This is a genomic window from Clostridium sp. CTA-19, assembly GCF_054767855.1.
This window is the reverse complement of the sequence record NZ_BAAABH010000016.1, coordinates 115,343-164,250: the sequence shown is the minus strand read 5'-3', so window position 1 is coordinate 164,250 and position 48,908 is coordinate 115,343. Positions and strand designations below refer to the sequence as shown.

The 48,908-nt window shown below is 27.9% G+C and carries 39 protein-coding genes, 3 tRNA genes and 1 riboswitch (1 of these 43 cut by a window edge); of the genes, 2 read left to right on the top strand and 40 right to left on the bottom strand.

Translation table 11 applies throughout. From position 1 onward, the window contains the following. Positions 1-4: 4 nt before the first annotated feature. The 6 genes from ACYUE0_RS10705 to ACYUE0_RS10680 all read right to left on the bottom strand — a co-directional run bounded on the left by ACYUE0_RS10705 (position 5) and on the right by ACYUE0_RS10680 (position 2,864). Positions 5-81: transfer RNA gene (locus ACYUE0_RS10705), tRNA-Arg, on the bottom strand. Positions 82-86: 5 nt separating this feature from the next. Beyond that, positions 87-160 (bottom strand) — tRNA-Gly (locus tag ACYUE0_RS10700). A 13-nt stretch (positions 161-173) separates the two neighbouring features. After that, positions 174-249 (bottom strand) — tRNA-Pro (locus ACYUE0_RS10695). Between the two features lie 358 nt (positions 250-607). Continuing rightward, entirely contained in the window at positions 608-1,078 is a 471-nt protein-coding gene (locus tag ACYUE0_RS10690) for a metallophosphoesterase family protein (protein WP_061995897.1), read from the bottom strand. 129 nt (positions 1,079-1,207) lie between these two features. Continuing rightward, positions 1,208-1,807 carry an RdgB/HAM1 family non-canonical purine NTP pyrophosphatase gene (gene rdgB, locus ACYUE0_RS10685; RefSeq protein ID WP_460270506.1) on the bottom strand — a complete coding sequence of 200 codons (600 nt, stop codon included), beginning with the start codon at positions 1,805-1,807 and terminating at the stop codon, positions 1,208-1,210. A 79-nt stretch (positions 1,808-1,886) separates the two neighbouring features. Continuing rightward, positions 1,887-2,864 carry an AIR synthase family protein gene (locus tag ACYUE0_RS10680; RefSeq protein WP_460270505.1) on the bottom strand — a complete coding sequence of 326 codons (978 nt, stop codon included), beginning with the start codon at positions 2,862-2,864 and terminating at the stop codon, positions 1,887-1,889. A 383-nt stretch (positions 2,865-3,247) separates the two neighbouring features. Here ACYUE0_RS10680 and ACYUE0_RS10675 point away from each other — a divergent pair, with 383 nt between their 5' ends. Beyond that, the gene (locus tag ACYUE0_RS10675) at positions 3,248-4,645 is read left to right on the top strand and encodes a hypothetical protein (protein ID WP_061995900.1); all 1,398 of its coding nucleotides are present in this window, start codon (positions 3,248-3,250) and stop codon (positions 4,643-4,645) included. Between the two features lie 14 nt (positions 4,646-4,659). On the opposite strand, the gene ACYUE0_RS10670 is transcribed toward ACYUE0_RS10675, so the two are convergent. The 34 genes from ACYUE0_RS10670 to ACYUE0_RS10505 form a co-directional block, all read right to left on the bottom strand. Next, positions 4,660-6,213 (bottom strand): ABC transporter substrate-binding protein, encoded by a 1,554-nt coding sequence (locus ACYUE0_RS10670; RefSeq protein WP_460270504.1) that lies wholly within the window; start codon positions 6,211-6,213, stop codon positions 4,660-4,662. Between the two features lie 353 nt (positions 6,214-6,566). Further along, the gene (gene ligA / locus ACYUE0_RS10665; RefSeq protein ID WP_460270509.1) at positions 6,567-8,537 is read right to left on the bottom strand and encodes an NAD-dependent DNA ligase LigA; all 1,971 of its coding nucleotides are present in this window, start codon (positions 8,535-8,537) and stop codon (positions 6,567-6,569) included. A gap of 530 nt (positions 8,538-9,067) precedes the next feature. Further along, a complete protein-coding gene (gene pcrA, locus ACYUE0_RS10660) occupies positions 9,068-11,311 on the bottom strand; it encodes a DNA helicase PcrA (RefSeq protein ID WP_460270503.1) in 2,244 nt (747 codons plus the stop codon). 363 nt (positions 11,312-11,674) lie between these two features. Next, positions 11,675-11,980 (bottom strand): YerC/YecD family TrpR-related protein, encoded by a 306-nt coding sequence (locus ACYUE0_RS10655; RefSeq protein WP_010294242.1) that lies wholly within the window; start codon positions 11,978-11,980, stop codon positions 11,675-11,677. A gap of 504 nt (positions 11,981-12,484) precedes the next feature. Beyond that, the gene (secG, locus tag ACYUE0_RS10650) at positions 12,485-12,712 is read right to left on the bottom strand and encodes a preprotein translocase subunit SecG (RefSeq protein WP_010294243.1); all 228 of its coding nucleotides are present in this window, start codon (positions 12,710-12,712) and stop codon (positions 12,485-12,487) included. 208 nt (positions 12,713-12,920) lie between these two features. Continuing rightward, complete coding sequence (gene eno / locus ACYUE0_RS10645) at positions 12,921-14,216, bottom strand: phosphopyruvate hydratase (RefSeq protein WP_010294244.1); 1,296 nt, start codon at positions 14,214-14,216, stop codon at positions 12,921-12,923. A gap of 70 nt (positions 14,217-14,286) precedes the next feature. Next, the gene (gene gpmI / locus ACYUE0_RS10640) at positions 14,287-15,822 is read right to left on the bottom strand and encodes a 2,3-bisphosphoglycerate-independent phosphoglycerate mutase (protein ID WP_460270501.1); all 1,536 of its coding nucleotides are present in this window, start codon (positions 15,820-15,822) and stop codon (positions 14,287-14,289) included. A 21-nt stretch (positions 15,823-15,843) separates the two neighbouring features. Continuing rightward, the gene (gene tpiA / locus ACYUE0_RS10635; protein WP_061995905.1) at positions 15,844-16,590 is read right to left on the bottom strand and encodes a triose-phosphate isomerase; all 747 of its coding nucleotides are present in this window, start codon (positions 16,588-16,590) and stop codon (positions 15,844-15,846) included. A 60-nt stretch (positions 16,591-16,650) separates the two neighbouring features. Beyond that, entirely contained in the window at positions 16,651-17,850 is a 1,200-nt protein-coding gene (locus tag ACYUE0_RS10630; RefSeq protein ID WP_061995906.1) for a phosphoglycerate kinase, read from the bottom strand. A 340-nt stretch (positions 17,851-18,190) separates the two neighbouring features. Next, positions 18,191-19,198, bottom strand: a complete 1,008-nt coding sequence (gene gap, locus ACYUE0_RS10625; RefSeq protein WP_061995907.1) for a type I glyceraldehyde-3-phosphate dehydrogenase — start codon at positions 19,196-19,198, stop codon at positions 18,191-18,193. A gap of 44 nt (positions 19,199-19,242) precedes the next feature. Continuing rightward, entirely contained in the window at positions 19,243-20,274 is a 1,032-nt protein-coding gene (locus ACYUE0_RS10620) for a sugar-binding transcriptional regulator (protein WP_199869139.1), read from the bottom strand. A 126-nt stretch (positions 20,275-20,400) separates the two neighbouring features. After that, positions 20,401-21,756, bottom strand: coding sequence for an RNA polymerase factor sigma-54 (gene rpoN, locus ACYUE0_RS10615; RefSeq protein WP_061995909.1), 1,356 nt, complete (start codon positions 21,754-21,756; stop codon positions 20,401-20,403). A gap of 675 nt (positions 21,757-22,431) precedes the next feature. Then, on the bottom strand, positions 22,432-22,839 hold the full coding sequence (locus ACYUE0_RS10610) for a GNAT family N-acetyltransferase (RefSeq protein WP_199869137.1): 408 nt from the start codon (positions 22,837-22,839) through the stop codon (positions 22,432-22,434). 128 nt (positions 22,840-22,967) lie between these two features. Further along, positions 22,968-23,531, bottom strand: a complete 564-nt coding sequence (locus ACYUE0_RS10605) for a hypothetical protein (RefSeq protein ID WP_061995911.1) — start codon at positions 23,529-23,531, stop codon at positions 22,968-22,970. Between the two features lie 478 nt (positions 23,532-24,009). Next, positions 24,010-24,939, bottom strand: a complete 930-nt coding sequence (locus tag ACYUE0_RS10600) for an ABC transporter permease (protein WP_460270500.1) — start codon at positions 24,937-24,939, stop codon at positions 24,010-24,012. Beyond that, the gene (locus ACYUE0_RS10595; protein ID WP_061995913.1) at positions 24,932-26,008 is read right to left on the bottom strand and encodes an ABC transporter permease; all 1,077 of its coding nucleotides are present in this window, start codon (positions 26,006-26,008) and stop codon (positions 24,932-24,934) included. Before ACYUE0_RS10595 ends, ACYUE0_RS10600 begins: the two co-directional genes overlap by 8 nt. Then, positions 26,008-27,543 carry an ABC transporter ATP-binding protein gene (locus ACYUE0_RS10590; RefSeq protein WP_460270499.1) on the bottom strand — a complete coding sequence of 512 codons (1,536 nt, stop codon included), beginning with the start codon at positions 27,541-27,543 and terminating at the stop codon, positions 26,008-26,010. The genes ACYUE0_RS10595 and ACYUE0_RS10590 overlap by 1 nt, the downstream gene beginning before the upstream one ends. Positions 27,544-27,734: 191 nt before the next feature. Then, complete coding sequence (locus ACYUE0_RS10585) at positions 27,735-28,835, bottom strand: BMP family lipoprotein (protein ID WP_199869132.1); 1,101 nt, start codon at positions 28,833-28,835, stop codon at positions 27,735-27,737. 622 nt (positions 28,836-29,457) lie between these two features. Further along, positions 29,458-30,624 (bottom strand): glycine/sarcosine/betaine reductase complex component C subunit alpha, encoded by a 1,167-nt coding sequence (gene grdD / locus ACYUE0_RS10580; RefSeq protein ID WP_061995916.1) that lies wholly within the window; start codon positions 30,622-30,624, stop codon positions 29,458-29,460. Positions 30,625-30,683: 59 nt separating this feature from the next. Next, positions 30,684-32,222, bottom strand: a complete 1,539-nt coding sequence (gene grdC, locus ACYUE0_RS10575) for a glycine/sarcosine/betaine reductase complex component C subunit beta (RefSeq protein WP_199869131.1) — start codon at positions 32,220-32,222, stop codon at positions 30,684-30,686. 265 nt (positions 32,223-32,487) lie between these two features. Beyond that, positions 32,488-33,792, bottom strand: a complete 1,305-nt coding sequence (gene grdB, locus ACYUE0_RS10570) for a glycine reductase complex selenoprotein B (RefSeq protein WP_199869130.1) — start codon at positions 33,790-33,792, stop codon at positions 32,488-32,490. A gap of 132 nt (positions 33,793-33,924) precedes the next feature. Further along, positions 33,925-34,392 carry a glycine/sarcosine/betaine reductase complex selenoprotein A gene (gene grdA, locus ACYUE0_RS10565; protein ID WP_199869126.1) on the bottom strand — a complete coding sequence of 156 codons (468 nt, stop codon included), beginning with the start codon at positions 34,390-34,392 and terminating at the stop codon, positions 33,925-33,927. A gap of 69 nt (positions 34,393-34,461) precedes the next feature. Then, a complete protein-coding gene (locus ACYUE0_RS10560) occupies positions 34,462-35,748 on the bottom strand; it encodes a glycine/sarcosine/betaine reductase component B subunit (protein ID WP_460270497.1) in 1,287 nt (428 codons plus the stop codon). A gap of 107 nt (positions 35,749-35,855) precedes the next feature. Next, positions 35,856-36,197, bottom strand: a complete 342-nt coding sequence (locus ACYUE0_RS10555; protein ID WP_199869122.1) for a thioredoxin family protein — start codon at positions 36,195-36,197, stop codon at positions 35,856-35,858. Positions 36,198-36,278: 81 nt separating this feature from the next. Then, positions 36,279-37,205 carry a thioredoxin-disulfide reductase gene (gene trxB, locus ACYUE0_RS10550; protein WP_199869120.1) on the bottom strand — a complete coding sequence of 309 codons (927 nt, stop codon included), beginning with the start codon at positions 37,203-37,205 and terminating at the stop codon, positions 36,279-36,281. Positions 37,206-37,217: 12 nt separating this feature from the next. Then, positions 37,218-37,595 carry a GrdX family protein gene (locus tag ACYUE0_RS10545; protein WP_157450897.1) on the bottom strand — a complete coding sequence of 126 codons (378 nt, stop codon included), beginning with the start codon at positions 37,593-37,595 and terminating at the stop codon, positions 37,218-37,220. 115 nt (positions 37,596-37,710) lie between these two features. Beyond that, positions 37,711-37,835: riboswitch (glycine riboswitch) on the bottom strand. 602 nt (positions 37,836-38,437) lie between these two features. Continuing rightward, on the bottom strand, positions 38,438-39,289 hold the full coding sequence (locus tag ACYUE0_RS10540; RefSeq protein WP_460270508.1) for a DegV family protein: 852 nt from the start codon (positions 39,287-39,289) through the stop codon (positions 38,438-38,440). Between the two features lie 13 nt (positions 39,290-39,302). Continuing rightward, on the bottom strand, positions 39,303-39,770 hold the full coding sequence (locus ACYUE0_RS10535) for a tRNA (cytidine(34)-2'-O)-methyltransferase (RefSeq protein WP_061995924.1): 468 nt from the start codon (positions 39,768-39,770) through the stop codon (positions 39,303-39,305). A gap of 598 nt (positions 39,771-40,368) precedes the next feature. Beyond that, positions 40,369-41,196 carry a Cof-type HAD-IIB family hydrolase gene (locus ACYUE0_RS10530; protein WP_460270496.1) on the bottom strand — a complete coding sequence of 276 codons (828 nt, stop codon included), beginning with the start codon at positions 41,194-41,196 and terminating at the stop codon, positions 40,369-40,371. A 104-nt stretch (positions 41,197-41,300) separates the two neighbouring features. Next, positions 41,301-43,616, bottom strand: coding sequence for a transglutaminase-like domain-containing protein (locus ACYUE0_RS10525; RefSeq protein ID WP_460270495.1), 2,316 nt, complete (start codon positions 43,614-43,616; stop codon positions 41,301-41,303). A gap of 35 nt (positions 43,617-43,651) precedes the next feature. Further along, positions 43,652-44,836: a DUF58 domain-containing protein gene (locus ACYUE0_RS10520; RefSeq protein ID WP_460270494.1), complete on the bottom strand. Its 1,185-nt coding sequence runs from the start codon at positions 44,834-44,836 to the stop codon at positions 43,652-43,654. Further along, positions 44,829-45,776, bottom strand: a complete 948-nt coding sequence (locus ACYUE0_RS10515; RefSeq protein WP_460270492.1) for an AAA family ATPase — start codon at positions 45,774-45,776, stop codon at positions 44,829-44,831. The genes ACYUE0_RS10520 and ACYUE0_RS10515 overlap by 8 nt, the downstream gene beginning before the upstream one ends. A gap of 115 nt (positions 45,777-45,891) precedes the next feature. Continuing rightward, positions 45,892-46,398, bottom strand: coding sequence for a hypothetical protein (locus ACYUE0_RS10510; protein WP_460270491.1), 507 nt, complete (start codon positions 46,396-46,398; stop codon positions 45,892-45,894). Between the two features lie 135 nt (positions 46,399-46,533). Continuing rightward, positions 46,534-47,904, bottom strand: a complete 1,371-nt coding sequence (locus ACYUE0_RS10505; RefSeq protein WP_460270490.1) for a VanW family protein — start codon at positions 47,902-47,904, stop codon at positions 46,534-46,536. Between the two features lie 214 nt (positions 47,905-48,118). Here ACYUE0_RS10505 and ACYUE0_RS10500 point away from each other — a divergent pair, with 214 nt between their 5' ends. After that, positions 48,119-48,908, top strand: the 5' portion of a protein-coding gene (locus ACYUE0_RS10500) for a M42 family metallopeptidase (RefSeq protein ID WP_460270489.1). The gene runs 254 nt beyond the window's last position; the window shows 790 of its 1,044 coding nt (coding positions 1-790); it begins with the start codon at positions 48,119-48,121; its stop codon lies beyond the right edge, outside the window.

The window sequence follows — 48,908 nt, the reverse complement described above, 5'->3', positions numbered from 1 at the left end:
ATAATGGTGCGTTTTAAGGGATTCGAACCCCTGGCCCACGCCTTAGAAGGGCGTTGCTCTATCCAACTGAGCTAAAAACGCATACTTGGAGCGGGTGAAGGGAATCGAACCCTCGTAACTAGCTTGGAAGGCTAGCACTCTACCATTGAGTTACACCCGCAAGTTTTAAAAAGTGGTCGGGGTGACAGGGATTGAACCTGCGACCTCATGGTCCCAAACCACGCGCGCTCCCATCTGCGCCACACCCCGATATACTTACTTGCTCATCGTTAAGAACTTGTTTTATCTCCTAACGACAATAGTTATTCTACATTATCTTGCAAAATAAGTCAACACTTTTTGTTGAAAAAGTTTATTTTTTTTGCAGAAATATTACCAACTATTGAAAACACTACCTTACAATACTATAAAAAAATATGCATTTCATTATTTTTTTATAGTATTGTAATATATTTTTTTTACCTTTTATTAATATTAATATATTTTTATAAAAATAATCATTTTTATCCTATATTCATTATTTAGTTAATTTAAAGAATACTATAAATATTAGATTTAATATTTTTTTAAATATTAATATAATTCCCCTTTTATCATATGTTTATACTTAAATCCTTATAATTTTGCACTCTATATTATTCTCATTAATTTCCATTATAGCTATAGATGGATTTCTATCTATAGGTTCACCTACACTCCCTGGATTTATAAATAATATACCTCCATCTTTTTCTATAAATGACATGTGGCTATGTCCATATAAAACAATATTAGCACCGATCTCCATTGCCCTATATTTTAGATTAAAAGTATTTAATTTAACTCTATAACAATCACCATGAGTTAAAAATATTGTATGTCCTTTTAGTTTATATACAGCTTCTTTAGATAATTTTTTCGTTGTATCACAGTTACCACAAACCCCTATTATTTTCCCTTTATAAATTCTTTTTATATAATCAATATCCTCATAATTATCTCCTAAATGGAAAACAAGATCACACTTTTTAATTTTTTCTGTTGCTTTATCCATATTTGCTTTATTTCTATGAGTATCACTAAGAATCCCAACTAACATTTTCTATATTACCCTTTCTCTAATAAAAACTTACTTTAAAAATATATCTCACCAATAAAAATTTATTAGTGAGATATATTTATTTAAAGTACCAAATTTCAACTTATATTTCTTCAAAGCAATATTTTTTTATATTTTATTTAATTCTTTCTTTAATTGTTCTAATGCTCTTCCTCTATGACTCATTGCATTTTTAACCTCACTAGACACTTCGCCAAATGTTTTTTCTAATTCTTCAACATAAAACAATGGATCGTATCCAAATGCACCTTCTATTTCTCTATATTCTTCAGTTATCTTACCATTAACTTTACCTTCTACTTTTACTACAGTATTGTCATTAACGATTAATACCATAGCACAAAGAAATGCAGCATCCCTTTTTTTAAAAGGAACACCTTGTAATTCTCTTATAAGTTTTTTATTATTTTCTATACTATTCCCATGTTCTCCACTATATCTAGCTGAGTATATTCCTGGAGCACCCTTTAAAGCATCTACTGCTAATCCAGAATCATCTGCTAAAACCATATATTTTCCTTTGCATAAATCATATATAGCTTTAGCTTTTATGTATGAATTTTCTATAAAAGTTTTTCCATTCTCTTCAATGTCTATTTCTATTCCCGCTTCTTTTAGACCTAGTATTTCATACGAAAAATCTTTCAACATTTCCTTTATTTCTTCTATTTTATGATTATTATTGCTTGCCACTATTATCTTTTTCATGTCATTCTCCTTTTATATTGTTAACTTTTTATTTATATATTTATCATTAATATAAACTTTTATCTTTTTTAACTATATTTTAATTAATATTAAAAAGTTCATCTCTTTTTGGAGGTCTAACTTCTATCTTACAATTATTCTCTATTAGTACTCCTTTAGCCTCTGTTATTTTTCCTATTACTGCACCCTCTATATTTTCATCTTTTAGTTTTCTAACAAGTTCATCTCCGTTTTTTGTAATTATAACCATACTTCCAGAGGATATAAATCTTAAGGGATCTATTTTAAACTCATTACATAATTTCATTGTTATTTCACTTACAGGTATTTTTTCTTTATATATTTCGAACCCTAAATTGCTGCCTTCTGCCATTTCCCAAAGTGCACCTAATAGTCCACCTTCTGTAATGTCATGCATTGCATTAACTTTATAATTACCTGCTATTATTCCTTCTTTTACAACACTTATATCATTTACATACTCTCTTGCAAGCTTAATTTCTTCATCTGTAAGTACTTTTCTACAACGCTGTTCATAATCATTAACTAGTATACTAGTTCCCTCTATACACAATCTTTTTGTAACTACAATATCATTACCTGTTTTAGCACCCCTTGTTGATATGGCAGATAAAGCTTTTCCTTTTCCTAAAGCGGTGCAAGAAACCACTATTTTATTTACAGCTTCTGTTACTTCTGTATGCCCACCTAAAATTTCTACATTTAATTTCTTAGTCTCTTCATCTATTTCCATCATAATTTTTTTTATATCTTCTAATGTAGCCGTAGGTGGTACCAATATTGTTACAAGTATACCTACTGGTTCTACTCCACAAGATGCTATATCATTGCAATTTATATTAACTGCTATCCTACCTATATTTTCATCTGCACCTGTTACCGGATCTGTTGAAACCACACATTCATAATCACCATAATTTATAACGGCACAATCTTCTCCTATACCATTACTTATTCTAACGTCTTTTCTTTTAACACTTTTATTATTATCTATAATTTCTTTTAAATCATCCCAATTAAGCTTTCCAACCTTCATAAGTACATCTCCTTTTTTTCCACTAATCCCATTACACTTCTATAGGGTTCCAAGTTGACTTTTAAAATTATCCATTCCAAAACTTGGATACCTAAAATAGTGAGACATGCTCTGAATCACTTAAAATTCAACACTGTATCTCGTGTGAAAATATTTTAAAGTTATTGAATAAATTTAAATTGGAGCTTGTTTCCCTATAGTTATAATTGGTTCATAATCCTCTTTATAAAAACATATTATATATTAAAATAGATTTATTATTATGTATTAAAATTTAATTTCCAATAAAATTATTAATTAAATAACATTTATTTCAGATTTAAGCACATTTTCTAATTTACAATCATATTATTAAATATAATCAATATTATGGTGGTGTTACGTTGAGATATATAGGTCCTTTTCTAAGAATTAATATACTAGATAATGAAAACATAAAAAGTCAACTTTTTCATTTATCAAAACACTCTATTTTTAACATAGTATTTAGTTCAGGCTGTGGGGTTATTTCACCTAATTTAAGGTCTAAAAATAAAATCTTACCCACAACTGATGATATCATAAACGATGCAAATTCTCCACTACTTAGCCTTTATAGAAAGGCTAATGGAAAACTTTTAACTACAGATTCTCAGCTTAAATGGAATGAAAAAAAATTTAAAAAAGAGATAAATATTGCTGCTAATGCTCTTATGACTTTATCTATATTAGAACTTGCAGATTATTATAATGAATTTTTGGATATAGATGAAAATAAGTATGCTTTGAAAAATCAATATCTAGATTTAGCATCTGAACAATTAGAATTCTACGCTTTGTATTGCAGAAATAATGAAGGAGTTTTTGTAGATAAAGTTGATACAACTGAAGCTATTGCTGGGCAATATAATCTTTATGATAAAAATACTAAATTTAAATTTTCAACTCAAGCACTTTTTATGTCAGCATACTATAAATTTTCAACATATGATAAATTTAATTACAATAATCAATATAAAAATTTTTCTTTAGACATATTAAATATGTTTTTAGATTTTAAAGAAGAGGTATATAACATACCTCAAGATGAATTAATAAAAGTTTGTTTTGCTTTTATTACTTTTTATAAGTATTCACATATAGACGAAGCTAAATATTTACTTCTAGATTTTGCTGATTTGATGCTTGAAAATTTAAAATATATTCCACCAACTGCTTTAAAAGATAATTTAGATACAACTGCTCTTTTATATATAAATTGTATGTTTATTTATAAAGAAACTAAAATTAAAAAATTTAAACAAGCTAGTGAAAAAGCATACTCTGTCTTAGAAAGTCTATACGATTCTAATAAAGGCTTATTTCTAAAAGATATTGAAGAAAAGGAAAATAAAATTTATTGTGATGAAATTATTTTATATCTTTATGCAATGATGCTGCATAATGATATGAAAAAATCTGATGGAGAAGAAAGTGACAATTCTAAGGTAAATAATGTTTATAGAAACCAAGTTATTGGATGGGATTTAGTATTAAGTTGGCCTGATTGTCCTAGTTTAGATGATATTGAGAGATATAAAAATTTTTCTTCTAACTCCGAAGATTTATTACAGGAAGAGTATTTTAGAATGTCTTCACTCCAATCAGCTGAAACAAACGGTTTGGCACCAATTTTTTCGAAATATGTAACTTATAATACACGAAAAAATTCATTAAAACCTAATAAGTTAACTTTCGATGCCTATAAAAACATGTTGATTTTTTATGTTATATTATTTAGTAAAAGAGTAGAAAGATCCTGATGTTTAGGATCTTTCTACTCTTTTAAATTTAATTTTTTTAAATTACAAAGAACTATATTACCGTGTTTATTAATATAAATATTTTCTATATTGTTTTTTTTACATAACACAGTATTTAAATTGTATATTGGTATAATAGGTAATTCTTCTCTTAGAAGATCTTCACATTGCTCATATATTTCAATTTTATCTTTATTGTATTTTTCTCCTAATAATTGCTGTACCGATTTATCATATTTTTCATTTGCAAATCCATAAAACTCTTTATATTTTTCACTTGACAAATTCAAAAAATATTTATCTTTATCTCTGTTGTTATCTAGTTCTAATATCATATGAAACTTATTATTTTTGGTTAGTTCCTCATCATTATTATAAGCTTTTAATTTTATATCAATATCTAAATCATCTTTAATGTCTTTTGACAAATCTTCTGCTATTCTTTTTTCTATAGGATTATTCTTATATAAAAAAGTAATAACTTCATCCTTATATTTACTATTTTTTAAATATCTTAATGCAAGATTATTATTTCCATAAGAAGAAAACTTACCACATTGATCAGCTCCATAACAAGATGCAACATTTCCAAATTCCTTACATATTTGTTGGATAAAAAATTCTTTTGACATACTTTCATTTATTGCTCTTCTAAAATTTAAATCTGTAGTTATTAAATCCTTATTTAAATTAAAGTTTATATACATAGAAGAATCTCCATCAAATCCTTGTAAAAAGTTTTTTTCTTCAAGTCTTGATAATTCATTTATAGGTGGATCAATCATTATGTCTAATTTACTTTCCTTTTCCTCAAAATAAGCTAATGCTTTTTCTTTATCATTAATAAAAGAAATAATAATTTTCTCATTTGTAACTAAATTATTTTTATAATAATTTTCATTTTTTGATATTACAATTTCATTATCCTCTGCTATATCTTGTATTATAAATGGCCCTGTAAATAATGTGTCTTTTGTTATGGTATTTTCATTTTTTAATGCGGTATACTTTCTAAGAGACATCACCGGTTTTGATAACATATATATAAAATTTTCACAAGGATTATTCAATCTTATAGCTAGTGTTTTTTCATCTATTGCCTTTATAGCTACATTAGAGAAATCCTCTGTATCATTTATAAATTGTTTTACTCCAAATATACAATTTAAATCTTCTCTATATATATTTTTTTCATCACATAAGAATTCCTCAAAAAACTGAACAAAATCATTTGCAGTTATCTTTTCCCCATTACTATATCTTATGTTTTCTCTTAAATTAAAAGTATATTGTATTCCGTCCTCACTTACATTATATTCTTTACATAAAGCTGGTACTATTTCACCCTTATCATTTAAAGATACAAGTCCTTCAAATAAAGATACAATTAAATCTTTTTCTCGTACATTTTTATTATCAGTCATAATAAGATTTTTAGGTCTTTGTTCCATATTGTATATTACATATTTATTTTTTTGATTAGACTTACTATTTTCATCATTACCCTCTATTGAAAAAGAAAATAACAAAATTAATATTGTTAATGTTAATAAAATTATCTTTTTCACATTTTTTCCTCCCTTATTATAACTATGTATCTTTTTTAACAGTTCCATATTATCTATTGCTAACATTCATATTAATAACCCAAGTTTTAAATCGAATACATACAATAAATTCTTTCCATTTTTATAATTGTTTAAACAACATAATATCTTTGTTATAAAAATTTCAACTCATTTATTTAACATATTTTTTAATGACAACTATACTTTTAATTTGATTATCATTTCTAATTATTATAAACGCTGTAAATAATAATTCTTCGTCAAATACAATATCTATATAATAATTTACTAATTTAATATAAAAAATGATTTCTGCAAAATACAGAAATCATTTAAATAATTATTTTAATTCTTTATATCATTGATTTAAATTCTTCTTCACTTAAAATTTTTATCCCTAACTCTTGTGCTTTAGTAAATTTTGACCCTGGTTCTTTTCCTACTAAAACATAATCTGTTTTTTTGCTTACAGAACTAGAAACTTTCGCTCCTAAAGATTCTAATTTATCCTTTATTTCACTTCTAGAATAATATTCTAAAGATCCAGTTACTACTACAGTCTTTCCTTCAAAAACATTTTCAGTTATAGAAACTTCTTGATAATTAGGTTTTACTCCCAAATTTAATAATTCTTCTACATTCTTCTTTACTTCATTTGAATTAAAAAAGTCTATTATACTTTTTGCAACTATATCTCCTATCTCAGGTATAGCTACTAAAGATTCAAATGTTGCATTTACCAAATTATCTATATTTTTATATTCTTTTGCTAAATCTTTAGCGGTTTTCTTACCTACATTTGGAATACCAAGAGCATATATAAATGATGGCAAATCACAAACTTTGCTTTTTTCTATTGCATTTATAAGATTTTGAGATTTTTTTTCACCAAATTTTTCTAAAGTTAAAAGTTGTTCTTTTTCTATTTTATATAAGTATGGTATAGATTTTATATTTAACTTTTCAAAAAGAGCCTCTGCAGTTTTTTCACTAAACCCTTCAATATTCATAGCTTCTCTACTTGCATAATGAACTATGCTTTTAACCATTTGAGGTTTACATGAAAGAGTGTTATCACAAAAATAATGAACTCCATCCTGTACTAATTTGCTACCACAACTCGGACAAACAATTGGTACTTCTATAGGTCTTGAATTTTCTAAGGATTGTTCTACTACACCCATAATTTCTGGTATAACATCATTTGATCTACGAACAAAAACTTCACAACCAATTCTTACACTTTTTCTATTTATATCATCAATATTATTCAAAGTTGCTCTTTTCACAGTTACGCCACCAAGTTCTACTGGTTGTAAAATAGCAGTTGGTGTAACTCTTCCACTTCTACCAATATTCCACTCAACATCTAATAATACTGTTGATGTTTCCTCTGCTTCAAATTTATATGCAATAGCCCATTTAGGAAATTTAACTGTATACCCTAATAGCTCTCTTGTTTTCATATCATTTATAGCTATAACTGCACCATCTATATCATAATTTAGCTCACTTCTTATTTGTTCTACATACTTTATTTCATCTTCAATTTCTTCTATACTTTTACATACTTTAAAATATGCATCAACTGGAAAACCTTTTTTTATAAGAAATTGTAGCATTTCTATATATGTTTGAAAATTTTCACCTTCGTTATATCCTACATCATAAAAAAATGCTGATAAGTTTCTTCTAGCAGTTTCTTTTACATTTAAATTTCTTAATGCACCTGCCGCTCCATTTCTTAAATTTTTTAATGGTATTTCTGATGTAGCATTATATTTTTCAAATGCTTCCTTTGTCATTATAGCCTCTCCATGTACTTCCATAATTGAATTATCATCTATTTTTAATGGAACAGACTTTATAGTTTTAACCTGACTTGTTATATCCTCACCGATTTCACCGGTTCCTCTTGATGCTGCAACTTTTAAAATTCCATTCTCATCATATGTAAGATTTATTGAAAGACCATCAAATTTTTTTGTTACTACATAACTTAATTCTGGAAGTTTTTCATCATGATTTAAATTATATTCTTTAATAGACTTTAAATTTCTATTATGAAAATCTTTTATCTCTTGTATGGTTTGAGCTTTATCTAAGCTCCATAATCTGGCTTTATGAGTATATTTCTTAAATTCTGGAAGTATAATATCTCCAACTCTTTGAGTTGGTGAATAAGGAATTATATAACCTAATTCCTTTTCTAATTTGACTAACTCATCATATAATTTATCATATTCTTTATCAGATACAGACGGATTATCCAAAACATAATAGTTATAAGCGTATTTATTTAACAATTCAATAAGCTCTAACATTCTTTCTTTTTTCTCCAAGTTAACCGCTCCTTTAAGTACACATATTTTTAATTTTATATTTACCTATATAGGGATACAAGCTCTATATTTAACTTATATATCAAGACTCTAATTTCAAATGAAAGCATCAACAGTTTTAAAAAATTGACAGTTGACAATGAAATTTGAAACATCATCATGTTTTTTAAATTTGCTTTGCAACTTAAGTTCTATAATAAATAGCTTCAATTTTAGATTAAACATCTCCATAATTGTACATTTTTACTCTCAATTATAAATTGCTTCTAAGGTGATAGTGTAAAATTTGTGAAAATTTTTCACTTGATAAGGGTATAAGTTAAAAAATTATTTTAAAATCCTATATTTTTCAGCTAAAATTGCTCATCATTGCAATTAGGTGCATAAAACAATAAATCCCATCTATAATACATTAGGTATATTATGTAATTAAATATGTTTTATTTTAACCCTAAGTCAATGTGAGCAATTTTTAAAATCTATATAAAATACTTTTCACTAAATTACCTAATCTATAAAAGCTCTATTGGCGCTTTAGATATCATAAGTTTTTTAACACCTTGATTATCAAACGCTATTGTAGCTAATCTTTCTTCACCATTACCAGAAACCGCTATAACTGTACCTAGCCCAAAAACTTTATGTTTTATTTTTCTTCCTTGAGAAATCTCACCTATATTTGCAAAACTTTTTTCATTTTCTTTTGAAAAACTATCTGTTGATGAATTTTTAAACATAGAATTTTGATTATTTCTCAAAGAATGAGGATTGTTATACATTCCATTTCTTGCTTGACTCTTAAATGTATTAACTCCCCTTGCCTTCGCGCCTCCAACTATTTCCTTTAAATTTTGAGGAATTTCCGCTACAAAATCTGAAACTTCATAACTTACTGTTCTACCAAAAACCATACGACTTTCAGCTGAACTTACATAAAGTTTTTCTTTTGCACGAGTTATTGCTACATAGCATAATCTTCTAGACTCTTCCATCTCGTGGAAACTGTTTAATGATGACATTCCTGGGAATATCCCATTTTCCATACCAACTAAAAATACTACAGGAAATTCTAAACCCTTAGCACTGTGTACCGTCATCATAACAGTTGTTTCTTCTTTCTCCTCTAAATTATCTATATCAGATACAAGCGTTACTTTTTCTAAAAATGCAGATAATGATTTATCCTCATTAGTTTTTTCAAAATCAACAGCATCAGATACTAATTCCTTCAAGTTCTCAATTCTTGTTTCATCTTCTGGAGCTTTTGATTTCTTCAGCATATCCATATATCCTGTTTCTTCTATAACTGATAAAATTATCTTTGATATTGGCATATCATCTGTTCTTGTCATCAATGAATTTACGATACCTGTAAATCTATTTATAGAATTTATTGCTTTTGTTGTAAGTCCTGGTATCATCTCTACATCTAATAACGTATTATACAAACAATCTTCTGCCATATTTGCAACTTCTTGAACCTTTGCTACTGTAGCATCACCTATACTTCTTTTAGGTTCATTTATAATTCTTCTTAAGCTTACGTCATCTAATGGGTTGTTTATAAGCTTTAAATATGCCATTATATCTTTAATTTCTTTTCTATCATAGAATTTTAACCCACCAACAATTTTATATGGTATATCTTGCTTTCTAAAAGCTTCCTCCAAAATACGTGATTGAGAGTTCATTCTATATAAAACAGCAAAATCTTTATATGTTTTATTTTCCTCTCTCATTAATCTTTTTATTTCACTGGCTACGAAATTTCCTTCATCTATATCACTAAAAGCCCTATATAATTTTATTTTTTCCCCTGGCTCACTTTCAGTTCTTAGTACTTTATCTTTTCTCTGTGCATTATTTTTTATTACCATATTAGCAGCAGTTAATATATTTCCCTTTGAACGATAATTTTGTTCTAGTTTTACTATTTTAGTCTTAGGATAGTCTTTTTCAAAATCTAATATATTTCTAATATCTGCGCCTCTCCATTGATATATACATTGGTCATCATCACCAACCACACAAATATTCTCTTCTTCTCCAACTAATAATTTTACTAATTCATATTGAGCTCTATTTGTATCTTGATACTCATCTACCATTATGTATCTAAATTTTCTTTGGTAAAATTCTCTTACTTCTTGATTTTCTTTTAAAAGTTTTACAGTTATAAATATTAAATCATCAAAATCTAATGCATTGTTAGCTTTAAGTTTCTTTTGATATAAAAGATAGGCATCTGCTATCTTGTTTTTTCTAAAGTCGCTTTGATTTTCACTCTTAAATTTATCTGCAGTTATCAAATCATTCTTTGCATTAGATATTTTTCCTATTATTTCTCCATCAGTTATATCTTTATCATTTATGTTTAATTCCTTGATACATTGCTTAACTAATGTTTTAGAATCATAGCTATCATAAATAGTAAAATTTTTATTATATCCTAGTTTATCTATTTCTCTTCTTAAAATTCTTACGCAACTAGAGTGAAATGTTGATATCCACATTCTTTCAGCTACATCTCCAACTAGTCTAGCAATTCTTTCTTTCATTTCACCTGCAGCTTTATTTGTAAATGTTATAGCTAATATTTGTGAAGGATATATATTTAAATCTTCTATCATATGTGCAATTCTATAAGTTAAAACCCTTGTTTTTCCTGAACCAGCCCCTGCTAATATTAAAACTGGACCGTCAACAGTAGATGCTGCTTCATATTGTTCTTTATTAAGTAAACTTTTTAAATCCATTTTACCACTCCTAATCTAACGTTCTTCTAAGTTTATTAAACGTTTGTTAAATCATATATTATATTTTAAATAATTTGCTAATTTAACACTTTTTAAACAAATAAACTTAATTATATATTTTAAGCTTTAAACTATAATTTTTATTAATTAAAAATAAATAATAAATTAATTGTTATATTCAATCCTATAATTTCCATGTAATAATGTCCTACTATTATACCACAAATTAATAATATATAAGAAAATTTAATAATCCTATTGTTATTTTACCTTCAATTCACAATTATATTAAAAATAAAATACTTTATTTGAATTCAGCTATCTTTATTACCAAATTCAAATAAAGTATTTTCTATTTATATCTTATCTATTTTTCCAATTGACTCTATCAAATACAACTTTATAACCTTGATTGCCATAATTCAAAGATCTATTTACTCTACTTATCGTAGCAGTACTAGCCCCTGTTGTACTCGCTATATCTAAATATGTTCTTCGTTCCATTAACATCCTAGCAACTTGCAATCTTTGCTGTATTGCCTTTATTTCATAAACTGTACAAACGTCTTCAAAAAATCTATAATACTCTTCTTTCGTTTTTAAAGATTGTATGCATTCTATTAAAAAATCCATATCCTTATTTTCTAATCTTGATTTGTATTCCCCCATAAGTATCCCCCTTAGTTCATTAACGTCAGTATCTTAAATGAGTTTTTAAATGTTAAAAGCATAAATTAAAAATCTTAAAACTTTTCTCAAAATTTGCTCTATTTGAATAAATTATATCATATATTACATGCTCCCGTAAAGATAAGAACCTTTAAATATTTTATTGTTGTACAGTTTTAAAAGCTACTATCACAAATTACTATCTATATATAATTTGTGTAACATTTTTGAAATTAAACTTACACTATACTATAGGGTTCCAAGTTTACTTTTAAAATTATTCATTCCCAAACTTGGATACCCCAAATAGTGAGACATGCTCTGAATCACTTGCAACTCAACACTGAATCTTGTATAAAAATATTTTAAGGTTATTGAATAAATTAAAATTGGAGCTTGTTTCCCTATACTTCTAACTAAATTTATTATATATGTCTATTCATATTTAATTTGAACACATATTTCTATACAAAAAAAGATTAAAGTAGACTAGCCACTTTAATCTTACAAAGCATTTATTAATATTACCGAACCTACAAATACTATTGCAAAAAATACTGTAAGTTTTATTAAAAATGATTCTTTAGTTTTTGTTTTGTTTTTAGAATAGAATGTATCTGAACTACCAGTAACTAATCCTTGTAATCCGTTACCTTTACTTGGCTGTAATAATATAACTATCATTAGTAAAACAGCTGACAATATTTGTATTACAGTTAGTGCAGTTTTCATACACACACACCTCCCTATACCATAAAGCATTAATATATTAATATTAACATATTATTATTATAGTTACAATTACGATATTTATATAATATTTATTTTAAAACAACCTAATGTACTTAATTGTATAAACTTAAGTACATTAAAAGGATATCTCTCTATAAATTTTCAATTGAGATATCCTTTTTAAATTATTCTAATATAGATTTAATCACTATCTCTTTATGTTATAGAAAGAATTCATTCCTCTATATTCAGCCATATCTCCCAATTCTTCTTCAATTCTTAGCAATTGGTTATATTTTGCAACTCTTTCACTTCTTGCAGGCGCACCTGTTTTTATTTGTCCTGCATTCATTGCAACAACTAAATCAGCTATTGTTGTATCTTCAGTTTCTCCACTTCTATGAGATACTACTGCTGTGTATCCTTTTCTTGAAGCCATTTCTATAGCATTTATAGTTTCTGTTAATGTTCCTATTTGATTTAATTTTATAAGAATTGAGTTAGCTACTTCCTTTTCAAATCCCATAGCTAATCTTTCTGTATTTGTAACAAATAAATCGTCTCCAACTAATTGCACCTTATCGCCAATTTTATCTGTTAAGTGTTTCCATCCTTCCCAATCTTCTTCTGCCATACCATCTTCAATTGAGATTATTGGGTATTTATTTGCAAGCTCTACATAGTAATCAGCCATTTCTTCTGGAGTCAATATTCTACCTTCACCTGATAAATTATATTTTCCATCTTCAAAGAATTCAGATGATGCTGGGTCTAGCGCTAAGAAAATTTCTTCTCCTGCTTTATATCCTGCTTTTTCTATTGCTTCCATTATAACTTTTATAGCTTCTTCATTTGAAGCTAGGTTTGGTGCAAATCCACCTTCATCACCAACACCTGTTCCTAATCCTTTTTCTTTTAGTATTGATTTTAAAGTATGATATACTTCTGCACACATTCTTAATGCTTCGCTAAATGATTTTGCACCAACTGGCATTATCATAAACTCTTGTAAATCAACGTTATTATCTGCATGTTTTCCACCATTTAATATGTTCATCATTGGAACTGGTAAAACTTTAGCATTAACTCCACCTATATATTGATATAATCCAAGACCTAATGATTCTGCTGCTGCTTTAGCACAAGCAAGAGAAACTCCAAGCATTGCATTTGCACCTAGTTTTCCTTTATTTTTAGTTCCATCAAGTTCTATCATTAATTTATCAATAGCTACTTGATCAAATACATTCATTCCCACTAATTCTTCTGCTATAATTTCATTTACATTATCTACAGCTTTTAAAACACCTTTTCCATTATAAACAGCTTTATCCCCATCTCTTAATTCAACTGCCTCAAACATACCTGTTGATGCACCAGATGGAACTGCTGCTCTTCCTACTGTACCATCATCTAATGTTACTTCTACCTCTACTGTTGGAAATGCTCTTGAATCTAATATTTGTCTTGCATAAACATCAATAATTTCAACATATTGTTTCATAAATATAATCCTCCTAAAAATATCATAAAGTTAATTTTTTATTAATAAATTTTTATTTTTATATACTAAATTAATGTTCTATCAGGGAATTCCCTGTCATTTCTTTTGGTTTTTCAATTCCCATAGCATCTAGCATTGTTGGCGCAATATCTGCTAATATTCCACCATCTTTTAATTTTATTTTATTACCTGATACACATATAAATGGAACTTCATTTGTTGTATGAGACGTCATTGGCTTTCCAGTAGAAAAATCTATCATCTGCTCTGCATTTCCATGGTCTGCTGTTATAAATACAGTTCCATTTAGCTCTAAAACCTTATCAACAACTTTTTTAAGGCATTCATCTACAGTCTCTATTGCCTTAACTGCTGCATCCAATACACCAGTATGCCCTACCATATCTGGATTAGCATAATTTAATATTATAAGGTCATATTGTTTTGTATCTAATCTACTTAATACTTCATTTGTTACCTCTTTTGCACTCATTTCTGGTTTCAAATCATATGTTGCAACTTTAGGTGAAGGTATTAATGCCCTATCTTCATTATTGTTAGGCTGTTCTACTCCTCCATTAAAGAAAAAAGTAACATGTGCATATTTCTCTGTTTCTGCAATTCTAAGTTGTTTTAGTCCTTTAGATGCTACATATTCACCTAAAGTATTTTTATATTGTTGAGGTTTAAATGCTATGTTTACATTTTCTAAAGTATTATCATATTGAGTCATGGTAACAAAATTTAAACTCAAAGTTTCTCTATCAAATTTTTCAAAAACTTTATCATTTATTGCCCTTGTTATTTCTCTTGCTCTGTCTGGTCTAAAATTAAAGAATATTACTGAATCATTATTTTGTATTTTTCCAACAGCTTCATTTTCTCCATTTACTATAACTGTAGGAATTACAAATTCATCTGTTTTATTATCATGATAAGATTTTTCTACTGCTTCTACTGCACTATGTGATTTTTCACCTTCACCTTTAACTATAGCATTATAAGCAAGTTGAATACGTTCCCAACGATTATCTCTATCCATTGCATAGTATCTTCCACTTACCGTAGCAATCTTTCCAATATTCTCTTCTTTTAAGTATTCTTCTAATTCTTTAATATAATTACATGCTGAAGATGGAGGAACATCTCTTCCATCCAAAAAACAATGTATATAAACTTTTTCTAATTGATTTTTTTTACATAAACTTATTAGAGCCTTTAAATGATTTATATGTGAATGAACTCCACCGTCTGATAAAAGCCCCATAATATGCATTGATGAACTATTATCTTTTGCACTTTTTATACATTTTAAAAATTCATTATTTGTAAAAAACTCTCCATCGTCTATACTTTTATTTATCCTTGTTAGCTCTTGATATACAACTCTACCTGCACCTATATTTAAATGGCCAACTTCTGAATTTCCCATTTGTCCTTCCGGAAGCCCTACACTTAAACCTGAAGCTTTTACTTTTGTCATTGGATAATTGGCTTTTATATTTTCATAGTTTGGCTTTTTAGAAATTTTTACTGCATTGCCATCTAAATTATCACTTAAACCAAATCCATCTAATATCATGAGCATCATTGGTTTTTTAGACATTCTATCACCCTTTGCTAAAATTTAATAGTTTACAATATCACTAAAATCTTTTGCTTTTAAACTTGCTCCACCTATTAATCCGCCATCAATGTGTTCTTTTGACATTTGTTCTTTTATTGTTGAAGGTTTTACTGAACCACCATATTGTATTCTTATACTATTACTTATATTATTATCATAAAGTTTTTCAACTACACTTCTTATAAATCCGATTGTATCATTAGCCTCGTCAGCTGTAGCTGTTTTTCCTGTACCTATTGCCCATATTGGTTCATAAGCAATTATCATTTTTCCTACTTGCTCTTTTGATAATCCATCTAAAGCCTTAGTTACTTGATTTTCTAATATTTTTTCTGTTATGTTACCTTCTCTTTGTTCTAAACTTTCCCCTACACAAAGTATTGGTAATATGTTATGATTAAATGCAGCTTTTAGCTTTTTATTAACAGTCTCATCACTTTCATTAAAATACTGTCTTCTTTCACTATGCCCGATAATAACATATTCCACACCTAGCTCTTCAAGCATACCTGGAGATACCTCTCCTGTAAATGCTCCTTTTTCTTCAAAGTGCATATTTTGAGCCCCAACTTTTATATTAGTCCCTTTAACAGCCTCTACCACTGATGATAATGCTATAAAACTTGGACAAACCACTACATCACATTTTGCATCTTTAACTAAAGGTTTTAATCCATTTACTAACTCTAAAGCTTCTTTTATAGTATTATGCATTTTCCAGTTTCCTGCAATTATTGCTTTTCTCATAACTTTCCTCCATAAAATTAGTTATAAATTCTTTTAAATATACTATATCAAAATTATCAACTATTTGTCATTTAAAGCTACTATACCAGGAAGTGCTATTCCTTCTAAAAATTCTAAAGAAGCTCCACCTCCAGTAGATATATGTGTCATTTTCTCCCCTAACTGAAACATATTTACTGCTGCCGCACTATCTCCACCACCAATTATAGTAGTTGCTTCTTTATTTTCAGCTAAAGCCTTAGCTATAGTTTTAGTTCCATTTTCAAAATTTTTAAATTCAAAAACTCCCATTGGTCCATTCCACACTATAGTTTTAGACTCTAATATCGCCTTTTTATATAATTCCACAGTTTTAGGTCCTATATCAAGTCCCATATAACCTTTTTCTATATTTTTTTCCTCTGTTATTATTGCCTTTGCATCTTTAGAAAATTCATTAGCTATAACATGATCTACAGGAATCAAAAATTTAACATTTTTTTCTTCTGCTTTTTTCATCATATCTTTGGCATAATCTAATTTATCTTCTTCCACTAATGAATTTCCAACTTCATACCCATTAGCTTTTAAAAATGTGTATGCCATACCGCCACCAATGATTAAATTATCAACTTTTTCTAATAAATTATTTATTACATTTATCTTATCAGAAACTTTAGCTCCACCTAATATAGCTGTAAATGGTCTAACAGGCTGTTCAACTGCATCACCTAAGAATTTAAGTTCTTTTTGTATTAAATATCCACAAACAGAATCCTTAACAAAGTTAGTTACCCCTACAGTAGAACAATGCGCTCTATGAGCAGTTCCAAAAGCATCATTTACAAATATATCACAAACTGAAGCTAACTCTTTTGAGAAAATTTCATCATTTTTAGTTTCTTCTTTTCTGAATCTAGTATTCTCTAATAAGGCAATTTCACTATCTTTTAATTGTTCAATTTCCTTTTTAACACTTTCTGATATAACATTATCATCTTTTAAAAATTTTACATCCTTGTTTAAAAGTTCTGACAATCTATCTGCTACTGGCTTTAATGATAATTCCGGCTTTGCTTCGCCTTTTGGTTTTCCTAAATGAGAACAAAGGATAACTTTTCCACCTTTTTCTATTAAATAATTTATTGTTGGCAACGCACCTAATAATCTATTTTCATCTGTTATTTTTCCTTCTGATAAAGGTACATTAAAATCACATCTTACTAATATTTTTTTGCCCTTTATATTTATATCTTCTATAGTTTTCTTATTGAATATCACGTTAAAACCCCTTTCAATAAATATACTTTTCAGCACCTATCAAATACTGTTTAAATATTATATATAAATTAATTTTTTATTTTTATTAAATTACTGAAAAGACTTTTTTATATAATTTTGTCTTTTCATTAATAATTTTAACACTTTTTTCGTATTTGTGATACATTATTTTTAATTTTTAGCTAAATAATGTATACTTTTTACCTTTTTCTTCTTTATAAAATAATTTTAAATTAATTTTTTAACTTTTCTGATTTTAACTGATAAAAATAAAATCTAGTTCTATTTTGCTTAAGAACTAGATTTTTATTATAAAATATGGATAATATTATAGGTCTAATTATAGTCTTTCAGCAACATATTTTGTTAAATCTGCTAATCTATTTGAATATCCCCATTCATTATCATACCATGAAACAACCTTAACCATGTTGTCTGATATTAACATAGTAGATAATCCATCAACTATTGAAGATCTTTCATCCCCTCTATAGTCAATTGATACTAATGGTTCTTCACTATATCCAAGTATTCCTTTTAACTCTCCCTCAGCTGCCTTTCTAAATGCATCATTTATTTCTTCAACAGTGGCATTTTTTGATATTTCACACACTAAGTCTGTAATTGATACTGTTGGAGTAGGGACTCTTACAGCCATACCATTTAGTTTTCCTTTTAATTGAGGTAATACCAAAGATACTGCCTTTGCAGCTCCTGTTGTTGTTGGAATCATAGCTTCTGCTGCTGCTCTTGCTCTTCTTAAATCACTATGAGGAGCATCTAATATTTTTTGATCGTTTGTATATGAATGAATAGTAGTCATAAGACCTTTTACTATTCCAAACTCTCTATCTAAAATCTTAGCAAATGGTGCTAAACAGTTAGTTGTACAAGATGCATTTGAAATTATATTATGATTATTTGAATCATAATCACTTTCATTCACGCCTAATACTATTGTTATATCTTCATTTTTAGCTGGTGCTGAAATTAAAACTTTCTTTGCTCCTGCTTCAATATGTGCCTTTGCCTTATTTCCATCTGTAAATTTCCCACTTGCTTCTATTACAATATCTACACCTAATACTCCCCAAGGAATATTGTGTGGATCTCTCTCTGCAAATATTTTTATAGATTTACCATTAACAACAATTTCATTTTCAGTATTTTCTACTGTGCCTTCAAATTGTCCATATAGTGAATCATATTTCAATAAATGAGCTAATGTGTCTGCATCTGTTAAATCATTGATTGCTACAACTTCTAAATCATCATTATATTTGTTAATTAATGCCTTAAAAAAATTTCTTCCTATTCTTCCAAATCCATTTATACCAACTTTAATCATAATATCTTACCTCCTAAGATAATTTGTTATAATGAAATTCTAATTTACTCTTTAATTAATACATCGTAAATTTCTCTTGCTGTAGCTTCATCAGTAACTAGTACCTCATTTTCAGTACCCCTTGCTACTGCAATTATAGCTTTTGCTTTCGCTTTACCAGCTGCTACTGCAATCATATATTCTATTGATGGAACTTGATTTTTTTGTATTCCTATAGTTTCCATTGAATGAACTATTTTTCCTTCATAATCAAAATAATGTCCATAAGCCTCACCTACAGCATCTAAATGCTGTATTTTTTCCATTGCGGCTTTTTTCAATTCTCTTCTTTTAGACATTTCATTTGCATTACCTATACCATGAATAACTATATTAGATTTTGCAATATTATTAAAAATTTCTTTTATGCCCTCTTCATTTAAAAGAGCTTTATAAGTATTACTGCTTAAATTATCCGGTATATGAAGTATTTCATAATTACCGTTTAATTTTGATGCCAGTCTCCCTGCTAGTGTATTTGAGTGACATTCTATGTCTTTTCCTATACCACCTCTTGCTGGTAATACTAATATATTTTCGAAGCCTTGGACATTAGGGAAGTTATCCACTACTTCTTTAACAGTATTTCCACCTGTCAGGGAAATTATTATATTATCTTGTAGTATCTTTTTTATATAATTAACTGTAATCTTTCCTAATTCATTTAAAACTGAACTATCTTCATCTATATCTCCAGCAACAATAATAATATCTTTTAAATTTAATTTACTTTTTATACCTTCTTCTAAAGATTTAAATTCTTTCATTTCTCTTATAAAATTTTTTAATCCTTGAAGAATTTCTTCACCTTCACTTGTTATAGTCATTCCTGGATTACTTATTTCTATAAGTTTCTGATCTTTTAAAAAGTTTATTTCACTTCTTACAACTCTTTCGCTTAATTTGAGGTTAGTAGCTAAAAGTCTTCTTCCTATTGGCTGACTATAATATATGTTAGTTAAGATATTATATCTCATTTCCAGAACATCTAGAATTTCTGGCACTAATTTTACCTGTATTTTTAATAGTTCTTGCATAATTAGCACTCCTTTGGGACATTTTTTGTCCATAGGTGGTTTTTTGTCCCTCTTTATTCATTATTATATACTAAAAAGCTATTCTTGTGAATAGCTTTTTTTGTTAAGTTTATTTTAATTTTAAAATTATAACCTTTTTCGTCTTGATGAACTTAATATTCCTAATTCTTCTCTATATTTAGCTATAGTTCTTCTTGATATATTTATACCATCATCATTTAAGATTTCACATATCTTAGAATCGGAAAGAGGCTTCTTTTTATCTTCATTTTCTATTATCTCTTCAATTTTTTTCTTAATATTATAAGTTGATATATCTTCTCCATCTGTAGATATGCTATTTGTAAATAAATCTTTTATTCTTATAACTTTTCCAGTTGGCAATGCAATATACTTATCTTTTATAGCCCTGCTAACAGTTGATTCATGAAACTCTAAATTATCTGCTATAACTTTTATTGTCATAGGCTTTAAATGTGATGTTCCATATAAAAAATATTTCTTTTGAATATTTATTATATCTTCTATAACAAGTTGTAATGTATTTCTTCTACTTTCTATACTTTTCATTAAAAAAATTGCTTTATTCACTTTTTCTTTTACATAATCAACAGTTTCTTTCTCATCACAATTATTAAGCACTTCTTTATAGGTATTGTTAATATTTAATTTAGGCAACATAGAATCATTCATAATTACTATAAATTCATCATCTATTCTTTTTATAACTGCATCGGGGATTATATAATTGGTTTCATCTCCAGTAAAAAATCCCCTGGATGGTTTAGGTTCTAGAGTTCGTATTACATCAATATAATACTGAACTTTTTCACCGTCTATTTTCAACTCTTTAGCTATATTTAACAATTTTCCTTTAGATATGTCTTGTAGATGATTATCAATTATTATATATATGCATTCATCTTTAATCTTCTTTTTGTCTAGCTGAATTTTTAAACATTCCTTCAAATTTCTAGCTCCGATTCCTTCTGGTTCTAGGCTTTGTATTATACCTAACGCTTTATTCACGTCTTGTATTGAACATTTGTTTCTATTTGCTGTTTCTTCTATATCTTCTTCAAAATATCCTTTATGATTTAAGGATTCTATTATATATAAACAAACTTTAAACATTACCTTGTCCATTTTAAAATCTATAAGCTGCTTTTTTAAATAATCTTTTAAAGATTCCTTTTCCACAACAAAATTTAATGGAGATATTTCTTCGTCCTTTTCCTTATAGTAATCGTAATCCTTCCCTCTTTTATTATCATCTAAAAAATTTATTAATTTTTTCAAGTCTATTGCTTCTAATTTATTATCATCTTTAGATTCTAAAGCTATATTTTCTTCTAACTCTTTATTTATGTATGTCATTAAATCATAGGTGGACATTTGTAAAAGTTTTATAGAAAGTTGCATTTCCATAGTCATAACTAGCTTCTGTTCCATAGAAAGCTTCAAATCAAAACCTAAATTCATTTCATCACAATCCTTATCAAATAATTTTACTAAGTATTATAGAGATATAGGGAAACAAGCTCAAATTTAAATTTATTCAATAACTTTAAAATATTTTTATACAAAATATAGTGTTGAATTTTAAGTAATTCGGAGCATGTATCACTATTTTGGGTATCAAAGTTTTGAAATAAATAATTTTAAAAGTCAACTTGAAACCCTATATAAACTTTAAATTAAATTTTCTGAATGTTACGTTTGTTTTTATCATTTTGCTATTATATTGATCCAAAATTTACTTTAATAAATTAAATAAGATTAGCATCTTATTAGACTAACCTTAATTATATAATTTGAATAACTTCTTTATTAGCAACTCTTTGTGATTTATTAAAATTTAGTTATTCTTTATATTAAATTTTCCTATTTATAAAATTATTTTTAATTTCATTATATTTATATAACAATACTAATTCAATTATATCATATTTGTTTTAATATTTCATAAATTCTCTATTGTTTTAAACAATGTTGTATATTAAATAAAGCCGGTTTCAAAGTAGAATTCACTACATCTTAACCGACTTCATTATTATATTAAAACAGAGCACCTAGTCTCATATAAACTTTCTACTTGAACAAAATTTTAATTGGCTTTAAACTCTAAAATTAAAAAGCTGAACTAAATTTTAAATCCTATATATTCATTATCAATTTATTATCTTTATCCTTTGTAAAACCTAATTTAGTGTAAAAACCTTTTAGCTTTTCATCATCATCTACAATTATAGACTTTCCACAATTTTTCTTAACCACTTCTAATGCATATTTAACCATAGCACCTCCTAACCCTAAATTTCTTCTATCTTCTAATAAGTTAATTTTATTTATTTTATAAACTTTATCATCTACCTTTTTTAAAATCATAGTTCCTATTATCTCTTTACTATCCTCCAAATCATGTTCTTCAGTTGTAAATATAAAATCTTTATCTGATATTTTGCTATCTTCTTTATTCAACAATGATTTTTTTTCAACTTCATTTTTTATTTCTTCAATTCGCTCACTTGTATTATCAAATTCCTTAATAACTACTATTTTCATAATTTTCCTCCTACCATACTATTTATATAAATTTCAATTCAATTTTTACACATAAAAAAACGAAAAGAACATTATATTAATATTCTTTTCGTCTCCAATTTATTACTGTAATTTATTTTTATGATTGCTTATGCTAAATTGTCTAATGTTTTACAAACAGTATTATATAATTGTTTCAATTGCTCTCCATTTTTAATAATTCCTGAGGTTCTAAACACAATCTCATTAGAATAATTACCTAAGTTTTTTCCACAATCATCTAATTCCTTAATTTCTAGAACAAATTTATTATAACTTGATAATGTATCCATTATATATTTATTTTCTAATATAGGTTTAATACCTTGAACATTATTTGTCATTATTATAAATCGTTCTATTAAATCTTTATCTAATTCGGTAAATTTTTTCATATCTAAATCTTCACCGATAGTATTTAAACTATTTCTATTTGTAATTTTAAATTTGAAACCATCTATATTAGTAAAAGTAGCTCTGACTCTAGTGTAACTTATAGGTATGTTTCCTGCCATCATTGTATAGTATTCCATCACGATAGGCCATTTTTTATATTTAGCCTCTATCTTTCTACCTTTGTTTGCAGAAACAGTTATTTTTCCATTAATTTTGTCACTTACCCATTCCCAGACCTCCTCCTTATTTGGACCTGAAATACTTTTTATCCTATTCACAAAGCAACCCCCTAACATTTTATCCGTTCCACATTATTAATTGGCCATTTTGTAGCCTTTCATATTATATTATAAATCTGAAAAGCATCTTATTATTTGATTTTAATATTTTTCACTATGTTCCTAATCTTTCTATTTTATATAAATTTTCAAAGCATCCTATTAGATTAAAGAAAATTCATCATTGTAGCATTTTCTTATTCAAATTAAAATAAATAATTTGGTAATACTATATATTAATATACATATTACTTCATAGGAATATTCTAAATTTTTAAAATATTAGCACTATAATTATACTATACTTTTTTTATTTTGTAATATATTTTTAATACTTTATGACCTTTTTAACAATTTCTTTACTTAGTTTATACAAAAACAATGACTTTATAGGGGATTCTATATAAAATTCAAATTTTATTTTTTATATTTTTACAAAAAGAAAATGGCATTAGACTAAAGTCTAATACCATTTTATTTATCTTGATCCCTTTTCGTAAGGTTCTCCTGATGCTGCTGGTCCTTGAGTTTTACCAACAAATCCTGCTAACGCTAACATTGTTAGTATATATGGTATCGCAGAATAGAACTCTGTTGGTAATGACCATGAAAAACCTTGAGCTGTTATTTGGAATGCTTCTCCAAAACCAAATAATAAACATGCTCCTAAGATTCCAAATGGCTTCCAGTTACCAAATATCATAGCTGCAAGTGCTATAAATCCTCTTCCTGCAACCATGTTTTCTTTAAACATCGGTGTAATACCTAATGACAGTGCAGCTCCACCAAGTCCTGCTAGCATTCCTGATATTACAACACAAATATATCTTGTTTTATAAACATTTATTCCTAATGTATCTGCTGCCTTTGGATGTTCACCTACAGCTCTTACTCTTAACCCAAATGCTGTTTTATACATTACAAAGTATGATACAAACACTAAAATTATAGCTAATATAACAAACCAGTTAATCCCATTTAAAAGGGTTCCTATGATTGGCAAATTAGAAATTGCTTTTGGAACATGGAATGGCAGCCCTTTTACTAAGTCTGTTTGACCACCCTTTCCAAAAAGCTTCATAATTAAGAAACTAGAAAGTGCTGTTGCAAATAAGTTTATAGCCGTACCTGATATAACTTGATCTGCTCTTAAATTTATACTTAAAACCGCATGTATCAATGCAAGTAATCCACCTGCCAACACTCCACCAAAAATACCCATAATAGGACTTCCTGTTATATGTGTAACATATACAGCAAAGAATGCCCCCATAGTCATCATACCTTCAAGTCCTATGTTTACTACTCCAGCTCTTTCCGAAAACATTCCGCCAAGCGCTGCAAATATTAGAGGCGTTGCAATTCTTAAAGTAGATGTTATTAATGAAATTATATTAACATTATCCATTTATTATCGCCCCTTTCTTCTTTTTCTCTTCAAAGTATTTCATAATATAATCTGTTGCTACAAATATAATTATTATTGCTTGTATTAGGAATACAATTTCTTTTGGTATTCCATTTAATTGAAGTGCTCTTGCACTTGTATTAAGTGCTGCAAATAATACTGCTGATGCTATACATCCTATTGGATTATTTTTAGCTAAAAGTGCTACTGCTATTCCATCAAATCCATAGTTTGGAACTGCCATAAAATCTTGAACCATGTGGTTTACACCTGCTACGTGTAAAGCTCCACCAAGCCCTGCTATAGCACCTGATATAACCATTGCAAGTATTGCATTTTTAGCAACACTTATTCCACCATACTCTGCAGCATGTGGATTAATACCTACTGCTCTTATTTCATATCCAACAGTTGTTTTCCATAATAACCAAAATATAAATATAGCTACTGCAATTGCTATAAATATACTTATATTAGCTGGTGCACTTGGCATAAATCTTGTAAGCTGTGCACTTTTTTCTATTATTGGAGTTCTAGCTTTTCCTGGAACACCAAACCTAGTTTTAAGAATAATATAATTTGCAAAGAACATTGATATATAGTTAAGCATTATAGTATTTATAACTTCGCTAGTTCCAAATCTTGCTTTTAAGAATCCTGGAATTCCACCCCATATCGTTCCTGCTAAAATACCACCAAGACAAATTAATATAACATGAACTACTGGATTTAGTCCTGGAATTGTTCCTATTATTCCAGCTGAAATCATTCCCATTGCAAACTGTCCAGCTACCCCTATATTAAACAGTCCTGTTCTAAATGCTACTGCATTGGCAACCCCTGCAAATATAAGTGGGCTCATCTCTGCAATAGTGTTCATCATATTTCTCTTTGTACCAAAGCTACCTTTCCAAATTGTTCCCATTAAATCACTAACTGCTGTAAAATACTGTGTTATAGAATATCCCTTTGCCCACATAACAAAGAATACCGAAACAAATAAAGAAAGAAATATTGCTAAAAATGGGAATATTATAGGTTTTAAAACCTTTTTTAGTTTCTGTAACATTACTTTTCAGCTCCTTTCCTAATGCCATCTATTGTTCCTCCAGCCATCAATATACCTAGCTTTTGTTCATCGGCATCTTTTCTATCTAGCACAGCAACAACTTTTCCATCATACATAACTGCTATTCTATCTGATAGAGCTAAAATTTCGTCTAATTCTAAAGAAACTAATAAAACCGCTTTTCCTTTGTCTCTTTCTCCAACTAATCTTTTATGTATATACTCAATTGCCCCAACATCTATTCCTCTTGTAGGTTGAGCTGCTATTAGTAGCTCTGGATCTTTATATATTTCTCTTGCAGCTATTAGCTTTTGCTGATTTCCTCCTGATAATGAAGAAGCATTAACAGAATTATTAGGTGTTCTAACATCAAATTCTTCTATTAACTTATCACAGTGTTCTTTAATAGCCTTATAATTCATCACTATTCCATTAGAAAATGGTTTTTTCTTATGAATACCAAGAATTGAGTTTTCAAACAATGAGTATTTAAGGACTAATCCTCTTTTATGTCTGTCTTCTGGAATATGCGCAACCCCTGCTTCCTCAACGTCTCTTGGTGTTTTACCATATATATCTTTTCCTTTTACGGATATTTTTCCATCTTTAGGTTTTCTAAGTCCTGTTATTACTTCTAACAGTTCTGTTTGTCCATTACCATCAACACCTGCTATACCTAATATTTCCCCACCATAAACATCAAGATTTATATTTTTTATTACCTCAACGCCTCTTTGATCTATAGCAGATAGTTCTTCTATATTTAAAATTTTATCTTTTCTTTTACACTCATCTTTTTCTACAACTAAGTTAACTTTTCTTCCAACCATTAATTCTGCAAGTTGATCTATGTTTGTTTCCTTAGTTAAAACTGTTCCTGTTACTTTACCTCTTCTTATGATAGTAACCCTATCACTCATGCTCATAACTTCTTTTAACTTATGAGTGATTAATATTACTGATTTCCCCTCTTTTTTTAAGTTTTCTATAATATTACCTAACTCTTCAATTTCTTGTGGTGTTAATACCGCTGTAGGCTCATCTAATATTAATATTTCAGCACCTCTATAAAGTGCTTTTAAAATTTCAACCTTTTGTTGCTGACCAACAGAAATATCTTCTATCACTGCATTTGGATCTATGGCAAATCCATATTTATTTGATATTTCTTCAACACTTTTCACTGCAGAGTTCATATCTAACTTTATTCCCTTTTTAGGTTCTGTACCTAAAACTATATTTTCTGCCACTGTAAAATTTTCAACAAGCATAAAGTGTTGGTGAACCATTCCTACACCTAATTTTATAGCATCATTTGGACTGGTTATTTTTTGTAAACTTCCATTTACATATATCTCACCTTTTTCAGGTTGGTATAATCCATATAAGATATTCATAAGTGTAGTTTTACCTGCACCATTTTCTCCAAGTAAAACATGAGTTTCGCTTTTTAAAAGCTCAAAATCCACATTATCATTGGCAATAGTTCCAGGGAAAATTTTAGTTATACCTTTCATTTCTATTACCTTGTTCATTCTATTTCCTCCTTATACTAATAACTTCCCTCTTTATTAGTAAACCCAAACCTCTAACTTTATTATAATTTATCTAATATAACTTTATTTTTTAATATCATCCCACATAATATAATTTAACTATTTAAAAGGTATTTTACCAAGAAAAGCTAGATGTAACTAGACACCTAGCTTTCATTGTGTATTATAAGCTACTCAGCTTTAAATTCCTTAGCGCCTTTTCTGTCTGCTGGCACTACAACTTCACCCTTAGATATTTTTTCTTTATATTGTTGTGCTAATTCTACAACATCTTGTGGTGTATTTTTGCTTGTTGTTTCAGCAATATCTATTCCGCCTTCTTTAATTCCTAAAACTTTATGTCCACCTTCAAATTTTCCATCTTTAGCATCCTTACTAGCTTCATAAGTTGCTAATTCAACTTTTTTTATCATTGAAGATAGGATTACATCAGCATACTCTGGAAGAGTTATTGTTTGGTCCATATCAACACCTATACCCCAAACTTCTTTGCCTTTGTCTTTTAATTCTTTAGCTGCTTTAAACATGCCTGTTCCTGTTGCTCCTGAAGCATGGTATATAACATCACAGCCTGAATCATATAATGATTTTGCAAGCTCATATCCTTTATTTGTATCAGTAAATGAATCTGCATATTTTACGTTTGGTCCTGGGTTTTCTCCATCTGGACTTTCTAATCCTACAACAGCATTTGGATTAACAGCTTTAACACCAGCTACGAAACCACTTTCAAATTTATTTATTGTTGGGAAATCTTTTCCACCGATAAATCCAATTTTATTTGTTTTTGTCATTTTTCCTGCAATAACTCCCATTAAGAAAGAGCCCTCTTCCTCTTTGAATGTTATTGATTGTACGTTATCTACACCTTCAACATTCTCATCTATGATAGCAAAATGACTATCTGGATTTGCTTTTGCTATGTTTTCCATAGCTTTTGATAATTGGAAACCTACTGCGAAAGTTAAAGCACTTCCCTCATCTACTAATGCTTGTAGGTTTGGCTCATAATCTTCTTTCTTTGAAGATTCTATTGGTTTATAATCTAAACCAAATTCTTCTTGAGCTTTTTTTACCCCAGTATCAGCTGATTGGTTGAAAGACTTGTCATTTAAACCACCCTCGTCTGTAGCAAGTCCAATCATAATTTTTGATTCTGTTCCAGCATTATCTTTTTCCTCTCCGTTACCAGCAGATGATCCACATCCAACTAGAACTGAAGCTGTTAACATTGCTGACATTAGTATTGCTACCAATTTTTTTGCTTTCATAAAACTAACCTCCTAAGATTACACTTAATTATATAAAAAGTAAAAATTCTTTTAATTAACTTAATATTTTTACTATATATAATCTTCCCCTAATTATTATAATTAAAAACTATATATTTATTCAACTACTTTTTTAATTTTTTAAATTTACTCTACAAATATACACTATAAATGTATTTATAGCATATTTAACAGTATGTTTAATGTTTTCATTAGTCTTTTATAGTGCTTTTTATGTTTTTTTTATATATAGTATATACCCTAAATAGTATGTACTACACTGAAAGTACATATGTAATATACTATATTTTTTTCAATTATACAAGTTTTTTTTAAATTAGGTTAAAATTAATTTATTGTTCAAACTTTTTTTATACTTTTTTAATATACATTTAATTTTTCTGAATAATTTAAGTTTTTATTTAATTAAGCTTAATTTTAATACATATTTCTACAAGAATCTGTTCAAACAAATTTAATATTTTTTTCCATATAATTTCATATTTTCTAGTCTGGAATAAAATAAGCTATAAATTTCATTATTTATAGCTTATTAATATCATTTATCCATTTAATTACTGGTTTTTCATTGATATGATAACCTAATTATCTTCACAAAACATTATCCTAAATATTCGGATTTTCTTAAAATTTCCATAGCCTTTTCAGAATCTTCCTCAGCTACTAATACTATAGGACCTGTACATCCCATTCCACTTTCTGAATAAATATTTTCTTTCCATAAAGTTTTACATGCATTTTCTAACTCTAAAATATCTATTCCTGCAATTGAAAATGTAACAACCTTTTTAGGCGGCATTTTCACATTTTCTTCTGCACTTTCAGTTTTATTTGCCTTTTTAGCAGTCTTATCTATGAATTCTTGAAGTCCTGCTTCATTTGCACTTTTAAACTCGTCTCTAGCTATATCTAAAACTTTATTTTCTGCACAAGTTGCACAATATCTTAGAGCTTCTGCTATAAGTGGTGCACCTGAAGCTCTTGATACTATGTTCACAAGTTTATCATAATTTTCCCCTACACCAGGACCATAGCCAGCTCCAACAGTTTCATAATTACCACCTGTTGTAAATGAAGAGAAAACTTTAATTAATAGATTTCCTGTTAAAGAGTCACAAACCATAACATCTGGAGTTCCAGCCAATAAGTCATTTCCTCTCATTACCGCTCCACCATCAGCTCTTAATGACTTTGAAAACTCAAAGTCATATCCAGCTGTCTTAGTCTCATTTAATATTCTTTCTACTTGTCTAGCTCCATCTAAATTTAATATACCTACTTTAGGATTTTTAATTCCATTAGCTTTTGCAACTGCTATACCAGATATAGCATTTTTAACCATACCTTCAACCCTATTTGTGGAAGTAGTTCCTGTTGTAGTTGCTAATATCATTTCTTTTCCTAAGCCTGGAGTTTGAACTTTACCTATAGTAGAAACCCCTATTGGAAAATCAAAATGTTGTGTAACACAACCATCTAATTCTCCTTTTTCAAGCATTTCAGTCATTTTCTTATGACCTTCTTCTGGTGTTGCTACTTCAACCATCTCAAAGTCAGCATCAACTTTTGATCCTATTAAAACTATATCAAAATTACCATATTTAGCTTTACATAGCTCAGCTGCTCTAACCATTTCTTCAACGCCGTGCTCTGAGCCTAATATAGTTAAACCGATTCTTACTCTTTTTTTAAATTGTCCACTCTTGATTCCATTTGCTATATCATTAAATACTTCAGCTATCATTACTTTAGTTGAGTTTTGGCTCATATTTACACCCCTTTTCTAAGATGTAGTCCCTCAAATTGAGGAACTACATCTATATTTTATTATTCCATATCTTTTGCTAAAAATGCTGCAAAATCTTTCATTGCGTCTGCAACCATTGATTTAACTTCATCTTTGCTTATTCCTGAATTTTCTTCAACTATTCCAGTGTTTTTCTCTACTAATATAGAAACACCATCAAATAGGTTCGTCATTCTTCCTAAGAATAAGCTTCCTTTACCAATTATCATGAAATTATCTAAAATACCATTTTTAATATGATCTATTCCATGACCTACTATTGGTACCCCTGATGGAATATGTCCTTGAGTTGGTGCAAATCCTGGATATCCATGTTCCTTAACGAAATTTGGTAACTCTTTTCTCTCTAATTGTCCTTTTTTAACAGCTAATGCTCCTATCATTTTATAGTTTTGTGTTGGAACATCTCCAGCACCAGCTGGTTCTGTTATATCTGGAGTTTGCATTTCTGGCGCAAACTTATTAACTTCTGTTATTTTTATTCCATTTGATATTAATGGATCTAAAACTAAAGCTTCTAATACTGCTTGTGGTGAAGCTCCATGTCCTATTGTGTGTCTTCCTATTACATCAGTTCTTAAGATTGGGCTTACTCCATCATTTTGAGAAACTAAAACAGCAAATCCACCTAAGCAATCTTCAAGAACTGGCATATTTTTCTTAATATGGTCTCTACCATTCATTCCAAGTTTAGCTGTAGCTCCTCCAGCTATAACTAAAACATTTTTATATATTCCACTTTTAACAAGTGATGCTGCTGTAATTAATGAATGAGACGGTCCAGCACAGAAGCCTCTCATATCTGCTCCTGTTGCTCCTGTTAAACCAACAACTTCTCCTATTGATTTAGCAATATTTCCTCCACCTCTTTGGTTCATATCGCCAATAGCCTCTTCTGAACATTCTATAATATATTCTATTTCATTTATTGGTATATCTAAATTATTTACAAGATGCATTCCAGCTAAAACACCAGAAGCTTTAACTGCTAAATTTTCTAACATATAATGTGCTGATAAGTTTGGATCCATTTCATGTGCTCTTCTTACACATCCTACTAATTTACCTTTTTCATATAAACCCTCTGCACCTACATTGTTAACTAATCCTTCTATTTTCTCAATGCCTTCACCAACAACTTTTTCTGCTTTATCAGCTATTAATGGGTGTTTAGCTAATTTTTCTTTTACACTATTTGCAAAATTTTCTTCTAATATTACTAAGTCGAAAACATCGCATATTTTCATCAATCCACAGAATTCATCTTGTGGCATAATTTCCCCGAATTTACCGAATCTATCAGCATTTTCTACGTTTTTTCCAAACCAAGGTCTTGGCATTTCACTTAACTGTTCTGGAGTTAAATTTCCGATATAAGTTTGGTTTGGTGCATATGCAACAACCTCATCAAAAGGTCTTAAGTGATCTTTTAATACCTTTAAATATTCTGAGTTTGGATTTGTTTGTCTTTCTGATGTTTGTGTTGTTCCATTATGTATTACCATATCTGGAGCGTTCACTAAAATATATGATGCTTTTTTTAATACTGGAAAATTCATGATTCTAAAACCTCCCTTTATAAAGATGTGAATTAAATTCACAATAAATTTATCTAACTATTTAGTAAGACATATTTAATTAAATAACTTCTCAAACCTGTTTATTATTATTTTCTATCATATATGTCTAACTCAATTTTTATAAGATTACCTTTCTATAGATAATCCAAAATAAACAAGTAACGTTTCTTGTTTATTTTGCATTACCTATGATTGAATTTATAAGTAATTAGGGAACAATTGTCCCCTAATTGCTCTTTTTTAATTATTCAAATACTTTTTGACCATCTACTGGAGTTTGTAGTGCTATTAGAGCTTTTTCCACTAGATGTTTTCTTAAGTTATATTCATCCTCTTTACTTAATGCTGGGTTTCCAAGTGGATGAGGTATAGCTATTGTTGGAACAATTCTGTTCGCTCCAACTGTTACAGATACTGGGGTTATAGTACACATGTGCACTACTGGTAATCCAGCTCTTTCTATTTCTTTAACTAACGTTGCTCCGCAACGTGTACAAGTTCCTCATGTAGAAGTTAATATAACTGCATCTACACCATCAGCTATTAATTCTTTAGCTGTATATTCACCATATTTTTTAGTAGAAGCAACAGCTGTACCATTTCCCACTGTTGAATAATAATATCTGTGCAGTGAACCTATTTTTCCTTCTTTCTCCATCTCTCTTAATACATCAACTGGTATTACTCTATCTGGATCATCATTAGCATATACAGGATCATGTCCACCATGTGCTGTTTCATGAGTTTCACTTGTTAAGTCCATAATTCCTTCAATGTCATATTTACCTATTTTAGATGCACTTGAAGATTCTATATGGTCTGGGTTTCCTTTTGGAACTATACCACCAGAAGTAACTATAGCAATTTTAGCTTTAGTTATATCAACTATTGGAGGATTTGGCTCAACTCTATCAAAGTTTGGCATTGGGAATTCTGTTACAAATTCCTCCTCTTTTAATTTTTTAACCAACATCTCAACTGCTCTTTTAGAACCTCTTTCTGTTGCAAAGTAGTTCTTTCTAACGCCTCTTTCGATATATCCTTCTTCATCTGGTGATCCTATTTCTTCACCTTTAATTAATTTAAGTGCCAATTTAGCCATTTTAGGAAGTGCCGCTCTCATGCCTACAGCACTATTTCTAGTAGATACTATGTGTACATATTTTTTGTACATATCAGCACCAGGGTTTTCAACATACATTGCAGTTAAAACTGGTATGTTTAATTCTTCCTTAACTGCTGTTGACACGTCTCCACAAGCAACTCCATATCTACCTGCATTAAACGCTGGACCAGCTATAAACATATCTGGTTCATACTTTTTAACCATTTCTAATATTTCTTTTTTAGCTTCTTCTGTATTTTCTGCAAAATAAGAATCTCCGCATACTACAGTGGCAACTATTTCTGCGCCCTCTTTTTTTAATATGCCGTTAAGACCCATTCCTGGTCCAACAAATCCTTCACGAACTTCTGGTTTATAGTCAGCTTTATCTTCTCCACCTATTCCAGCGTAGAATTGATTTATATAATGAACTATTTTTATCATGGTTATCCCCCCTTCATTGGGAATCCCCCCAAGCACCGTACTCCTTGGGGTGATTATCAATTTCTATTTCTTTTATCTTCTTATTTATAAATTATCTATCTTCTTATTAATTAACTATCTATATTCTTATAATTAAAGAAATTTACTAAACTCTTCTCTTATTGATTTTACTTCTCCTATGATTTCATCTACTTCTAAAACCATTTCCATCATTCCGCATTGCTCATCGTATATGCCTGCATCACATTCTTCTTTAACTTCTGGTTCAACAATATGGAATACTGCTAATCCTAAGTCTATTCCTGCTAAAGGACCTGCATAAGTTGGGTCTCCAGCTGTAACTGTCTCTGCAGATAGTCCTGACGCTTCTGCTTCTGCTCCACCGATTATTATTACTACATTTTCTGCACCAAATTTTTCTGTCAAATCTTTAACTCTTTGTTGGATCTCCAGATCCATTGCACCTGCAGCTGTTCAGACAAAGCATTCTGTTGATGCAAAAACTACTTCTGCACCTGCTGATTTTACGCAAGCTTCTAGCGCTGGTCCTGGTATTCCGTCTCTATCTCCTATACATATAGCCTTTTTTCCTTTTAACATAATTTCATCTTCCTTTCGTAATTACTCTTAACTTGTTATAATCTCTCTCTTTAAACTCATATTTTAAAATTAGAATCCTTTAGCTGATAAATAGTTGAATCCTACTTCACTTGTTGCTCCAGTTATAACTTGGATTTCAGCTTCTATTGATCCATCTTCTCTTAAACTTCCAACGTGTCCTCCAGCAATTATATCTGCTGCTTCAACATGTCCTATAAGTCTTTTCATTGGTGGAAGTACTATTACTTCATTAGCATTTCCTCCAGTTACTACAGCATCGCCTTTTGGAGTTGAGTCAGCTAATGATTGAGAACAGCCGTCTTGTCCTGCATACTCATCAGTTAAAAGTACAGTTTTTACTCCTTTAGCTGATATTTTGTTACAGTTCATAACTAAGTCTGCATCTGGGTTACCAAATCCTTCTTCAGAAACTATAGCAGCATCCGCTCCTGCAAATTCTACTAACTTAGCAACCATATTTGAGGATCTTTCTTTGTCAGCAAGATACACATTTTCGTTAGTTATTATGCAACCAATAAAGTTAAAATCTTTTCCATGTCTTTCATATAAATCTTCTATTATTGGATGATTCATGTGTACATATGATGGATTTTTATCACAAGCAGATACACAGTTTCCACTAACTATCGCACCATCAAATACTTCTGTTGGATAAATAAATGTCGGTATTATTTTTTTAGCATCTACTCCATATACATAAGTATCATGTAGTAACCCTTGTGTTTGAAGCATATATACATAGACTACCTTTGGCAAATCTGGATATTGCTTAACTTGTTCTAATAATGGCAATGTTTCGAATGTTTTGACTTCATCTGGTTCAACATTCTTTCCAGCTTCTCCAAGGTACGTAGCTGTTTTGAATCCTATCATTCTTACAGCTTCCTCATGTTCATGTTGTTTTACTCCTGCTTTTGGTTCGCAAATAACAACCAAGTTATTAGTTTTAGAGAACGGTGTATATTTAGCTCCCTCTCCACACATATCTACGATACCTTCTTGGAATCCAACGATTTTACCAGTTGTAACAACTGCTGCACCTTTTAAAACATGTGTTTTTCCTGAACCAACTGTATCAACTTTATTGATGAATCCTGGGAATATTCCACCAGTTCCCTCAACTTTTACTCTTGGTTCAATTACGTCTTTTACAGGAATAATTCTAACCTCTTCACCTGGTCTTGCGATATCGAAGTCAATACTTTCTATTCTTTCATCTCCACCCACTTCTTTTAGCAGCTCTTCTTTATTAACATAAAGAGTTCCTTTTTCAACTTTTGTTTCTGGTCCAAATTGAAGATCTTTTATAATGATATTTCCAATCTCTAGACGCAAAACATTCACCTCCTAGAATATATAAAGTTAATATAACTTTTCATTTTTTATTTTATATTAAGGTAAGCAGCTAAGCTGCCTACCAAATATAACTAACTTTTTTCAGATTATAATGTTTCATAGTAAGCTTTTATGAAGCTATCTACATCTGCTATGTTAGATATTTTATCTGGAGTTATTGTTTCTACACATTCTCCAGTTTTGTATATTTTCATTGTTGGAAGTCCTAAAACTTTTTGTGCTATAGCAAGTCTTCTTGCTCCTGTTATATTTAAGCTGGTAAATTTAATTTTATCACCATACTTTTCTTCTAATTCATGAACTGATGGCATTAATTGTTTACATACTTCACATTTGTCACCCCAGAAGTCAACGAATACTGGTTTTTCACTTTCTCCTAAAACTTCTGTTTCAAATAATTCTTTGTTATCCTTATTGATTTCTAACATTTTTAGTTCCTCCTACTTTCAATTAAATTATTTAAATTTTTAAAATATATTTAATATTATATAAAAAATTTATTTTCTGAATTATTTATTTGCAATATAGTGTTCTGCTTGAGTTGCTGCTATAGCACCATCTGCTGCTGCTGTTATAACTTGTCTTAATGATTTTTTCCTAACATCTCCAGCTGCATAAACGCCTTCTATGTTAGTTTTCATATCTTCATCTGTTAAGATTTCGCCTCTATCACTTAACGCTAAATTGGTTCCTTCAAATACTTTTGTATTTGAATCATATCCTACAAATACAAAGCATCCTTGAACATTCAAATCACTTATATCATTTGTTTTAACGTTTCTAATTTTTAATCCACCAAGTATTCCATCATCATCTACTGCTTCTGCAACAACAGAATCCCAAAGAACTTCTATTTTATCATTTGCAAATACTCTTTGTTGAACTGACTTATTTCCTCTAAATTCATCTCTTCTATGAATTACTGTAACCTTTTCAGCAAATTTTGTTAAGTATATAGCTTCATCTAATGCTGAGTCTCCACCACCTACTACTGCAACATCTAATTCTTCAAAGAAATCAGCATCACATGTAGCACAATAGGAAACCCCTCTTCCCCTTAACTCCACTTCGTTTTTAAATCCTGCAAGTCTTGGATTAGCACCTGTAGCTATTATTATTGTTCTTGCTTCATATTCGCCTAATTTTCCTACTAATTTTTTAATTTCTCCGTCTAACTCTACCTTAACAATTTCATCTTTAACAATTTCTGTTCCAAAGTTTTCAGCTTGTTGTCTCATTCTTTCTATTTGCGGAGCTGTTTCATCTTTTATTGATCCTGGGTAGTTTTCTATTTCAGAAGTTGTAGCTGCTTGGCCACCAAATTTAGCTCTTTCTAAAAGCATAGCGCTCATCTTAGCTCTTCCTGCATATAATGATGCTGCTAATCCTGCTGGACCACCTCCGATAATAATCGTATCATAAATCTTTTTTTCCATGAATTACCCTCCTTATTCAATTGCGTGATGTATCAAATCGCAATCTATAACCTGAAAATCTTGTAATATTCTTTCACTCCAATCTGGAGTTTTGAAATCTCTTAAAAATTTTTCTGTTGTGTGTATTGCTCCTTCAATTATATCTAGTGATTGCATATCCAAACACCCTTTTTCTATTGACAAGCAAACAGTTCTATATGGAGTTTCATTAGGTTTTACACTACTCATCAACGGATGAGTTAAAAGCTCATGCCCTAGATGTATTTCATCCCTGACTTTTTTTAATACATCCATAGCCGCTTTTCTTTCTAAATATATTATTTTAAATTTACTTTCAAATTTTTCTTTAGATAATGGATTGTTTGTAACTATATATAATGGCTTTATCACCTAATTACCTCCTAACTATAAAAGGACATATGCAAAATTAAATATAATCTTGCCTATGCCCTGTCCTTTTAACCTGAGAGTTTTACTCCTTCGGTGCCCATGCTTTCCAGAGTTATGTCCATTTTCGATCCCTTTGCCTGAAAGTTTCGAATTAAATTTGGCTAAAATTTATTCTTTCTTCTTCGGCTACTTTATAATAAATTATTTGAAATATATAAAGTCATCTCTCGAAAATATCATCCATAATTTATTGAATTTTTAGATTTGTTTGAAATTTAACTTACAAGTTAAGTATATACTATCACAACATAAATTTCTATAATTTTTAGAATGTTTTGTATTTGAAATACCTATAAACAATTTAGAATTTTTAAATAATTTACAGTTTTATCTATTTTTTTCACTATTTTTTTAACATTATTCTTTATATTTATCTAAAATTCCTTATAGTTCTTGTTATTTTTATAACATAACTCTTATATATATTTATTTACTACTATTATATTATTAACTTAATTACATTGTTCTATAAATTTACTAATATTCAAATTATATATACTAATATAAGTATATGAAATTTTTTTTATTATTATTTTGCAACACTATAATTTTGAAATTTTCAAGCTTAACTCTATTTTTATAGGTAGTTTATCAACTCATACATAAAAACTTTAACTTCAAATTAAAACAGCAACAATTTAAAGAAAATTTCAATGCATAATTGACACTTGATGAAAAAACATTATGATATCTACTTATTTTCTTTAAATTTGCTTATAAATCTAAAAAAAATAGAGATTACTAAATCTCTATTATTTATATACTCTTTATTATTTTATATATTACTTTTCTATAAAAAATATTGCAAATACATTATTTCCTGAATGTACACCGACAGAACATCCTGGTGGACATTCATATACTTTAGCATTTTTGTTATTTAAAAATTCTTTTGAACTATCATATATAGAAGCATTCTCCTCTTTAAAGTCTGACTCTATAACAATAACAGGGTATTCTTCATCTAAATCATACTTTTCAAGGTATTCAAGTATCGATCTTTGAACTTTCTTATTTCCTCTTATCTTTTCCATAACAGTCATTTCACCGTTTTTTATAGTCAATAAAAGTTTTATACCTAAAAAGCTCCCTATTGCTCCTGCTGTTTTTGACAATCTTCCACCTTTGATTAAATTAGTTAATGATTGAAAGCATGTTATACTTTTAACCTTGTCTACAGTATTTAAAGTTTCATCATAAATTTCTTTAGCCGTTAAACCTTTATCTCTTAAAATAGCTGCCTTTAATACTAATACTCCAAGAGCTGCACAAACAGCTTGTGAGTCTATGATAAATACATCTTCTGTTTCTAATAAATCCTTAGCAACTAATGCTGATTGATACGTTCCACTCATTTTAGAAGACATGTGTATAGCTACTATTTTATATCCTTCTTTTAAATACCCTTCATATATTTCTACAAATCTATGTGGATTTATTTGGCCTGTTTTAGGAAATTCATTACTTTCTTCCATTTTTTCTAATAATGTAGGTAATGTTATTTCTACTCCATCTAAATAGGATTGTCCATCTACATTAATTATTTGAGGTATTACCTCTACATCATATTTTTCTACTATTTCCTTTGGTATATCACAAGTAGAATCAGTTATAATTTTTATTTTTTCTTTCATCATTAACTCCCTCCTACTTCATTCCTTTAAATCCAATTTGTCTTAATCCTTCATATGCAATAACTGCCACAGTATTAGACAAATTTAAAGATCTTGTAGTTGTCTCAACCATTGGAACCCTAATTAAGTTATCTTTATTTTCATTTCTTATATAATCCGGCAATCCACTAGATTCTCTTCCAAAAACTAAAAAATCTCCTTGCTTCAATTGTACATCAGTATAAAACTTAGTAGCTTTTGTAGTGCAAAAATAAAAATTGCCATTATTATACTTTTCTCTCAAAGCCTCATATGACTCATGAATTTCTATATCTAATAATGGCCAATAATCTAATCCTGCTCTTTTTAAACTTTTTTCATCTAAACTAAATCCTAATGGTTTTATAAGATGTAATTTACAATCTGTAAGTACACAAGTTCTTCCTATGTTTCCTGTATTTTGAGGAATTTCAGGTTGAAACAATACTATATTTAAATTCATACTTTTTCCTCCCTAATTTACCTAGTATAATACTAAAATAAAATTTTAAAAATAAACTTCCATACTAGGTTCTGTTCTTTAATAATTCTAATAAAATATATAATTTCTAAAATACAGTATAATTAAAATTATACCTCTTACCTGTATGGTGAAACAAGCTAAATCTCTATTTGTTAATAAACTTTAATACTTTAATAAAACATAACTATTCTTTTATTTTAAAATATTTATACTAGTTTTTTCTACATTTAATAAAATAATAATATATTATAACATATTAAATAATATATTCTATAGTAAAGTTTACCACTTAACAAACTCTACAATACATATACTAATAATAACTTAATAACCTATCTATTTAGATAATTACTACTTTCTACCTATACATTTATAAATTATACGCTTTTTAAAAAGATTTTTATAGTATATATTTCTTCTTATATTTGAATAAAATTCTTTAACCTCTATCAGATAATATTAATTATACAGATCTATATAATTAAATAAATAAAGGCTATGAATTTCTCATTTTCATAGCCATATATTAAAACAACTTAGCATTTAAATTCATTTATCCTTTAAACTCTATAATATTTTAGTTAACATCTTCTAATATAAATTTTTCTATAACCTTTTTAACACCTTCATTATCATTAGTGTCAGTTATATAACTTGCAACATTTTTAACTAAATCTTCCCCATTCTTCATAGCAACACCTACCCCAGCATAACTTATCATAGATAAATCATTTTCGCTATCCCCAATTGCTATAACTTCGTCTTTACTTATATTAAAATGTTTTGTAAGCATTTCTACTGCTCTTCCTTTAGATACATTTTTGTTCATAACTTCAAAATTATTAGAAAAGGAACTTACGACTTCATATTTTCCCAAACTTCTTATTTCATCTTTTGCCTTTTTTAACTTTTCAAAATCATCATCTATTGCAACTGCTTTTAAAATCTCTTCTTCATAATTATCAAATATATCTTTCCATTGACTTACTTTTTTTATATTTATTTTGAATTCATCTGGAACAACCTGATTTGACTTAGCATAAAATCTAGAAGTATATTTTGTATCCCCTGCGAAAATACCATTTGCTGTATAAAAATGCGGTACTAAATTATATTTTTTAAATATATTTAAAATTTCCATGCAATTATTAATTCCAAGAACACATTTATATATAACATTGTCTCCTTCTCTTATATATGCTCCATTAGATGCTATTATTGGTGCTTTTATACCTAACAAATGACCATAATATCTTGCTGATGTAAAGATTCTACCTGTAGTTATAGCAATTTTTGCTCCCTTATTATGAGCTTTTTTTATAGCATCTAGTGTACCTTCGCTTACCATTTTATCATTATCCAAAAGCGTACCATCCATATCTGTACAAAGTAATTTATACTTCATATAATCATCTCCCTTACTAAATACACTATAAAAACTTTCTATTATATAAACACCACCTTAATACTAAAACTTAAGGTGGCATCTATTTTACAAATAATATTTTACTAGATTTTTGAAAAATATCTTTTTAACCAGTATTGGCTTTTTCTTTCTTTGCTTTTTATATAATTTTCTATAAATCTAATATACTCTATTTTGTTTATTTCTTCATACTTTAATTCACCGTAAAATTCTTTATAACTTTCATTTACTAAAAAATTCATCTTTTCTCTTAGTTCATCATCCTTTAAAGATTTTAGAAATTCTAAATCTCCCATACTATCATCTTTTTTTATTCCAATTGAACTAAGTCTAAATAAATAGAAATTATATACTGGAATAATACTGTCACAGGAATACATATGTTTTTTCCATTTAATATTTTTAATAATTTTTATAAGGATATAAAATAATATTGAAATTATAGGAAATATATTTTTTACCATCTTTTCATCATATAAATTAAAAAATTCATTTGAATCAGTTTCTAACTCTTCAATAGTACTCATGTTTTTGTCTACTCTCTCAACATTTTTCTCATTGTTATTTTTACTATCTACCTCGATTTCTTTTTTTTCTTTTTCTATGCTTCTCTCCCATTCCGTTGGAGTTGAAGTAGAATCTACAATTTTCCATGTACAGTCTTTTGGATTGCTTAAAATTTCACACCATGCATGGGCTTCTCCATTAGTTACCTCATATTCACCTTTATCATTTTTACTTTTTTCATCTATTTTAAAACCTTCTACATATCTTGCTGGTATTCCAGCAATTCTACACATAATTGTAGTTGTAGTTGCAAAGTATGTGCAATATCCTTTTTTTTCTTTAAATAAAAAATAATCCACAAATTCTTCATTTTGAGGAATATTAGATACCTCCAAACTATAAGGATAATTTTTATTTAAGTAATTCTTTATAGCATAAACTTTTTCTGAATTAGAGTATTTTCCTTCTATTATTTCATTTGTTAAATCATAAACCTCTTTTGGAACTGTAAATGGAATAGATAAATAATCAACATATTTATTACTTATTATATAATTATTTTCTGAATTTTCACTGTTATCTATATAATTTAATCTACTTTTATCTAACCATTGTTTTCTCGGTAATATATTGTAATTCTCATATTCCTCATTACTATATCCTTCTACACTTTTAAAAATTTCTTTTTCAAAAGGATTAGTATAAAATATAACATTATATGGATTATTTATTTTTTTAGAACTTAAAAATACAGGAATTTCGTTGCAATATATTTTATCTAACGCCCCTCTTATTTTTCTAGTTTTTTCTACCATAAAAAAACTTGTAGTTTTTAAGTTTTTATTAGGGGTTATACGGATACTCCTTAGACTTAAATTATTAAGTGAATCCTGCTTTTTAAATTTGATAGGATTATACTGTTGATCTTTTTTTATTTCAATAAAACTATCTGCCTCATACTTACTTGTCCACTTTTTCCCATCATATATTTCCTTTATACTTCCTTTTAAATAATAGGGCTCATCAGCTTTTACATCAAACACATGAGTTTTGTTAATTGTAAGAGGACCTCCTAAGTTTTTATCTCTTTCATCATAACCTGAACTTGTCAAACCATATTCATTAATTAAAGACATTTCTATTGGTAAATTTCCACTAAAAGTATTTTTAAAAATTTTACTGTAGTTATTCCCACTTATACCTTTATAATTTTTAGGTATTATCTCTACCAGGGTTACAACACAGATACATATCATACAACCATAAGCTAAATATAATATTTTACTATCTCTTATCTTTACTTTTTCCCTTATAGAATCTTCTTTTGTATTCAAATAATTTGTAATAAATACAGATACAAGAGTTATAAATAAATACACTTTAACTACATTTAATGTTTCTTTTTGATATAAAAACCAAAACAATATAATAAATATAAAGTTTAGAAACAATATAATTTTTTTCTTCCTTTTAGTTAACCTTATTAGTAATACTACTATTGTGGGTAACATTATTACTATTATATATTTATAGTCTTTAAAATTTGTTTCCGTATTCTTCATTATTTTAGGCCATATTTTAATTGCAGCTGATATTATATTTTTATCTATAAATTGAGTAACTAACTGAAAATTTTTTAAACAAAAAACTGTTCCTAAAAAAAATACTGCTAAAATTGGTAAAATTTTATATAATTTCTTTATATAAAATTCAAAATAAAAAATATATAGTATTATTGAGAAAATAATTATCAATAATACAAATTTATAATCAAAATCTTTTATTCTATATCCAGTTCTAATAAGCTCAATAGGAACAATTAAGTTTATTACAACTAAAAATATATCATATATATATTTTTTATGTTTTTTCTCTCTATTAGATTTTTCCACATGATACACCTACTTTTACGCCATAAATAAATTATTTAATTTATTATTATATGTTTTAAATTAAAACATTTTATATTAAAATTTTCTAATTCTTTTATAAATTTATTTTCATATAAATTTTTATTACAATGCAGCAATGTTATAGAATACCCTAAGTTTGTCATATTAATTAATACATTTTTCAATTCTTCACTTATGCACATTGTTACTACTATATTTGAAGATTTATTCATTTCATTTTTTATATTCTTTTCTACAAATCTACCAAATTCACCTTCACCATTACTATAATTTCTTAGGAAATACTCTAATAGCCCTTGAAAATCATCATAGTTATATATATTTAAAGATTTATTTTGAAAATTTTTAATATTGATTTTGCTTTTGATCTCTTTTTTTAAAAAATCATTTATTAATGAAGATGTTATATCTATCATCAATTCCTCATCTTCTTCATTATACGTATGGCAATCCCTAATTTTTTCCATATTAACTATAATATTTACCTTTTTCCCTGCCATTTTTTCATAATTTTTTACATATAACCTGTTTTGTTTAGCACTAAGCTTCCAATGTATATTCTTTACATTGTCTCCTACTCGATACTCTCTTACATCTCTAACTATATCTCTCTCTTTAACATTAATTATCCTTTTACTTAAACTTTCTAATCTATTATTAAGCTCTACAGTAAAATTTGAAATATTATAAATTTTAGGATATATGATAACATTTTCTACATGTTTTTTTTCTTTTTTTATCATTATTATGTTAAACCAATCATTTACTTTAATTATAGTAGTTCCAAAATCATATATTCCTCTCTTTTGAAAAAGCATTTCTTTTTTTAACCAATATCTCTCTCCAGATTTTAAATATATTAAATCACCATTATAATTTTTTATAATCTTTGAAAACATGGAGTTGTTAATCTTTATATATGGTATAGATAAAAAATTATTATTTTCTACAACTAAATTAGCTATAAATCTATCTCCAACACATAATAACCCCTTTTTATTCCATTCCCTATTTTTCTCATCATCTATTTTGAATAAAACATCAATATTTTTTATTGAAATTGGTATATATATTAATGCTAATATTCCAATCACTATTATAGTATAAAAAATTCCATAGGGTAGATTTCCACCAAACACCTTAGCAAATATAAATGATATTATTAAAAAAATTAGATACTTCTTTTTAAATTTAATCATTACTTATCACCTTTGGAACTTGAATTGATTTTAATATATCATCAATAACTTTTTCCTCAGTAATTTTATTAGCTCTGCTACTAGATGTAAGTGATATTCTATGACATAAAACAAGTTTAGCATTTTCCTTTATATCTTCTGGTATAACGAAATTTCTTCCCTTCATAAGTGCAGTTGCTTGTGCAATCCTTTGTAATGCTAATGATGCTCTTACACTAGCCCCTAAAATCAAATTTTTATTATATCTAGTTGCTGATACTATTTTAACAATATACTCACTAAGTTCTTTTTTTATTTTTATATTTTTAACTTCTTCTTGAAGCCTAAGTATTTCTTCTTTTGAAACTACCTTTTCTATATTTTCTAAAGGATTACTTGTCCTATATGTTTGCAATATATTAATTTCATCATCTTCCATAGGATAGCCTATTTTAACCTTCATCATAAACCTATCTAACTGTGCCTCTGGAAGTGGAAACGTTCCTTCATATTCTATGGGATTTTCTGTAGCCATAACTATAAATGGTTCATCCAATTTATACGTTATATTACCTTCTGATACTTGTTTTTCTTCCATAGCCTCTAATAAAGCTGACTGTGTTTTTGCTGTAGTTCTATTAATCTCATCTCCTAGTATTATATTTGAAAAAACTAATCCTTTTTTAAACTCAAAATCATTTATCTTATTATTATATATAGATACTCCTATTATATCTGATGGTAATAAATCAGGAGTAAATTGAATTCTACTATAAGACATTCCTAAGGATTTAGTTAACGCTTTAATTAATGTTGTTTTTCCTACCCCTGGGATATCCTCTATTAAAATATGTCCATCTGCTAATACTCCTTTAATTATATCTAAAACTTCATTATCTTTACCTATAATAACCTTATTTACATTAGTTAATATTTTATCTATAATATCCACTCTATCCATGCAAGCACCTCTTTTTTAATTTTCTAATTATTTTTATTTTAACATATTTATTCCAAAAAAATAAGAAATAAGATGTTTTCTTATTTCTTATAAATATATATAATAGGAAACGGTCCTACTTAGACGCTATCGCATTTTTAGATTTTAACTCTTCCTTTTCCTGTTCTATAGCTTTTTCTAAAGTTCCTTTTATTAGTTCTGGGAAACTTGAACTAAATATTAAATGACTTTCTCTCCCATCTTCAAAAACTTTAATAACTATTTGTTTTTTCTTTGTTAACATATTAGATTGAATTTTCTTTGTACTTTTAATTTTATGATATTTTATGTCAGATATTAAGTCCTCTTTTTCATCATAAATTTTTATATCTCTTATATTTAAAATATTTATTGAACTTTTCTTTTCTTCAAAACCTTTAAAATCCAACGTAAAATTATTAAAGTATAATGTCATCGTAGTTTCAACATTCTTATCAATTTCTTGAAAACCATCTATATAATCTAAATCTCTTGTTTTAAATTGTATCCCCTTTTTCTTATCTAATTCAATAGATACTTTACAAACTATAAGTACACCAACTAATGCTATTAGTATTGCTGTAACTATTGCTAATATAATCATAAAAACTTATCCCCTTTTTTATTGAATTATTTATTTAATTTTGAATATTTTAAATAACACGATAAATTATAACATATAGATAAGTTTTTAGAAATTGTTTTTTAATAAAAAATTAACTTTTAGTTCATAAAAATTTTATCTGCCTTCAATAACTATATTTTCAACTTGCTTATATATATCTTTAGATATAAGTTTTTTCTCTATAAATTTTCCATCTACATATATTTTTTTATAACTATTAACTTTGTAACCTGGCTTACCTGTTTTTTGTATATATCTCTCACCTTTAGCCATATTAGAATTATATTTAATAAAATTTTTAGGCTTAATTATATCTTCTATATTAGTTTCAATCTCAAAATATTTTTTTGCCAGACTATTATTGGAATATATTTTAAATGCAACATAATTTTCATTTGCTTCACCATAAATATATATAGGATAATCTGTTGTATTTTTAAATTTTAGGTCCGAAGCTCCATAACTTACCATTGCATCCAGCCCTAATGGAACATATTTAACTCGCAAACTATGATTCCTTCTTTCTAAAACCTCTAAATCAGATTTTAATACAGCATTATATAATGTTGTAGACACCTGACATACTCCCCCACCTATATCTTCTATATATCTATTACCTGATATAACATTAGCCCTTTCATATCCTTTACCTGCTGTTCTAGGTCCAACTACATCATTAAAACTAAATGTCTCATTCGGCATAAGTACTTTACCATTTATAGCTTCAGTAGCTAATTTAATATTTTTCTTTCTGCTATATCCTGAATTCATAAACTCAGTTGAAAATTCAGTTATACTTCTATTTATAGTTTTTAACTTTTCTTTAGTTTTTTTAGGATACCAGGTAATTAAATTTCCAACTATATATGATTTTTCTTCTATTTTTTTTGATTCTATTTCTTTTAAAATATCTTTTTTTAATATATCACTTTCTAATTTAATGCCTGTAGCATCTTCAGTTATTTCTATATTGCCATTAGAATCTATTTTTATTTCACTTTCTATTGGTTTTATATTAACATCACTTTCTATTGAATAAATAATACCATCTACTGCCTTTTCATTATACTTCAAATCAATATTAATATAATTTTTATCACCTTTAATTAAAGTTGAAAATTTTTTTAAAACATTTAAATTCTTGCTATAATTCACTGCTTCCTTTACAGCTTTTTCTATATCATATTCAATTCCTAATTCCTTAAAACTTATTTTAAACTCTTCTTGGCCAACTTGAATAATTATATTTTTATCTAATATCTTATCCTCAAAATTTATATGTATTTTCTTTATTGCATCTTCTTCATTTAATTTTCCAATATATATATCTTCCACATATACATTGGGGTATACAACCTTTTCAAATGTTTTTACATATATGTTGATTGTAACTATTGTAATAATAATTATACTTATACCAATTAATAAATATTTTTTCCCGAACATACTCCACATTAACCTTTCTCCCTTTTTAACAATATTCATCACAGCACCACTTTTACTGTTACTAATATATTTATATTAATAATTTATTTATATAATACTTTTTATTATTTTAGATTAAAGACAAATTTTCTCAATATTTTTAAAATACTAGATTTTCAAATTATTTTATGTTAATATTGAAATTAATAGAAAATATGTTTACAATTTCTTAACAATATTTTTTATATTTATATTAATTTTAAGAGGTGATATTATGCATAACATAGATGTAATTAAAGAATATTTACAAAATATATTAACAATTCCTAGTCCAACTGGTTATTCAAAAAAAATCATGCCTTATATTGCTACTGAATTAGATAAACTAGGTATTAAATATAATGTTACAAATAAAGGAGCATTAGTTGCTACTATAACAGGTAAAGATGACAACTATCAAAAAACATTATCTGCTCACGTTGATACATTAGGTGCAATGGTTTGCGGTATAAAAGGAACTGGTACACTTTCTTTAACTCAACTTGGCGGATTTATGATGAATTCTATCGAAGGGGAAAACTGTACAATAGAAACTGTTTATGGTAAAACTTTTGAGGGAACAATTCAAACCATAAAACCATCTGTACATATAAGTGGTGGAGATGCTAAAGAACTTAAAAGAGTTGCTGAAAACTACGAAGTTGTTATAGATGAAAAAGTTTCTTCTAAAAAAGATGTTGAAAAACTAGGCATTAATGTTGGAGATTTTATTTGTTTTGATACAAGAACTAAATTTACTGAAAGTGGGTTTATAAAATCAAGACATTTAGATGACAAAGCTAGCGTTGGAATTTTACTATATACTTTAAGATATATTGTTAAAAATAAAATAGAACTTCCTCATACTATAAATGTGTTTATAAGTAATTATGAAGAACTTGGACATGGTGCTTGCGCTGGAATACCAACTAATACAAAAGAATTTGTAGCTGTTGATATGGGTTGCCCTGGTCTTGATCAAAACTCTACGGAGTTTGCATGTTGTATAGCTGCAAAAGATTCCT

Excerpts from the sequence above, each read along its gene's own strand:
- ACYUE0_RS10655 (WP_010294242.1), bottom strand. The coding sequence starts at position 11,980 with ATGGGGGAATACAAATCAAGATTAGAAAATAAGGATATGGATTTTTTA.
- rdgB (WP_460270506.1), bottom strand. The coding sequence starts at position 1,807 with ATGAAAAAGATAATAGTGGCAAGCAATAATAATCATAAAATAGAAGAA.
- grdD (WP_061995916.1), bottom strand. The coding sequence starts at position 30,624 with ATGAGCCAAAACTCAACTAAAGTAATGATAGCTGAAGTATTTAATGAT.
- gap (WP_061995907.1), bottom strand. The coding sequence starts at position 19,198 with ATGATTAAAGTTGGTATAAATGGATTTGGAAGAATAGGAAGAAATTTT.
- ACYUE0_RS10505 (WP_460270490.1), bottom strand. The coding sequence starts at position 47,904 with ATGAATATTGTTAAAAAGGGAGAAAGGTTAATGTGGAGTATGTTCGGG.
- ligA (WP_460270509.1), bottom strand. The coding sequence starts at position 8,537 with ATGTTAGAGCTTATTGAATTGTTAAATAAATACGCTTATAACTATTAT.
- ACYUE0_RS10610 (WP_199869137.1), bottom strand. The coding sequence starts at position 22,839 with ATGAAAATAGTAGTTATTAAGGAATTTGATAATACAAGTGAGCGAATT.
- grdC (WP_199869131.1), bottom strand. The coding sequence starts at position 32,222 with ATGAATTTTCCAGTATTAAAAAAAGCATCATATATTTTAGTGAACGCT.
- ACYUE0_RS10510 (WP_460270491.1), bottom strand. The coding sequence starts at position 46,398 with ATGATTATATTAGCAATAGTTACAGCAATACTAATAGCATTAGTTGGT.
- ACYUE0_RS10680 (WP_460270505.1), bottom strand. The coding sequence starts at position 2,864 with ATGAAGGTTGGAAAGCTTAATTGGGATGATTTAAAAGAAATTATAGAT.
- rpoN (WP_061995909.1), bottom strand. The coding sequence starts at position 21,756 with ATGAATTTAGGTTTTGATTTGAAGCTTTCTATGGAACAGAAGCTAGTT.
- ACYUE0_RS10585 (WP_199869132.1), bottom strand. The coding sequence starts at position 28,835 with ATGAAAGCAAAAAAATTGGTAGCAATACTAATGTCAGCAATGTTAACA.
- ACYUE0_RS10530 (WP_460270496.1), bottom strand. The coding sequence starts at position 41,196 with ATGAAGTATAAATTACTTTGTACAGATATGGATGGTACGCTTTTGGAT.
- ACYUE0_RS10515 (WP_460270492.1), bottom strand. The coding sequence starts at position 45,776 with ATGGATAGAGTGGATATTATAGATAAAATATTAACTAATGTAAATAAG.
- ACYUE0_RS10540 (WP_460270508.1), bottom strand. The coding sequence starts at position 39,289 with ATGAAAGAAAAAATAAAAATTATAACTGATTCTACTTGTGATATACCA.
- pcrA (WP_460270503.1), bottom strand. The coding sequence starts at position 11,311 with ATGGATTTAAAAAGTTTACTTAATAAAGAACAATATGAAGCAGCATCT.
- ACYUE0_RS10690 (WP_061995897.1), bottom strand. The coding sequence starts at position 1,078 with ATGTTAGTTGGGATTCTTAGTGATACTCATAGAAATAAAGCAAATATG.
- secG (WP_010294243.1), bottom strand. The coding sequence starts at position 12,712 with ATGAAAACTGCACTAACTGTAATACAAATATTGTCAGCTGTTTTACTA.
- ACYUE0_RS10555 (WP_199869122.1), bottom strand. The coding sequence starts at position 36,197 with ATGTTAGAAATCAATAAGGATAACAAAGAATTATTTGAAACAGAAGTT.
- ACYUE0_RS10590 (WP_460270499.1), bottom strand. The coding sequence starts at position 27,543 with ATGAACAAGGTAATAGAAATGAAAGGTATAACTAAAATTTTCCCTGGA.
- trxB (WP_199869120.1), bottom strand. The coding sequence starts at position 37,205 with ATGGAAAAAAAGATTTATGATACGATTATTATCGGAGGTGGTCCAGCA.
- ACYUE0_RS10595 (WP_061995913.1), bottom strand. The coding sequence starts at position 26,008 with ATGTTACAGAAACTAAAAAAGGTTTTAAAACCTATAATATTCCCATTT.
- tpiA (WP_061995905.1), bottom strand. The coding sequence starts at position 16,590 with ATGAGAAAAGCAATAATTGCAGGAAACTGGAAAATGCATAATACTATA.
- ACYUE0_RS10600 (WP_460270500.1), bottom strand. The coding sequence starts at position 24,939 with ATGGATAATGTTAATATAATTTCATTAATAACATCTACTTTAAGAATT.
- gpmI (WP_460270501.1), bottom strand. The coding sequence starts at position 15,822 with ATGTCTAAAAAACCAATGATGCTCATGATATTAGATGGATTTGGTTTA.
- eno (WP_010294244.1), bottom strand. The coding sequence starts at position 14,216 with ATGAAACAATATGTTGAAATTATTGATGTTTATGCAAGACAAATATTA.
- ACYUE0_RS10520 (WP_460270494.1), bottom strand. The coding sequence starts at position 44,836 with ATGATTAAATTTAAAAAGAAGTATCTAATTTTTTTAATAATATCATTT.
- ACYUE0_RS10535 (WP_061995924.1), bottom strand. The coding sequence starts at position 39,770 with ATGAATTTAAATATAGTATTGTTTCAACCTGAAATTCCTCAAAATACA.
- ACYUE0_RS10620 (WP_199869139.1), bottom strand. The coding sequence starts at position 20,274 with ATGCAAGAACTATTAAAAATACAGGTAAAATTAGTGCCAGAAATTCTA.